General features: G+C 57.2%; 48 protein-coding genes, 1 pseudogene and 1 riboswitch (1 of these 50 running past the window's edge). Of the genes and pseudogenes, 33 read left to right on the top strand and 16 right to left on the bottom strand.

Translation table 11 applies throughout. From position 1 onward, the window contains the following. The 8 genes from A6M21_RS13045 to amrS all read left to right on the top strand — a co-directional run. A protein-coding gene (locus A6M21_RS13045) for an RNA polymerase sigma factor (protein ID WP_161486071.1) crosses the window boundary here: on the top strand, positions 1 to 349 show its 3' portion. It extends 230 nt beyond the left edge of the window; 349 of the gene's 579 nt are visible here — the last part of the coding sequence; its start codon lies off the left edge, out of view; its stop codon occupies positions 347 to 349. Continuing rightward, the gene (locus tag A6M21_RS13040) at positions 346 to 969 is read left to right on the top strand and encodes an anti-sigma factor family protein (RefSeq protein WP_066669481.1); all 624 of its coding nucleotides are present in this window, start codon (positions 346 to 348) and stop codon (positions 967 to 969) included. Before A6M21_RS13045 ends, A6M21_RS13040 begins: the two co-directional genes overlap by 4 nt. Positions 970 to 1222: 253 nt before the next feature. Beyond that, on the top strand, positions 1223 to 3607 hold the full coding sequence (locus A6M21_RS13035; RefSeq protein WP_066669479.1) for a bactofilin family protein: 2385 nt from the start codon (positions 1223 to 1225) through the stop codon (positions 3605 to 3607). A gap of 514 nt (positions 3608 to 4121) precedes the next feature. Continuing rightward, positions 4122 to 4883: a peptidoglycan DD-metalloendopeptidase family protein gene (locus A6M21_RS13030; RefSeq protein ID WP_242868853.1), complete on the top strand. Its 762-nt coding sequence runs from the start codon at positions 4122 to 4124 to the stop codon at positions 4881 to 4883. A gap of 130 nt (positions 4884 to 5013) precedes the next feature. Continuing rightward, positions 5014 to 5421, top strand: a complete 408-nt coding sequence (locus tag A6M21_RS13025) for a bactofilin family protein (RefSeq protein WP_066669544.1) — start codon at positions 5014 to 5016, stop codon at positions 5419 to 5421. Between the two features lie 164 nt (positions 5422 to 5585). Then, the gene (locus tag A6M21_RS18015; RefSeq protein ID WP_078060659.1) at positions 5586 to 6578 is read left to right on the top strand and encodes a LysE family transporter; all 993 of its coding nucleotides are present in this window, start codon (positions 5586 to 5588) and stop codon (positions 6576 to 6578) included. A gap of 339 nt (positions 6579 to 6917) precedes the next feature. Continuing rightward, entirely contained in the window at positions 6918 to 8321 is a 1404-nt protein-coding gene (gene amrA, locus A6M21_RS13010; protein WP_066669541.1) for an AmmeMemoRadiSam system protein A, read from the top strand. Between the two features lie 203 nt (positions 8322 to 8524). Next, positions 8525 to 9559: an AmmeMemoRadiSam system radical SAM enzyme gene (gene amrS / locus A6M21_RS13005; protein WP_066669539.1), complete on the top strand. Its 1035-nt coding sequence runs from the start codon at positions 8525 to 8527 to the stop codon at positions 9557 to 9559. Here the strand turns inward: amrS and A6M21_RS13000 are convergent. Then, a complete protein-coding gene (locus A6M21_RS13000) occupies positions 9541 to 10659 on the bottom strand; it encodes a methyl-accepting chemotaxis protein (RefSeq protein WP_066669475.1) in 1119 nt (372 codons plus the stop codon). The genes amrS and A6M21_RS13000 overlap by 19 nt on opposite strands. A 1-nt stretch (position 10660) precedes the next feature. Further along, complete coding sequence (locus A6M21_RS12995) at positions 10661 to 11800, bottom strand: methyl-accepting chemotaxis protein (protein ID WP_066669473.1); 1140 nt, start codon at positions 11798 to 11800, stop codon at positions 10661 to 10663. A 321-nt stretch (positions 11801 to 12121) separates the two neighbouring features. Continuing rightward, positions 12122 to 12321: riboswitch (cobalamin riboswitch) on the top strand. A 110-nt stretch (positions 12322 to 12431) separates the two neighbouring features. Between A6M21_RS12995 and thiC the strand changes: the two genes are divergently transcribed. From thiC to A6M21_RS12950, 8 genes and pseudogenes are all read left to right on the top strand, one after another. Continuing rightward, complete coding sequence (gene thiC, locus A6M21_RS12990) at positions 12432 to 13730, top strand: phosphomethylpyrimidine synthase ThiC (protein ID WP_066669537.1); 1299 nt, start codon at positions 12432 to 12434, stop codon at positions 13728 to 13730. A gap of 246 nt (positions 13731 to 13976) precedes the next feature. Beyond that, positions 13977 to 15263 (top strand): B12 lower ligand biosynthesis ThiC-like protein BzaB, encoded by a 1287-nt coding sequence (gene bzaB / locus A6M21_RS12980; protein WP_066669470.1) that lies wholly within the window; start codon positions 13977 to 13979, stop codon positions 15261 to 15263. A gap of 5 nt (positions 15264 to 15268) precedes the next feature. After that, positions 15269 to 16573 carry a methyltransferase gene (locus A6M21_RS12975; protein ID WP_066669469.1) on the top strand — a complete coding sequence of 435 codons (1305 nt, stop codon included), beginning with the start codon at positions 15269 to 15271 and terminating at the stop codon, positions 16571 to 16573. 274 nt (positions 16574 to 16847) lie between these two features. After that, positions 16848 to 17324, top strand: a complete 477-nt coding sequence (locus A6M21_RS12970; protein WP_161486068.1) for a DUF2284 domain-containing protein — start codon at positions 16848 to 16850, stop codon at positions 17322 to 17324. A gap of 107 nt (positions 17325 to 17431) precedes the next feature. Beyond that, positions 17432 to 19045: a B12-binding domain-containing radical SAM protein gene (locus A6M21_RS12965; protein ID WP_066669466.1), complete on the top strand. Its 1614-nt coding sequence runs from the start codon at positions 17432 to 17434 to the stop codon at positions 19043 to 19045. 208 nt (positions 19046 to 19253) lie between these two features. Next, positions 19254 to 20219: pseudogene (locus A6M21_RS18010) on the top strand (GerAB/ArcD/ProY family transporter); the annotation flags it as partial. Between the two features lie 278 nt (positions 20220 to 20497). Continuing rightward, complete coding sequence (locus tag A6M21_RS12955; RefSeq protein WP_066669462.1) at positions 20498 to 22282, top strand: carbon starvation CstA family protein; 1785 nt, start codon at positions 20498 to 20500, stop codon at positions 22280 to 22282. Positions 22283 to 22488: 206 nt separating this feature from the next. After that, positions 22489 to 23442 (top strand): LytR/AlgR family response regulator transcription factor, encoded by a 954-nt coding sequence (locus tag A6M21_RS12950; protein WP_161486066.1) that lies wholly within the window; start codon positions 22489 to 22491, stop codon positions 23440 to 23442. A gap of 57 nt (positions 23443 to 23499) precedes the next feature. Here the strand turns inward: A6M21_RS12950 and hcp are convergent, their stop codons facing one another. Continuing rightward, the gene (gene hcp, locus A6M21_RS12945) at positions 23500 to 24783 is read right to left on the bottom strand and encodes a hydroxylamine reductase (protein WP_066669460.1); all 1284 of its coding nucleotides are present in this window, start codon (positions 24781 to 24783) and stop codon (positions 23500 to 23502) included. A gap of 421 nt (positions 24784 to 25204) precedes the next feature. Between hcp and A6M21_RS12940 the strand changes: the two genes are divergently transcribed. Beyond that, entirely contained in the window at positions 25205 to 25666 is a 462-nt protein-coding gene (locus A6M21_RS12940) for a CBS domain-containing protein (RefSeq protein ID WP_078060675.1), read from the top strand. Between the two features lie 41 nt (positions 25667 to 25707). Here the strand turns inward: A6M21_RS12940 and A6M21_RS12935 are convergent, their stop codons facing one another. Continuing rightward, the gene (locus A6M21_RS12935; protein WP_066669458.1) at positions 25708 to 27327 is read right to left on the bottom strand and encodes an ATP-binding protein; all 1620 of its coding nucleotides are present in this window, start codon (positions 27325 to 27327) and stop codon (positions 25708 to 25710) included. 302 nt (positions 27328 to 27629) lie between these two features. Here A6M21_RS12935 and A6M21_RS12930 point away from each other — a divergent pair, with 302 nt between their 5' ends. Then, positions 27630 to 28472 (top strand): MBL fold metallo-hydrolase, encoded by an 843-nt coding sequence (locus A6M21_RS12930; protein WP_066669533.1) that lies wholly within the window; start codon positions 27630 to 27632, stop codon positions 28470 to 28472. A 16-nt stretch (positions 28473 to 28488) separates the two neighbouring features. Next, a complete protein-coding gene (locus A6M21_RS12925) occupies positions 28489 to 28740 on the top strand; it encodes a helix-turn-helix domain-containing protein (protein ID WP_066669454.1) in 252 nt (83 codons plus the stop codon). A 124-nt stretch (positions 28741 to 28864) separates the two neighbouring features. Here A6M21_RS12925 and A6M21_RS12920 read toward each other — a convergent pair whose 3' ends face one another. The 6 genes from A6M21_RS12920 to A6M21_RS12895 all read right to left on the bottom strand — a co-directional run bounded on the left by A6M21_RS12920 (position 28865) and on the right by A6M21_RS12895 (position 34257). After that, on the bottom strand, positions 28865 to 29473 hold the full coding sequence (locus tag A6M21_RS12920; RefSeq protein WP_078060667.1) for an FmdE family protein: 609 nt from the start codon (positions 29471 to 29473) through the stop codon (positions 28865 to 28867). Between the two features lie 19 nt (positions 29474 to 29492). Beyond that, complete coding sequence (locus A6M21_RS12915; RefSeq protein WP_161486065.1) at positions 29493 to 30260, bottom strand: sulfite exporter TauE/SafE family protein; 768 nt, start codon at positions 30258 to 30260, stop codon at positions 29493 to 29495. Positions 30261 to 30576: 316 nt separating this feature from the next. Further along, positions 30577 to 30957 carry an ArsR/SmtB family transcription factor gene (locus tag A6M21_RS12910; protein WP_066669451.1) on the bottom strand — a complete coding sequence of 127 codons (381 nt, stop codon included), beginning with the start codon at positions 30955 to 30957 and terminating at the stop codon, positions 30577 to 30579. Between the two features lie 27 nt (positions 30958 to 30984). Beyond that, the gene (gene arsB / locus A6M21_RS12905) at positions 30985 to 32055 is read right to left on the bottom strand and encodes an ACR3 family arsenite efflux transporter (RefSeq protein ID WP_066669449.1); all 1071 of its coding nucleotides are present in this window, start codon (positions 32053 to 32055) and stop codon (positions 30985 to 30987) included. A gap of 221 nt (positions 32056 to 32276) precedes the next feature. Further along, the gene (locus tag A6M21_RS19385) at positions 32277 to 32807 is read right to left on the bottom strand and encodes a thioredoxin family protein (protein ID WP_345788104.1); all 531 of its coding nucleotides are present in this window, start codon (positions 32805 to 32807) and stop codon (positions 32277 to 32279) included. Between the two features lie 535 nt (positions 32808 to 33342). After that, positions 33343 to 34257 (bottom strand): LysR family transcriptional regulator, encoded by a 915-nt coding sequence (locus A6M21_RS12895; protein WP_066669446.1) that lies wholly within the window; start codon positions 34255 to 34257, stop codon positions 33343 to 33345. 149 nt (positions 34258 to 34406) lie between these two features. On the opposite strand from A6M21_RS12895, the gene selD reads away from it, so the two are divergent. The 14 genes from selD (at position 34407) to A6M21_RS12830 (ending at position 49398) form a co-directional block, all read left to right on the top strand. Then, positions 34407 to 35456: a selenide, water dikinase SelD gene (selD, locus tag A6M21_RS12890; protein ID WP_078060652.1), complete on the top strand. Its 1050-nt coding sequence runs from the start codon at positions 34407 to 34409 to the stop codon at positions 35454 to 35456. Between the two features lie 156 nt (positions 35457 to 35612). After that, positions 35613 to 35834 carry a hypothetical protein gene (locus tag A6M21_RS12885; RefSeq protein WP_161486064.1) on the top strand — a complete coding sequence of 74 codons (222 nt, stop codon included), beginning with the start codon at positions 35613 to 35615 and terminating at the stop codon, positions 35832 to 35834. A gap of 160 nt (positions 35835 to 35994) precedes the next feature. Next, positions 35995 to 36171: a hypothetical protein gene (locus A6M21_RS18815; protein ID WP_161486063.1), complete on the top strand. Its 177-nt coding sequence runs from the start codon at positions 35995 to 35997 to the stop codon at positions 36169 to 36171. Between the two features lie 387 nt (positions 36172 to 36558). Further along, complete coding sequence (locus A6M21_RS12880; RefSeq protein ID WP_066669441.1) at positions 36559 to 37368, top strand: chromate transporter; 810 nt, start codon at positions 36559 to 36561, stop codon at positions 37366 to 37368. 128 nt (positions 37369 to 37496) lie between these two features. Continuing rightward, positions 37497 to 37856: a PadR family transcriptional regulator gene (locus A6M21_RS12875; RefSeq protein ID WP_078060648.1), complete on the top strand. Its 360-nt coding sequence runs from the start codon at positions 37497 to 37499 to the stop codon at positions 37854 to 37856. Between the two features lie 102 nt (positions 37857 to 37958). Continuing rightward, positions 37959 to 39413 carry a chromate transporter gene (locus A6M21_RS12870; protein ID WP_066669438.1) on the top strand — a complete coding sequence of 485 codons (1455 nt, stop codon included), beginning with the start codon at positions 37959 to 37961 and terminating at the stop codon, positions 39411 to 39413. A 211-nt stretch (positions 39414 to 39624) separates the two neighbouring features. Next, complete coding sequence (locus A6M21_RS12865; protein ID WP_066669527.1) at positions 39625 to 40011, top strand: helix-turn-helix transcriptional regulator; 387 nt, start codon at positions 39625 to 39627, stop codon at positions 40009 to 40011. Between the two features lie 101 nt (positions 40012 to 40112). After that, positions 40113 to 40553, top strand: coding sequence for an OsmC family protein (locus A6M21_RS12860; protein ID WP_066669437.1), 441 nt, complete (start codon positions 40113 to 40115; stop codon positions 40551 to 40553). Between the two features lie 294 nt (positions 40554 to 40847). Next, positions 40848 to 42563, top strand: coding sequence for an MFS transporter (locus A6M21_RS12855; RefSeq protein WP_242868846.1), 1716 nt, complete (start codon positions 40848 to 40850; stop codon positions 42561 to 42563). A gap of 137 nt (positions 42564 to 42700) precedes the next feature. Beyond that, positions 42701 to 43168, top strand: a complete 468-nt coding sequence (locus A6M21_RS12850; protein WP_151191940.1) for a MarR family winged helix-turn-helix transcriptional regulator — start codon at positions 42701 to 42703, stop codon at positions 43166 to 43168. Then, positions 43146 to 43949 (top strand): ATP-binding cassette domain-containing protein, encoded by an 804-nt coding sequence (locus tag A6M21_RS12845; RefSeq protein ID WP_066669433.1) that lies wholly within the window; start codon positions 43146 to 43148, stop codon positions 43947 to 43949. The genes A6M21_RS12850 and A6M21_RS12845 overlap by 23 nt, the downstream gene beginning before the upstream one ends. Next, positions 43906 to 44742 carry an ABC transporter permease gene (locus A6M21_RS12840; protein ID WP_066669431.1) on the top strand — a complete coding sequence of 279 codons (837 nt, stop codon included), beginning with the start codon at positions 43906 to 43908 and terminating at the stop codon, positions 44740 to 44742. The genes A6M21_RS12845 and A6M21_RS12840 overlap by 44 nt, the downstream gene beginning before the upstream one ends. A gap of 226 nt (positions 44743 to 44968) precedes the next feature. Next, entirely contained in the window at positions 44969 to 46279 is a 1311-nt protein-coding gene (locus A6M21_RS12835) for an efflux RND transporter periplasmic adaptor subunit (RefSeq protein WP_066669429.1), read from the top strand. Then, positions 46276 to 49398 (top strand): efflux RND transporter permease subunit, encoded by a 3123-nt coding sequence (locus A6M21_RS12830; protein WP_066669427.1) that lies wholly within the window; start codon positions 46276 to 46278, stop codon positions 49396 to 49398. Before A6M21_RS12835 ends, A6M21_RS12830 begins: the two co-directional genes overlap by 4 nt. Positions 49399 to 49557: 159 nt before the next feature. Here A6M21_RS12830 and A6M21_RS12825 read toward each other — a convergent pair whose 3' ends face one another. The 6 genes from A6M21_RS12825 to A6M21_RS12800 form a co-directional block, all read right to left on the bottom strand. Continuing rightward, the gene (locus tag A6M21_RS12825; RefSeq protein ID WP_078060643.1) at positions 49558 to 51099 is read right to left on the bottom strand and encodes a DHA2 family efflux MFS transporter permease subunit; all 1542 of its coding nucleotides are present in this window, start codon (positions 51097 to 51099) and stop codon (positions 49558 to 49560) included. Between the two features lie 65 nt (positions 51100 to 51164). After that, entirely contained in the window at positions 51165 to 52376 is a 1212-nt protein-coding gene (locus A6M21_RS12820; RefSeq protein WP_066669425.1) for an MFS transporter, read from the bottom strand. Between the two features lie 304 nt (positions 52377 to 52680). Beyond that, positions 52681 to 54027: a phosphomannomutase/phosphoglucomutase gene (locus tag A6M21_RS12815; protein WP_066669423.1), complete on the bottom strand. Its 1347-nt coding sequence runs from the start codon at positions 54025 to 54027 to the stop codon at positions 52681 to 52683. Position 54028: 1 nt separating this feature from the next. After that, positions 54029 to 55231: a nucleotide disphospho-sugar-binding domain-containing protein gene (locus tag A6M21_RS12810; protein WP_151191939.1), complete on the bottom strand. Its 1203-nt coding sequence runs from the start codon at positions 55229 to 55231 to the stop codon at positions 54029 to 54031. Then, positions 55131 to 56246 (bottom strand): carbohydrate kinase family protein, encoded by a 1116-nt coding sequence (locus A6M21_RS12805; RefSeq protein ID WP_078060639.1) that lies wholly within the window; start codon positions 56244 to 56246, stop codon positions 55131 to 55133. The genes A6M21_RS12810 and A6M21_RS12805 overlap by 101 nt, the downstream gene beginning before the upstream one ends. Further along, complete coding sequence (locus tag A6M21_RS12800; RefSeq protein WP_066669413.1) at positions 56243 to 56995, bottom strand: nucleotidyltransferase family protein; 753 nt, start codon at positions 56993 to 56995, stop codon at positions 56243 to 56245. The genes A6M21_RS12805 and A6M21_RS12800 overlap by 4 nt, the downstream gene beginning before the upstream one ends. Positions 56996 to 57671: the final 676 nt, after the last annotated feature.

Raw genomic sequence — 57671 nt, 5'->3', positions numbered from 1 at the left:
CGTCAACCTGGCCCGGGACTGCTGGCGCCGGCGTCAGCGGGAACCGGGGCCGTTTCCGGGCGATGACGGGGACGGCTCCCTCCCGGATGTGCCCGACGACCGGTACAGCCCGGAAAAGATTTGGGCCGCAAAGGAGAAGCGGCAGGCCGTCCAGCGGGCGGTGGCGGCCCTGCCCTGGGACTACCGGGTGACCGTCACCCTGCGCCATTTTCAAAATATGAGTTACGAGGAGATTGCCCGCAGTTTGGGTCTGCCGCTCAACACAGTCAAAACCAGGCTGCGCCGGGGCCGGCTGATGTTGCAAAAAGAACTGGCCCCGTGGCTGGCAGGAGAGGAGGGCAATGGATGAACAAGCACTGTGATTACTGGCGGGAGCTAATCCCGGAATATCTGGACGGCGAACTGCCGGCACGCACGGCCGGGGAAATGGCCCGGCACCTGGGCTCCTGCCCGGCCTGCCGCCGGGAACTGGCCCGCTGGCAAAGCCTTTTTGCCCTCCTCGACCTGCCGGAGGAAGAGCCCGCTCCCGCCCTGACCGCCGGTATCATGGCGAAGTTGGAGGAAAGCGCGCCGCCCTCCGTGTATCCCGGTTACAGGCCGGCCGGCGCTCTGGGGCTGGCGCTTTGCCTGCTCCTGGCCCTGGCCGCGGGCTTCCTGGGTTGGTTGTGGGCCGGCGCGCCCGTGCCGGCGCTGCCGAAGGCAATTGGTGTTCTGTTCCGGATATTGGATGATCTCTGGCACAGTTTTGCGCCCGGCGGTTTTATCCATACCGGTACCGGTGAGGCGGCCGGGATGTTGCAGGGGTGGGCGGCCGTCGCCGGCCGGGTTGTCTGGTTGTTCTGGGCCATCGGGGAAACATTATTGGTGCTGGCGCGCTCTCTTTCAGCCGGGATCTGGCTGATCATGGGCGCCCTGGGGCTGGCCTGCGGCCTGATGCTGAACCGGGCCATGCGTCCGGGGACGCGCTGACGGCCCGGCGGGATCACGGCCGGTGCTGAGGAATGTCGCCAAAAGGTTGCGTCAAGGTCTATTTCCGGTACGATGTGTGGCATTAAACGATAATGCATACCCTGTGCGGCCCGTAAATGTCTTTGACGTTGTCACGAATACCGCCGGTGGTTTCAGGCGTTTCCAGTACAGTAAGAGTTGGCCGCTTCACATTCAATGTTGGTTATTAGCGGCGGGCCTTAAAGCGCCGGCCGCAGTTCGGGAGGAATGGTTGATGCGCAGGAGCGTTTTAACGGCGGTGCTGGTATGCCTGCTCGCCGTAAATGTATTTTTACCGGCCCTGCCGGCCTGGTCCGCACCCGGTACGGAAAATGCCCTTCCCCTGCCGGTGCAGGGTAAACCAACGGGAGATATGCCCGGCAGTGGCGCGGGAGCGGTTTATTTGGCTTCCAGCGGGGATCTGGTCCAGTATAACGGGGATGTGAACGTCAAGGCGGGAGAAACAGTCACCGGCAATGTTGTGGCCATGAACGGCGACGTGGTGGTGGGCGGCAAGGTGATGGGCAATATCACGGCCGTTTCCGGGGATGTGATCCTGCGTTCCACAGCTTTTGTCGCAGGTAATGTGACCGCGGTGCGCGGAAAGGTAATCCGTGAGCCGGGCGCCCGGGTGCTGGGCCGGGAAGAATCCAATGTCCGGCTTGAACATGCTTATCCGTTTTACTCCGGTAATGAAGTGCCCGGGCACGGGTCCGTTCCGGTGATAATCAGTTTCTGGCGCTGGCTTTTATACCTGCTCGGCCTGGCGGCGTTGACCGCGGTGGCGGCCGCCCTCTTCCCCGGGCGGCTGGCGGCCATGACCGCCGGTCTGCAGGCGGAGCCCGGGCGGCTTTTGGGCACCGGCCTGTTGGGCTGGATCATTTTACCCGTTGCCCTGCTGGCACTGGCCATCACCCTGGTCGGCATCCCCGTGGCCGTGCTGGTGGTGCTCACATTGCCGCTGGTGGTTTTGACCGGGGCGGTGCTGCTCGGCCTGATCATCGGGCGGCAGGTGGAGCGGGCGCTGGAAAAACGCTGGCCCCGGTTGGGCGGTCAAACCTTGCTGGTGCAGGCGGTGACCGGTGTGGCGTTGATCTGGCTGGCCCAGTCGGCGCCGCTGGCCGGATTCTTGATCTGGCCGGTGGCGGCTGTTGCCGGAATGGGCGCCTTGCTGGCCACGCGCTTCGGCACCAACCGTCCCTGGTGGAATGACCGCCGGCGGCACGGTGACGATGGACCCGGTCCGCTCCCGCCGGGCGGCGGAGACGGGGGGATACAGGCGCCCGGTTCCGGGGATGCCGGCCCCCGGAACGGCAATAATGCCGGATCATACACACCGGTGGAAAACAGTATTCCGGTGGATAACGGGCAGGATGCCGCCGGGACGGCCGGCACAAGCCTAAAGACGGCTGCCGGGGAAGAACCGGCCGTGCACTTTGCGGCGCACGGGGCAACCGGTTTACCGCCGGAAGAGCGGTCCGGAGAGAAATCCGGGGTAAAACCGCCGGCCATCACGGGTGAAGAGACCGTTCCACAGTTGAACGGCCGGCAAAATGACCCGCCTCCGGCAAAAGAACAGGGCGCTCTTTTGCCGGACTGGAAAAACGGCCGGGGGAAACTGCCCGGAATTGTCGTAGTGGCTTTGCTGCTCGGTTCGTCCCTCTTGTTTGGCGCTGCTCCCGCCCGGGCGCAGGGACTGTTTCAGATCGGCAGCGGTATTAACGTCCCGGCCGGTCAAAACGTCGACGGGGCGGTATCCATCGGCGGTCCGGTGAACGTGGACGGGAATGTGCGCGACGGCGTGGTGGCCGTCGGCGGTCCGGCCCGGATCAGCGGCCGGGTGGGCGACGGGGTGGTCGTTTTGGGCGGACCGCTGACGGTAAGCGGTGCGACGGGGCAAGGACTGGTGGCCATCGGCGGGCCGGTCGACCTCAGCGGCACTGCCGGCAAAGGCCTGGTTATCGTGGGCGGCGTGGCGCATCTGGCGCCGTCGGCACGGGTGGACGGCGATCTGGTGGTCATTGGCGGCCGGGTGGACCGGGCGCCGGGAGCGACCGTTTCCGGCCAGGTAATCAGTATCAGCAGCGGGGAATTTATTTCCCGGGAAATCACCCGCTGGTTCAGCGGTTACCCCTGGCCGGGAATGACCACAGCCATTTTCTGGTGGCGCTGGGTTTCCCTGGTGCTGACGCTGATCCTGCTGCTTTTGATCAACGTCCTTTTCCCGGCCTTCAGTGCAAAGGTGGCCGGTGAAGTTTCCCTGCGGCCGGGGCGCAGCCTGCTTTGGGGCCTGGTAATCATGATTCTGGCGCCGCCGGTAACCTTCCTGATGGTCGTCACTGTGCTGGGCATTCCCCTGGCCGGGTTGTTGTGGGTGGCGCTGGCCGGTCTGTACTTTCTGGGCCTGGCCGGTCTGGCCGAAGCGCTGGGAAGCAGGATTTTGAGGGCGGCCGGTGCCGCAGAGCCGGCAACACACCTGGCCACCCTGGCCGGTGTGCTCGTGCTCGGCCTGGTGGCCTGGATACCCTTTGCCGGGATGGTGGCCGGCTTGTTGTTAAAGGCGGCCGGACTGGGAGCGGCATCAACGGTCTTATGGTCCGGGCGGCAGAAGGTGCGCTGATTATAAAATGATCCGGCCGGCCCGACAATATAGCAGTAACGAATGTTGCGCCCTATAACATTACAGTGCAAAAATGACTTTGACTTCAATAATTCGGGGAGTAGGGGACTGATACCAACAGTTTCCTGCTCTTTAGTATTGGAGCCTTAATAAAGGGATAGGTCCGGAATCACAAGACAGGATTAAATAGTGTCTTTGCAGGTTGAGTCATAAATATCATAATCCAAAACAAAGTCTCAATAATTGCGCTTGTTCGTCATTTATATGATTAAGAAGTAGGATATATGAATTTAGTGTCGAATAGACAGGGTAGCTGACTTAAAAGACCTTTACGTAATCCTGAGCTGGTAGGGGGGGATAGTGACACCGGTCTGTTTAAACCGGGAAATGGACGATGAACATTGGCGACCGCTGGACGGTAACGATAATTCCGCATTCCACGAAAAAAGTACGGCAGTTGTCGTTGTCCGCATACAGGCTGATATTTGTACTGGGAGTATTGTTGTTGGGGCTTGTGGTCGGCGCCGGTTTTGCTTTGGGCTATTACCAGGCCAAAAGGGAAGTGGCCAAACTTAATTACGTAAAAGCGGAAAATGTAAAACAGGCTTCCCGGGTCAACGACCTGCAGGCGGAAATAAACCAGTCCCAGAAAGAACTGGCCCAGGTCAGGGACAAGCTCGGCCAGATCAATGAACTGGAAAAGAAAGTGCGCGGCATGGCCGGTTTACCCGGTGGAACGGGGAGCGGGGGAACGCCGGGCGGGGGGCAACTGCCGTCCCGGGGCGGGCTGGTGGAGCGGGCCGCGCAGATGAACGCGGATTTAAGCCGGCGGGTTGGTGAGTTGCAATCGTTGGAAGGCCAGTTGCGGGATCATCTGGCCTATATGGCTTCTATTCCTTCCGCCTGGCCGGTCAGTGGGACCGTGACCTCCGGTTTCGGCTGGCGCCCCTTCCCGTTCGGGGGCAGGCAGGAGTTTCATGACGGCCTGGATATCAGTGCGCCCGAAGGCACGCCGGTAACCGCGGCCGGCAGCGGGCGGGTGGCTTTTGCCGGATGGTCCGCCGGCTACGGCAATCTGGTGATCATAGATCACGGGAATGGTTTCCGCACCTACTACGGCCATAATTCCGCCCTGCTGGTGAAAACGGGCCAGCAGGTGGAGCGGGGGCAGGTGATCAGCCGGGTGGGCAGCACCGGGTTGAGCACCGGTCCGCATGTGCACTTCGGCATGGAAAAGGACGGGCAGTTTGTGGATCCCATGCGCTGGTTGCAATGACATCCAAAAGGTGCCGGAACCGGGAAACCCAAATACATATATTCCGGTTACCCGCACCGGACAACGGACCGGCAGGCGGCAAATTAATGGTACGGTTATTATAAACTTCAAAAAGAGAGGGGTTATATTTGTGATTGGCAAAAAAACGGCGCCCAAAGTGAGCACGCACATTGATACCTGGCTGGGGAAGGACACCCGCATTGATGGCACCATCAAGGCGCAGGGCACTTTGCGCCTGGACGGAACATTCACCGGTGATGTGATCAGTGAGGGTGATGTTATTCTCGGTCCGGAGGCCATGGTAACAGGAAATATCGAAGCGGGGAACATTTTACTGGCCGGCCGTTTAAAAGGGGATGTCATGTCCACCGGGCGGGTGGAAATGGCGGCCTCGGGGAGGCTGGAAGGAAATATTAACGCCCGGGCGCTGGTGGTCAACGAAGGAGCGGTTATTCTCGGCCACTGCCGCTCCGGGCAGATTACCGACAAGTCGAATCAGGGTGAAGTGATCAAATTGCGGGAGGAAAACCTGGCCTGAGCTCGCCGGATGGTACAAGGGGAACACTGTTACAGCCACCTGACGGTGGCTTTTTTGTCCGGCCGGGTTGCCATGCTTTGTGCTTGAGTGATCCAATTTTCGGTGATACAATGTACTAAAAGTTGGCTGAATGGCTGAATAATTATTGCCCCGGGGGGATTGGCTTGGAACTGGCGGTTATTTTTTCGACAGCCTTTGTGGTCGGGTTTTCCGGGGCCATGATGCCGGGGCCTTTGTTGACGGCGGCCATTACGGAAAGCGCCCGGCGGGGGTTTATAGCCGGCCCGTTGCTCGTCCTGGGACACGGCATTTTGGAAGGCGCCCTAGTGGTCGCCCTGGCTCTTGGTCTGGCGGCGCTGCTTACCGCGCCGGCGGTAGCGCCGGTCATTGCCGTGGTGGGCGGTTTGTTTCTGCTCTACATGGGCTGGGGGATGGCCCGGGACGCCCTTGCCGGCCGGGTCAGCCTGGCGGAAAATATGTCCGGTGGGCGGTCAATGACATTGCCGGAAGAGGTGGATGAACCATTATCCGGTAATTTGGCCGGCGGTACCGGGACCGTTCCGGTGGCCGCTGCACGGGATGGCGGACCGCCTGCCGGCGGCACGGCAACAGAGGCGGAAGTTGTTCCGGCCGCCAGGTTGTACGGGAGCGGTAGGCCCCCTGTCAGCGGTATGGCAACGAGCGGGGCCGCCGTTCCACCCGGGGGGACCGGACCGGATGGTGCGTCTACCGGCGGTATGGCAGCAGATACGGAAGCTGTCCCGGCCGGGGTATACGGGGGCGGTGGTGTTGCAGCGGTCATGGCGACTGGTGTTCCCGGACCGGCCAGTGTCCGGCGGCATGGCCTGCACCCGGTGCTGTCCGGCCTGCTGCTCAGCATGTCCAACCCTTACTGGAGCCTGTGGTGGGCTACCGTCGGGCTGGGCTATATCACTCTTTCCCTGCGCCAGGGGACGATCGGCCTGGTCAGCTTTTTCAGCGGTCACATTCTGTCCGACCTGGCCTGGTACTGCCTGGTGGCGGCGGCGGTGGCCGGCGGACGCCGGTTTTTGAGTGATCGCCCCTACCGGGGGATGCTTGTGGTCTGCGGCGTTTTTTTGCTTGGCCTGGGCGGTTATTTTGTTTACTGGGGCCTGCGGACGTTCAAATTGATCTAAATGTAAAAACCTCCGGTTCAACCCGCCGGAGGTTTTTGCATTTGAGTCGCCCGGATTGCTGACGCGTTATCCCGCGGCATGCAAACTTTTTCGAAACAGCATATATTTATGCTACGCACCAGCCCTGAGAAGGAAAATTACCAGCTGTGAAGAAACATTCATCTTGTGGTCAGTTGCGCCGGCAGTCAAAAGATATTCGCCTGCCGGCGCCTGTACGGCGGCGTATTGGTGGATGGATTACAGATTGCGTATTATCTGCTGCTGTTGTATATGCTATTGCCGGGAACTTTGATGTGTACCTGGATATGCATATCTTTTCAGAAATTAAGGAGTGATTTTATGCCACTGGTGTTTTGCGGCGTCTGTCCACACCCGCCGATCATGGTGCCGGAGGTGGGGCGGGGTGAAGCGGATAAAGTGGCGGACTCCCGGCGGGCCATGCTGGAGTTTGGGCGCCGGCTCAAGGACAGCGGCGCCCAAACGCTGGTCGTCATTTCGCCCCACGGGCCGGTCTTCCGGGACGGCGTGGCTGTCAACGGCAGCCCGCGGCTAAAAGGTGATCTGGGTCAATTTGGGGCGCCCGGTGTGAAGTTCGATCTGGAAAATGATTTGCATTTGGCCGGTGAGATTGTGCGCGCGGCCGGGGAAGCGGGCATCACCGCACTGCTGCTGGACGACAAGAAGGCCGGACGTTACGGGGTGGATCTGGATCTCGACCACGGAGTAATGGTGCCTTTGTATTTCCTGCGGGAAGCCGGGGTGCGGCTGCCCCTGGTTTCTATAGGCATGTCCCTGCTGCCACGGCCGCGCCTGTATACCTTCGGCACGGCCCTGGCCCGGGCGGTGGACCGCGCGGGGCGGAAAGTGGCGCTGATCGCCAGCGGCGATCTTTCCCACCGTCTGATTCCCGGCGCTCCGGCCGGTTATGAGCCGCAGGGGCGGGAGTTCGACCGGCAGGTGGTGGATCTGGTGGGCCGGGCGGACGCGGCGGGAATCCTGGACATCAATGCGGATTTGGCCGAACGCGCCGGGGAATGCGGCCTGCGCTCGCTGATCATGGCCCTAGGCGCGCTGGACGGCCTGAGTGTGCAGGGGGAAGTGCTTTCCTACGAAGGGCCTTTCGGGGTGGGATACATGGTGGCCGTGTTCAATCCCGGCGCCACGGATTCGCGCCGGCGATTGCTGGACAGGCTGTCCGCCGGGCAGGGCCGGTTGGAAAAACAGCGGTTGTCCGGCGGGAGCTTTCTGGTCCAGGTAGCCCGCAAATCGCTGACCGCTTACTTTACCGGGAACCGGTTGTCCATTCCGGAGGAGGAAATTCCGCCGGAGTTCACCCGTCCGGCCGGGGCATTTGTTTCATTGCATAAACACGGTCAACTGCGCGGCTGCATCGGCACGATCAGCCCCCAGCAACGGCGGGTAGTGGATGAGGTGGTCGCCAACGCCGTCAGTGCCGCCATCCATGACCCCCGTTTCTATCCGGTGACGGAGGATGAGTTGCCCGAGCTGGAAATTTCGGTGGATGTTTTGCAGGAGCCGGAACCGGTGAGCGGTCCGGAACAGCTGGATCCGAAAAAGTATGGAGTGATTGTGCGCGCCGGTCACCGGTCCGGCCTGCTGCTGCCCGACCTGGAAGGCGTTGACGACGTGGCGCAGCAGGTAGCCATCGCCCGGCAGAAGGCCGGCATCGGCCCGCGCGAACCGGTGGAACTGCAGCGTTTTGAGGTGAAAAGGTATCATTGAAAAAGGCGCGGAACCAGTGCGTGATACAGCGGTTCGGGGCATTTGAAGGAAGAGGGCGTCAGTTTCCGCCAATGTTGAATAAACACAGGCCTGTTGCCCGGGCGTGTCTGCCTGTACGCTATTGCCGTTTAACTGCAGGCAAACGGGGAGCAGCATGACAAAGTAGTCAATTTTAACAATGCAGTGTCAGGGGGGTGGCGGCGGTGCACGAGGCGTTTTTTTATGAAAAGGCGGCGGAGGACAAAACTTTATGCCGGCTGTGTCCCAAGCTGTGTCGGATCAGTGAGGGGCGGACCGGCTTTTGCCGGGTGCGGCGCAACGAAAAAGGCGTTCTTTATACCACGAATTACGGGGAAGTGTCTTCTCTGGCCATCGATCCGGTTGAAAAGAAGCCCCTGTATCATTTTTTCCCCGGGTCGCTCATTTTGTCCCTGGGCACGGTGGGATGCAACCTGCGCTGCGGCTTCTGCCAGAACTGGCAGATTTCCCAGGCCAATGCCCGCACCAGACATATTGAGCCGGCGGGGGTGGTGGCCGCCGCTGAACGGGAAGCGGACCGGGCAGCGCCGGGACGGCCGGTGACCGGTTTGGCCTACACCTATTCCGAGCCGTTCATGTGGTACGAGTTTGTTTACGATACCGCCCGCCTGGCGCGGGACGCCGGACTGAAAAATGTGCTGGTGACCAACGGCTATGTCAATGAGGAACCGTTAAAACAACTGCTGCCATATATTGACGCGATGAATATCGACGTCAAAGGTTTTACCGAAGAATACTACCGCTCCGCCTGCGCGGGCCGGCTGGAGCCGGTGCTGCGCACGGTGGAGATAGCACAGGCTTACTGTCATGTGGAATTGACCACCCTTTTGGTACCCGGCTTGAACGACAACCCGGAGGACACCCGCCGCCTGGTGGACTGGGTGGCCGAACTGAACCCGGAAATACCACTGCATTTTTCCCGTTATTTCCCTGGTTACAAGTTCGACCTGCCGCCCACGCCGCTGGAAACCCTGGAAAATGCCTGGCGGGTTGCCCGGGAGAAGCTGGCCTACGTGTACATCGGCAACGCTCCGGAACTGGCGCGGGACGACACTGTATGCCCGCAGTGCGGCTATCTGGTAATCCGGCGCACCGGCTATGCAGTGGATGCCGCCGGCCTGGATAAAAACCGCTGCCGTCAATGCGGGCGGGAGATTTTACCGGTGCGGAATGTTTCCGCTCAACCCGCCCAGGACTGATAAACATTTTCAATGTTTTTAAACTGCTGCGCCACCCGGGCCAGTTCCCGGACGTGGGCGGCGCTTTCCCCGGCGCCGGCCGCCGCCTGTCCGGTGGTGGCGACGATGGCTTCGCTGCCGCCCACCATCTGATCGGTGAAGGCGGCCTGTTCTTCCGCCCGTTCCCGGATTTGGCGGATAACCTCCAGACACCGGGCGGTCATCTGCAAAATACTTTGAAAGGCTTCCCGCGCCTGTTGGGTCAGCACGGCGCCGCTACCCACCGCCTGCATGGCGCCGGCGGTGTCCTTTTCCATGGCAAAGACCAGGTCGGTAATTTGCCGGCTGGACTGGGCCGAAGTTTCAGCCAGCTTGCGGATTTCACCGGCCACCACGGCGAAGCCGCGGCCGTGTTCGCCGGACCGGGCCGCCTCGATCGATGCGTTCAAGGCCAGCAGGTTGGTTTGGCCGGCAATATCTTCAATCAACTGTACAAACTGGCCGATGGCCGCCGATTTTTCACGCAACCGCTCCATGCTGCGGCGCATACCCGTGATATCAGCGGCGAAGGTTTCCACCGTCCGGGTGCCCCGGTCGGCGATCTGCCGGGCCTCGCCGGCCACGGAAAAAGCCTTTGCCGCTTCCTCCGATACCCGGGCTGCCGAGGTGGCCAGTTTCCGGATGTGTTCCAGGATGGTGTTCAACCGGGCGGCCTGGTCCCGGCTGCCCGCGCTGACCTGTTCCATACCCGAACCAATCTGCCCGGCGCCGTCCTCCAGCGACCGGATGTTAAAGTGAATCCGGGAAATATGCTTGTTGTAGCCCTTGAGCATCTTGCCCAGGTTGGCCAGCAAACGGGCCACGTCGTCGCGGTCCCGGTAGCGGAATTCCCGCAGGCGCAGATCCCCCCGCGCGATGGACCGGCTGGCTTCAGCCGCTTCCTTCAGCCCGGCCAGGGGCTTGCCGGCCGCCCACCACAGGCCGCCGGCCGGGATAAGCATATTGAGCAGTATTCCGGCGGCCAGACGCGCCGGATGGTAGCCGCCCCACAGGCAGGCGGCCATGACGGCGGAGCCAATGGCGGCCATGATTAAGCAGACCGTGTACATGCGGGGAAACATGCTATTTTTTTCCTCCTTCTGCAAAATGGAATATGCCCAAAATTTTGTTGAAGGTTTCTCCCAGTGCGGAAACCTGGTGCACGGCGGCAGCCGCTTCCTGGGCGGCGGCGGAAACCTGTTGGGCCGCGGCGGCCAGCCCTTCCACCGAACTGAGAATGCTGTCCACCGATTCAGACTGATGGTGCAGTTCGGCGGCCAGGGAGCCGATAGAGGTCACCATTTCCCTGATATGCCCGTCAATGGAACTAAAGGCTGTTTCCACCTGCCGGCCGGTTTCCAGGCCCTGTTTGACGGCCTGCATAGTGCCGGTGCTTTCTTTTTCGATTGAAGCAATCAACTGACTGATTTCTCCGGCCGCCCGGGCCGACCTCCCGGCCAGCCGCCGCACCTCCTCGGCGACCACGGCGAAACCCAGCCCCCGGTTGCCGGCCCGGGAGGCTTCCACGGCCGCGTTTAAGGCCAGCAGGTTGGTTTCATCGGCGATATTGGCGATAGCGCGCATGATCTCATTTATTTCCCCCGTATTTTTATTCAGTCCGGTTATGGCCTGGAGCATGGAATCCATGCCCTCCGCCACCTGATCGAGCACCCGGCTGCCCAGCGCCGCCGCCTGTTCGGTTTGATCAGCCAGTTGCTCGGCCTGAACGGCCAGGCCGGACGAATGGCCGGCGCTTGCAGCCAGTTGCTGGGTGGACTGAAGCAATTCCTGAATTTTGACCGCCTGGTTTTGACTGCCGGCGCTGACTTGATCCACGCCGCTGATAATCTGGCCGCCGGCGGAGATGAGCACGTCCGAATGGCGGGATACATGGTCCAGATAAGCACAAATGCTGGCTTCCATTTCCGCCAGATTGGTCTTGATCCAGGCTGCTTCGCCGTGGCCGCCGGTTTTGATGCCGGTAATCAGCTCCCCTTTGATATAGCTGTTGGTGGCGTTCATAATGCAGTTCAGATCGCGGCGCAGGGGGGCGGTGAACAGGTAAAAAGCACCTGTGGCCAGAATGGTGCCAACGGCCGCTCCGGCTATCAGAGCGGGCGCCGTCCAGCCCCCGGCGGCGCCAACCGCCGTTACCGCGGCGGCTGAAAGGAGGCCCAGGGCCAGGCCGCCGCCGGCAAAAAGGGTATTTCGCAAAGAAGCCATCAGTGTTCACTCCTTTTTTACCGGCCGGGTGTTTCGCCGCCGGGGCAGACTGGCGGCAGCTTTCCGGGTGCGCGCTCTTTTTGCTCCGGACCAGGCGGTCCGGGTAAAATGACGGATTGGTGCAGCGTGGGCCGCAAGTATTGGCAATATGGGGGTAAAGGTTGCAGGTACTGGTAAAATAGTCTTGTTTATTAACTTACCACTTTTTGTTTTGTTCGTCCAGAGGATGAGTATATTTTTCCGGCCTGCTATTGACAGAATTTAAAGACTATGATAGTTTATAACAAACGCTTCACCGGCAAGGCCGGAGGAAGTGCTTGAAACGCATATAGCCGGACAGGTGCCCCTTAAAGAAGGGGAGAATAGGGAAGTCCGTACGGGAAATCTGATTTCCCCAAACGGCGCGGTCCCGCCACTGTATTCGGGGAGCCGGTCCCGGTCACTGGGTGCTGTACCCGGGAAGGCCGGGCACAGGGCGATGATCCGTCAGCCAGGAGACCTGCCTGCCCGGTGTGCTTGCCGCCTTCGCGGGTAAAGGCGGGTGTTTACGGGGATGATGGTAAAGTCCCCGGCCATAAATTTATTTATGGCCGGGGACTTTTTATTTTATCTACATGGAGGTGCTTTAAACATGTGCACACAACTGGACAGGGCCCTGGCGGGTGAGATTACGCCGGAGATGCGCCGGGTGGCGGAAAAGGAAGGGGTGGACGCGGAAGTGGTGCGCCGGGGAGTGGTGCAGGGGAGCATTGTCATCCCCCGCAACCGGCGGCGGGAAAACCTGGATCCGGTGGGCATCGGCGCCGGACTGCGGGTGAAGGTCAGCGCCAGCGTCGGCCTGGCCGGACAGGGAGCGGGCATCGAAGAAGAGTTGGCCAAAGTGCAGGCTGCGCTGGATGCCGGGACCGATGCCCTGATGGATTTAAGCATCTGCGGGGATATGGACGGCGCCCGGCGGGCCGTGCTGGCGGCTGCCACCGTTCCGGTGGGCACCCTGCCCGTTTACCAGGCGTTGACCGAAGCTGTCAGCAAGTACGGCGCGGCGGTGAAAATGAAAGTGGATGAAATGTTCGAGGTAATCGAAAAACAGGCCGCCGACGGGGTGGATTTCCTGGCCGTGCATGCCGCCACCACCATGCAGACCATCCGGGCGGCCAAAAAGCACGGGCGCACCGATTACCTGGTCAGTCACGGCGGCAGTCACCTGATCGGATGGATGCTTTACAACCGGCGGGAGAATCCCCTGTATGAGCAGTTCGATCGCCTGCTGGAGATCTGCCGTCGCCATGACGTCACCCTGAGTCTGGCCGACGGCTGGCGCCCGGGCTGCCTGGCCGATTCGCTGGACGCCGCACAGGTGCAGGAAATGGTCGTACTGGGCGAATTGGTGGCGCGGGCGCGCAAAGCGGGGGTGCAGGTGATGGTCAAGGGACCGGGTCATGTGCCCCTGGGGCATTTGCAGGCCACAGTGGTGCTGGAAAAGGAGCTTTGCCAGGGGGCGCCCTATTTTGTCTTCGGTCCGCTGGTTACAGATGTAGCCCCCGGCTACGACCACATCAGCGCCGCCATTGGCGGGGCCTTGAGCGCCCGGGCGGGGGCCGATTTCCTGTGCTATGTCACTGCCGCCGAGCACCTGGGATTGCCCGGTGCGGAACAGGTGCGGGAAGGAGTGGTGGCGGCGCGCATTGCCGCCCACGCCGCCGACCTGGCGCGCGAACCCCGGGCACGGCAATGGGATCTGGAAATGTCCCGGGCGCGCAAGGCGTTGGATTGGGAGAAACAGATCGCACTTGCCCTGGATCCGGCCCGGGCGGCCGCCCTGCGCCGGGAGCGCAGCCGGGACTCGGGGGAGGCCTGTGCCATGTGCGGCAAATATTGCGCCATGCAGGTGGTGGGCCGTTACCTGGGGCGTGAACAGGGGGTCTGCTAGGCACGGCCGGTGTAATCAACCATTCTTTTCAGCCATCCGGACTGAAACCGGTATAACCGGAGACTTTACCTTCAACCAGGGCCGGATTATCAAATAATTGCGCAAAGTTTACCATGAAGCAGTTGCGCAGTTGGACGTTGACAGCGCTTTCAAACGACGGGTATCCGGCGAAGCGAATGAGCGGATTGCTTACGCCGGAACGGCGGTAAAAAAGTCTGCTGAAAAACATAAGGAGATGAGACTGTCATGACCCAGTTATTATCAGCCAGAGTGGGCCTGATCACCCCGGAAATGAAACAGGCCGCCGCCGCGGAAGGGGTGGATCCGGAATTTATCCGTGCCGGCATAGCCGAAGGCACTATTGTCATTCCGAAAAACAGGCTGCGGCGCGGGATCAGGATCTGCGCCGTCGGACGCGGTCTGCGCACCAAGGTGAACGCCCTGATCGGCACCTCCAGCGACCGGGACGACCCGGTGATGGAGGCCGGCAAGATTGAAACGGCTGTGGCGGCCGGGGCGGACGCGATCATGGATTTGAGCACCGGCGGGGACATTGACGGCATGCGCCGGCTGAGCCTGGAAAAGTCCGTTGTGCCCATGGGCAGCGTGCCCATTTATCAGGCAGGTATCGAGGCCATCGACCGGCGGGGCAGTATAGTGCAAATGGAGCCGGAGGACATGTTTGCGGCAATCGAAAAGCAGGCTGCCGCCGGCATTGACTTTATGGCCATTCACTGCGCGTTGAATTTTGAAGTGGTGGAGCGGCTGCAGAAGACCGGACGGGTGACCGATGTGGTCAGCCGGGGCGGCGCGTTTTTAACCGGCTGGATGCTGCATAACCGGCAGGAGAATCCCCTTTATGAACAGTTCGACCGGGTGCTGGCCATTCTAAAAGAGTATGATGTTACCTTGAGCCTGGGCGACGCCATCCGTCCCGGCTGTACGGCCGATTCCCTGGATGGTTCCCAGGTGCAGGGCCTGCTGGTGGCCGGGGAGCTGGTGGCCCGGGCGCGCGAGGCCGGAGTGCAGGTGATGGTGGAAGGCCCGGGGCATGTGCCCCTGCACCACGTGGAAACGACCATTCTACTGCAAAAGCAGCTCTGCCGCCAGGCTCCTTATTTTGTACTCGGCACACTGGCCACGGATGTGGCTCCCGGTTACGACCATATTACCGCCGCGGTGGGTGGCGCTTTGGCCGGCGCCGCCGGGGCGGACTTCCTCTGCTATGTGACGCCGGCCGAGCACCTGGGCCTGCCTACGGAAGAGGACGTGCGGGAGGGGGTCTTTGCCGCCCGCATCGCCGCACACGCGGCGGACATAGCCAAAGGAGTGCCCGGGGCGCAGGAGTGGGACAGGCAAATGGCCCGGGCGCGGGCGGCCGGTGATCTGTCCGCCCAGGCCGGGCTGGCTTTGAATCCGGACAAGGTGCGCTGTTACCTGCAAAAAGAAGGGGCCGGCGAGTTGTGCACCCTTTGCGGCGACGACTGCGCCCTCAAGCTGGCAGCGGCCTACTTTCAGGAACAGGCCGGTTGATTGACATGTTGACGGAACAGGGTGAACGGATACTGGAAATTTGCCGCGGCCACTGGGCGGCCAACGTTTTGTTCGCGGCCACGGATCTGGGTCTATTTGACGTGCTGGCCGGCACGGATAGCTATCCGGCCGGTTTATCCGGGGAGGAAGGGGCGCTTGCCGCATCTTTACAGAAGGGGGACACGGAGGCCGGCGCGCGCCGGGGGGAAGTTGACGGCCGGTCCCGGCCTGCGCCGGCTGGTGATATGCATGGAACGAGGGAACGGGCCATACTGGAAGATAAAGGGGCAAAAAATTCCCTTTTGAGAAACCTTGGGAACCGGCACATATACGGGACCGGGGTTGGAACATCATTGTGGGGGGATGGCTTGCATGCCGGCTGTCATGCGTCGCCCCGCTGTCCGGATACCTGCCCTGTCCCGCCCGGACTAACGGCAGGTGAAGCGGCCGCCGCTCTGGGCACCGATCCCGCGTCCACCGCCAGACTGCTCGACGCCCTGGCCGGACTGGGGCTGGTCGTCAAGCGGGGTGCACGTTATGCCAACAGCCCGGCGGCGGCTCATTTCCTGGTCCGGGGCAAGGAAAGCTACCTGGGCCATGCGGTCCATCATTTCGCCAATCTGGCCGAAGGATGGTCCCGACTGGGTGAAGCGGTGCGCACCGGCCGGGCGGTGGGCTTTGCGGCGGTGGAGCGGGAGCCGTACGAGCAGCGGCTGCGGGACTACATCCTGGCCATGCGGGACAATGCTTCCCTGAAGGCCGGCGCCCTGGCCGGAATCATTGAAGCGGGTGGTTGCCGGAATATGCTGGATTTGGGCGGGGGGCCGGGTTCTTTCACCATTGCCCTGTTAAAGCAAAACCGGGAGCTCAAGGCTACCATTTTCGACCTCGCCCCCACCCTGGAGATAACCCGGGAACTGGTGGCGGCAGCCGGTCTGACCGGCAGGGTAACTTTGCGGCCGGGCGACTTTACCCGGGACGGGCTGGGGGAGGGTGCCTATGATCTGGTTTTGGCCTCCAATGTGGTGCACATATATGACGATCGCACCAACCGCGGGCTGGTCTCCCGGGTTTACAACGCCCTGCGCCCCGGCGGCCGGCTGGTTGTCCACGATTACGTGCTGGCCGAAGTGCCGGCGCCGGAAGCGGCGCTTTTCGATCTGAACATGCTGGTAGGCACGGTATGCGGCCGGGTCTATGCAGTGGCAGAAATGTCCGCCTGGCTGCGCGACGCCGGTTTTGAAGATATTGACTACCTTTCCCTGACGGCGGGCAGCGGGCTGGTGACGGGGAGGAAGGTGGCACGGTAAACGGGGGATGTTCATGCAGATATGGGGACGGTTTTTTATAATCCCTTTGCCCCCCCGTTCGTTGCGGGGGCACGCGGACTTTCTCCATGGCTTTGCCGACCTTTAAGCTTCGTCTATGTACCGGCAGGGTACTCCCAAAGGAAACGGGGGCAGTCTGCCCGGCTACGGGTGTGCAGTGTCCAGTCAGTTGCTGAATCAAGTCGTGGACTGACAGGAGTGATTTATCATATCCAACATCGCCAATTCCGCTGCCACAATGGAAGATCTCCGCCGGATGGCCCGGGAGGCGGGGGCGTTTGAAGCCCGGGTGATCGAAGCGGCCACAGTGGCGGTAGCCCCCTGGGTGCGCTGGAAGTGCCAGTACGGCTGCCCGGGCTACGGTCAAAGCCTGTGCTGCCCGCCCCACAGTCCCCGGCCGGAGGAGACGGCAGCAGTGTTGCGTTGCTACCGGCACGGGGTGCTGCTGCTGGCGGAACAGTCCTGGCTGGTGCGCTACCTGGTTGGTCAGCTGGAACAGGCTGCCTTCAAGGCCGGTTTTTACAAAGCATTCGGCCTGGGGGCGGGACCATGCGGTTTATGCGAAAAATGCACTCTCACCGGCCCCTGCCGGCGCCCCGCCGAAGCGCGCCCGGCCATGGAGGCCTGCGGCATCGACGTTTTTCAAACCGTCCGGAACAACGGCCTGGAGTTGCCCGTGGCCCGGGAACCCGGTCAGCCGTGCGCCCGGGTGGGGCTGGTGCTGGTGGAGTAAGGCCTGCCGGTGTCATTTACCGCTTTGGCACAAATCAGGCACGCATAATGCGTGTGGTTATTGGATATAAGGCATAACCTTGTTTAATATTTTACCGGGGTGAGCATATGCGTATTTTGCTTTTGAACCCGCCTCTTTTGACCACTCCCCACACCACCGACCTGGTGGTCAACGCCCCCCTGTCGGCCTGCCTGGTTACCGGCTACGCCGGCGCCTGCCTGCAGCAGGCGGGGTTTGAGGTGCAGGTGGCGGACGCTGATGTGGCCGGGTGGACGATGGCGGAAACGGCTGCCTTCCTGTCCGGCGCCGCTTATGATCTGCTGGGGGTGCACTTGAAGTTCCTTTGGGAGCGCACGCCGGAAATACTGGACCTGCTGGCCGCCGTGAAAAGACAAAAGCCCGCCGTCCACTTGAACCTGTACGGCCATTACCCCACTTTTGCCTGGGAGACTTTGCTCAGGGAATATCCCTTTATAGATTCGATTGCCCGGGGTGAGCCGGAGTTCATCCTGGTGGAACTGGCCCGGCAATTGGCCGGTCCGGACCGGACGGCCTGGCGGCGGATTGAAGGTTTGGCCCGGCGCGAAGGCGATAAGGCGGTGGGCAACCCGCTGCGGCCGGCCATTGTCGATCTGGACGCGCTGCCCTTCCCCCTCCGTCCGCCGGCGGATCTGATCGCCCGCCGGCAGATGCATCATTACATCCTGGGCAGCCGGGGCTGCTTTGGCCGCTGCACTTTTTGCTATCTGAACCCCTTTTACGGACCGGAGGCGCCCTGGCGGGGACGCAGCCCGGAGAACATAATCAAGGAAATAAATGCGGTGCACCGGCAGACGGGCAGCACCTCCTTTTACTTTGCCGATGCCAACTTTTTCGGTCCCGGCGAAAAGGGACGGCGCCGTATCCTGGAACTGGCCGCCTTGCTCAAAGAATTGGATTTTCCCATTGTTTTCGGCCTGGAGTGCCGTTCCTCCGATGTGGAGGAGGAGGTTTTTGCCCGCCTGGTGGAGGCCGGCCTGCGGGACGTGTTCCTGGGGGTGGAAAGCGGTGCCCGGAGCGCACTGGACCGCTTCCGCAAAGGGACCACGGTGGCCCAAAACGAACGGGCTTTAAAGATCCTGCGCAACCTGGGTATTCATATATCCCTGGGCTTTATCAACTTCGATCCCGGCGCCACCCTGGAAGAGATCAAGGAAAACCTGTATTTTCTGCAGCGTATGGATCTGCTGGACTGCCCCACCACCACCGCCCACCTGTTTTTCCACCGTCTGGTGGTATTGCGGGGCATGCCCGCCTACGGCCAACTGTTGGAGCAGGGGCGCTTGCATCCCGCCGGCTTTACCGGGCATGAAGGAGAGTATCAGATCGCCGATCCCCGGGTGGAAGCGCTGGCCCGGGTGATGGGGGCCGTAGCCCGGCGGACGCTGGAATTCACCCGGGGCGAGGATCTGTGGGGCGCGGCCGGGGAAAAAATCTGCTCCGCCGGAAGCATGTGTGTCCACGGCGCCGGTGACGGCGAAGCCGGATTGGAATGTAGTGGCACGGTATCGCCGCCGGCAAACGGACGGTGGGAAGCTTTCAACCGGCTGAACATGTTCCTGCAAAGTTTTTTGTCCGGGTTGATTGATGAAGCTGCCGGCGGCAACCCGGCCCGGGAATGGATTGAACAAGCGGTGGAAAAAGGGTTAAAAGGAATCGAAAAAGTTGTCCGTCCGTCCTGACCGGCCATCCCAACGCCCCCCGGCACCACATAAAACATTTCCCCGGTTGAAATATTAATCGGGGAAATTTATCTATATAGTGTTTCAGTGTGGGGGTGTGCCGGTGGAAAATGAAAAACTGGGTGCCCGCGAAATAACGGCACTGGCGTTTTACGCCGCAATTATGCAATCCTTGTGAGGTTTTTTTACGGCCACAGTTAGCGGCCGGGATGTCTGGCTGGCGGTTGTTTTGTCAGCAGGCGTATCTTTTGTGTTCATACTGATATTATCAGCCTTGATCAAGGGGTTTCCGGGTCAAGATTTTTTTACCTGTAGTGAATCGTTGTTGGGCAAATGGGCCGGAAAATGTATTGTCACTTTAGTGGTGATCTTTTATACCATTACTAATTCCTTTGCTTTGAGAGATTTTGCAGATTTGATCAATGATTTTATGCTGCCACATACACCAACAGCCGTCATTATTGCGGCTACGCTATTGTCAATCTCATATATTCTGTTTCAAGGAGTCGAGGTAGCGGGGAGAATTGCAAGTTTATTGTTATATATAATAATAGTGTTTGTTATATTTGGTTTTATAGGAAGTATTTCCTTTTTTAATTTAAATAATTTGCAACCTGTTATGGAATTTGGCATAAATAGAATAGTTTATGGTGTAATTATGCAAACATCATATTTTCTTACATTGGCAACCGTATGCCTCAATTTTGTTATGTCCGGTTCAAATAAAACACATGGGACGAGGCCATTATTTGTTTCTTTGTTTGGGGCAGGATTAATAACTGTTTTGATTTCCATTGCGGTTATGGGTTCTCTTGGAGAAGAAACCGCCAGCCGTTTTGTTTATAAATACTATTCATTATACCGTCAGATTAAAATACTTGGAATCGATGTGAATTTTGAATTAGTTTTTTTGACTGTGTGGATATTCTTGTTTATACCATTGCTCAGCCTGTACCAGCATACAATAGTCAGCGGGATGGCCAGACTGGCAGGATTGTCTGATTGTAAACATTTGATCTTGCCGGTTGGTCTTTTGCTTTTTGATTTTTCACTGCTATTTTTTAATAACCGGACAGAATTTAATTTATTTGCCACATATATTTACCCTCCCCTTTCGATAATTTTTTTCTCCGGACTGTCTCTGGTTTTGTTTTTGATGTATATGCTGCGCTGATTTTCCGGGTGCCTTCCCGTTGGACAGGAATGCTTATTATTCTTGACGGTTCCGGTGTACCTCCGGGCCGGCGAAAACAGAATCTAATTTTAAGGGCGGTTTTTCACCTGTTATGACGCTCAAAGCACCTTTCAGGCAATAAATGTTTCTATTTTACTTTTCCGGGTATATATTCAAAGGGACAATGGGGGAGGTGATCGCGGAAGTATCGGTTATAGGCCATCCGGAGATGATTTCCGGCAAGCTGTTGATCCGTTTTTTGAAGGAGGGGGTATTTTTTGAACGCCATCTATCTGGTCATTTGCGGCGTGCTTTTTTTAGTGCTGGCCTACCGCTTTTACGGCGCTTTTATTGCAGCCCGCGTGCTGGCCATTGACGCCAGCCGGGAAACGCCGGCCGTAAGACATAACGACAACCGGGATTATGTTCCGACCAACAAGTGGATTGTGCTCGGTCACCACTTTGCCGCTATTGCCGGCGCCGGGCCGCTGATCGGGCCGGTGCTGGCGGCGCAGTTCGGCTACCTGCCGGGCACCCTGTGGATCCTGCTGGGCGGCGTGTTGGCCGGGGCGGTGCACGATATGGTCATTCTTTTTGCCTCGGTCAGGTACGACGGGCTTTCTTTGGCCGAAATCGCCAAACGTGAGCTGGGCAACTTTTCCGGCGTGGTTACCTCCATTGCCGTTTTGCTGATCCTGATTGTGGCCATGGCCGGACTGGCTCTGGCCGTGGTGAACGCCCTGTTCAACAGTTCGTGGGGTACTTTTTCCGTTGGTGTGACCATCCCGATCGCCCTGTTGATCGGCATTTACATGAAGTGGCTCCGTCCCGGCCGGATAGCGGAAGCCACCGTGATCGGCGTGGTCCTGGTCGTTCTGGGCGTGCTGGCCGGACCGGCGGTGCAGCATTCTTCGTGGGCGCATTTCTTGCTCTTCTCCAGGCACGAAATTACCGTTCTGATGGCCGTTTACGGTTTTGTGGCCGCCGTGCTGCCCGTCTGGCTGCTGCTGGCGCCGCGGGATTATTTGAGCACTTATATGAAAATCGGCATCATGATTCTGCTCGCCCTGGGTGTGATTATAGTTCATCCGGTGCTGCAGATGCCGGCGGTGACCAATTTTATTCACGGGCACGGGCCGATTATTCCCGGCAAGGTCTGGCCGTACCTGTTCATCACCATCGCCTGCGGCGCCATTTCCGGCTTTCACTCCCTGGTCAGCAGCGGTACCACGCCCAAAATGATCAGCAGCGAGAAGGACATCCTGCCCATTGGTTACGGCGGCATGCTGATGGAATGCTTTGTCGCTCTGATTGCACTGATTGCCGCCACCAGCATGGCTCCCGCCGATTATTTCGCCATCAATGTGATGCCCGCCGCCTTCGCCAAGCTGGGCATGCATGTTAAGGATCTGCCGGTGCTGTCCCAGATGGTGGGGGAAAATGTGGCCGGCCGTCCGGGCGGGGCGGTTTCCCTGGCCGTGGGCATGGCCCATATTTTCGGACGCATTCCCGGACTGGGGCACCTGATGAGCTACCTGTACCATTTTGCCATTCTGTTTGAAGCGCTGTTCATTCTCACCACCATTGACGCCGGCACCCGCGTGGGGCGTTATTTGCTCCAGGAAATAGGCGGCGTGTTTTACCGGCCGCTGAAGAATACCAACTGGTGGCCGGGGGCGCTGGTGACCAGTGCGCTCATGTCCTTTGCCTGGGGTTATCTGGTCTATAACGGGACCATCTCCACCATCTGGCCGCTTTTCGGCCAGGCCAACCAGTTGCTCAGCGCCATCGCCCTGGCCGTCGGCACCACCTTTTTGCTGCATCTGGGCAAAGCCAAATATGCCTGGATTACCGCCGTGCCGATGGTGTTCATGGCGGTGACCACCATTTCCGCCGGCTATTTGAACATTGTAAGCAGCTACTTACCCCAGCACAACGTGCTGCTGGCCGTGATCTCCGCCGTTACCATCCTTTTGGCGCTGGCTATCATTATTGACAGCTTAATCAAATGGTTTATATTTTTCAGCGGCTCACACAGTGATGAAATAAACAAAATCATGTAGAACGGATAGAAGCAACATAGCGGGCTTTTAACGTATGTGGTCTCCTGGTAGCAGGGATGGCGGCCGGGAGGAAGACGGGTAATAACGTTATGCTCCAGTTATACCTATCTGGAACTCCCGAACGGGTTATAGAAAAGGTCACCCCGGTTGGCATTTGCCGTGGTGGCTTTTTTGCGCTATGGTTTGAAAAGCGGGAAGGGAAAAGGTTGCCGGCGGCGAATAGTAAAATAATTCAATCTGATGCCGGATGGTTTACCGGCGCAGTGGAATGTGCATTCTGGAAATCAGTAGGTACGCGCATCTTTAAGCATTACCGGCCGGACGGGTTTGACGGGGAGGTTTTGGCCGTGCTCCTGCGGGTGCTGATTGTTGATGACGAGCCCTTGGCCCGGGATGAGTTGCGCTTTCTTTTGGAATCCATTGATAGCGTGGATATCTGCGGCGAGGCCGGTTCCGGTGAAGACGCCATCAACCTGGCACGGGCGGTGGAGCCGGACCTGGTTTTCCTTGACATTTGCCTGGGCGGCCTGGACGGCCTGACTGTGGCCCGTGAACTATTGGCCGCGAGCCGCCGCATGCTGATTGTTTTTGCCACGGCATATGACCGTTACGCCATCGAGGCTTTTGAAATCAATGCGGTGGATTACATATTAAAACCGTTTTCCCGGGAAAGGGTGGTCCGCACACTGGAACGGGCCAGGCAGGTCCTGCTGGAGAAATCGGCCGCCCAGTGGTTTAAAACCGGCCTGCACGATCTGCTGGCCGGTGAGTGGGCTAGCAGCCGGGACAAGGATAAAAAGCTGTTGCGCATTCCGGCCTATGCCCGTCACCGCCTGCACCTGCTGGAGCCGCGGGAAATTCTCTTTTGCTGTGCGGAAGGCGGTGATGTGCTGATTGTTACCGGGGAGGACAGGTTTAAAGCCGGCTGGCCGTTGCACGAATTGCAGGATCGTTTGAGCGATCAATACTTTTACCGCACCCACCGCAGTTTTCTGGTCAATTTGCAGAAAGTGCACCAGCTCATTCCCTGGTTCAAGGGTGCGTATAAACTGGTGATGGAGGGCGGCTTGGAAGTGCCGGTAAGCCGTGTATTCGTGCGCGGGTTGAAGGAGATCTTGAATATTCAGGACTGCCGCTGCAGTAGCTGCAAGAAGGAGTGAGCAGGGGCCGGCTTGCCATACCGCAAGCCGGCCAGTGTTTGATCCGGTAGCCCCGGTTTAACCGAGGATTTCTTTCAGGTCCTGTTCGGGAGTGGTGATCAGCTTCAGGTTGTAGTTGTCCTGCAGCACCTTCAACACATTGGGGGTGAGGAAGGCCGGCGCCGAAGGGCCGATACGGATGTTCTGCACGCCCAGGTGGAACAGGGTGAGCAGGATGGAAACGGCCTTCTGTTCGAACCAGGACAGCACCAGGCTTAAGGGCAGCTCATTAACGCTGCAGTTGAAGGCTTCGGCCAGGGCCAGGGCCACCTGGATGGCCGAGTAGGCGTTGTTGCACTGCCCCATGTCAAGCAGGCGCGGAATGCCGTCGATGTCGCCCAGGTCCAGGTAGTTGAACTTGTACTTGCCGCAGCCCAGGGTGAGCACCACGCAGTCCCGGGGCACTTTTTCGACAAACTCGGTGTAGTAGTTGCGGGACTTCTTCACTCCGTCGCAGCCGCCGACCAGGAAGAAGTGGCGGATCTTGCCGGCCTTGACGGCGGCGATGACCTTGTCGGCCAGTCCCAGGACGGCGCCGTGATGGAAGCCGGTGGTTAGAGTGATGCCGGCCTTTTCCGGCAGCGGCGGCAGGGATTTGGCCTTTTCAATCACCGGCGTGAAATCCCGGTCCTTGATATGGGTCACACCGGGCAGGCCGGCGATGCCGCAGGTGAACATGCGCTCCCGGTAGGATTCCTTCGGGATGAGCACGCAGTTGGTGGTGCCCAGGATGGCCCCGGAAAATTGTTCGAACTCGGTCTTCTGATTCTGCCAGGCGCTGCCGTAGTTGCCGGCCAGGTGGGGGAACTTTTTCAGTTCCGGGTAGGCGTGTGCCGGCAGCATTTCCCCGTGGGTGTAGATGTTGATCCCCGTGCCTTCAGTCTGTTTGAGCAGTTCGTACAGATCCAGCAGGTCGTGGCCGGTAATCAAAATTCCCGGGCCGGCCTTGGTGCCTGTGGATACCGGGGTGGGCACCGGTGCGCCGAAGCGTTCCACATGTGCCTTGTCCAGTATTTCCATCGCCCGCAGGTTCATTTCCCCGGCTTTCAAGACCAGGCCGATGTGCCGGTTGAGATCGAAGTCCACATTGGTCAAAGTGGTGAACAGCGCTTCGTGCATGAAAGCGTCCACCTGTTCGTCCCGGGCGCCCAGTTCACGGGCGTGGAAAGCGTAGGCGGCAATGCCTTTCAGGGAAATAATCAATGTATCCTGCAAGCTGGCGATGTCCTCGTTTTTGCCGCAGACACCTGTTTTGGTGCAGCCGGTGCCGCCGGCGGTCTGTTCACACTGGTAGCAGAACATAAAACGGTTACCCCCTTTTGATTTTTCCGGCGCCGGAAGGTGGCGCGGAAGTTTCCGGATTTGTCTTTATTATAGGGGATTGTGCCGGGACGGGCAGTGACCTGGATCACAGGGCCGGTATGATCATTGGAGTTTTTGAAGTTGCCGGAAATGATTTTACCATCATCAAACTGTAATACTGTTTTCACAGATTTGTAACAATGGCACGATAGTATAAAAATGAAATTATCCCCGCTTAAAACCCCGCCGGATATTGTTGCGGCGGGGATTGGTATTCCAGGCGAAGTAATCCTGTGCCGGTTGACTGGTAACTTTTGTAGGTTTGAAAAGGGATAGTGGACTGAATTTTCAGGCAGGGAATACGGTTGGCATGGAGAAATACTCAATAATCCTGCCTGTAAAACTTAAGGAAGGTGTTTTTATGAACATCAGTTTTTTTCTCATCCCCAAGGCAGAGGTTGTTTATCTGCCGCTGAAATCGACAATGCGTCAGGTGATGGAAAAGATGGAGTATCATCGCTATACCGCCGTGCCGATTGTAGATCACGAAGGTAAATATGTGGGAACGATCACAGAAGGCGATTTGTTGTGGAAGTTGAAGAATACCCCCGGATTAACCCTTAAAGGAACAGAAGAGGTGATGCTGAAAGACATACCGAGACGGATGCAAAATACGCCCATCCATGTGGATGCGAAAGCAGAAGATCTTGTGCCGCTGGTTATTACACAGAATTTTATTCCCGTTCTGGATGATAACGACGTTTTTATCGGTATCATCAGACGAAGGGAAATTATTGAATACCTGTGCGGAATAAAAAATTCATTTACAAATCCGCCCAAACAATCGGAAGTGGTGCAGGCAGGCGAAGAAAGCATCTTGTAATCTGGAAAAATGCTTCAACGGCAATTGGATTGAAAAAAAGTTTATTTGCTACCGGCCGCACGCGCCGCAAGATAGTCCACGAACTGGCGGGCGGTGCGGCCGGAGCGGCCGTTGTGCCACATTTCCCAGTGCAGGGCCAGCTGACGCAGTTCGTCCCGGTCCATTTCCAGGCCGCGCTGTCCGGCCAGTTCCTCCACGATGCGCAGATAGCCTTCCTGATCCGGGGCGGGGAAGGTCACCGTGATGCCGAAGCGGTCGGCCAGGGAGAGCTTTTCTTCCATGCTGTCCCGGGCGTGCACCTCATCCCCCTGCCGTTCGGAAAAGCTTTCCTTAACCAGGTGCCGCCGGTTGGAAGTGGCGTAAATGAGCACATTGTCCGGCCGGACGGCCAGTCCGCCCTCCAATACCGTTTTCAGTGCCCTGTATTCCGGTTCCGTTTCGTCAAAAGACAGGTCATCCACAAAAATGATGAACTTCTGCTGGTGTCCGGCCAGTTGCCGGATGAGCAGCGGAAAATCACCCAGATCGGCTTTGGCCATTTCCACCAGGCGCAGGCCGCGGGGAGCGTAGGTGTTGAGCAGCGCCTTGACGGTGGATGATTTGCCCGTGCCCCGGTCGCCGTACAATATGATGTTGCTGGCCGGAAGGCCGGCCAGGAAGTGTTCAGTGTTTTCGCGGATTAGTGCCTTTTCCCGCTTCAGGCCGATCAACTGCTCCAACCGGACGGGATCGGGAGCGGCAATGCCGGCCGGCGCGCTTTCACCGCCGGGCCGTCTGCGCCAGCGGAAAGCCGCGTAGCGGCTGAAAACGCCGCATCCCACCCGGTGATAAAAGCGGGCCAGTTCGTCCACGGCGGTGCTCCAGTCCCGGGAGTGGCGCAGAAAGTTTTTAACCCTTTGCCGGCGGGAGGTCAGCCAGGCGGCGGCACCAGCTATACCGGTACTGCCACCGTCGACGGCGCCGTCATCACCACTAACGCCATCATCGCTGCCGGTGCCGCCATCATCGCCTGTGTTTCGTGCGCTGCCGGGGATCGGGTAGGAAGCTTCAATCATTTTATCCGGCGGGGAAATTCCCGGGCAATCACTTCCGTTACCAGCGGTGCGCGGAAAGTTTAACCGGCCTGGAGCAACGTTTTCCATCTCCGCTTGCCGGGGCAAGCCCGGTCCGGCGGGTGTTTCTTCCCATCCGGGCCAGTTTTCCGGCACCAGGGGATCATATGCGGCGTTTGAAGGCCCCTCACCTGGCCTGAAAAAGCCCGCCTTTTTAAAAATGTCCGCCGCGGCATGCTTCAACTGTTGCGAATCTATTGCTGCCAGTTTTTGCAGGATGGACAGATCCCTGGCGGCGAGGGCTTTGATCCGCCGGCTCACGTTTTCCGGGCCTGCTGCCGCGGCCTGCCGGCTGAAACTGTTGTCGCCGTCCAGAATCAATTCCAGCAAATGTTCCGGCCAGCGGTGCTCCACCGCCAGGGCGCAAAAGCGGTGGTAGTTTGCGAGCACCTCCCGGGCGGAGGGTTCGGAGCAAGCGAGACCTTCCAGCAGTTCCTGCAAAGCCCGGACCAGGTTGTCCCGGGTCAGCGGCTGATATAAAACCAGTCCGCTGGTCAGCAGGGCCATCCGCTTAAATTCAACACGACCGTTCAAAACGGATTTATTCATGCGTCAATACTCCTTGTGCGTTTGGTAATATCATAAACATTATAGCACACGGGGTGAGGCCCGGGATGCCCGGAAAACAAATAGCTATGCTCTTACCGGTTTTTACCCGCGCATACATGTGTGAACCTGCTTCAATTTACATTTATCCAGCGGGGAAAAGGTTACCGCGCGGTATGACCCGGTTTTTTCCGGTGTTGCCGGCAAGCGCTGAATTCAATTATAATGGTGGGAAAAGAGCAGATGAAAGAAAAGGGAATCATGGCGAGCCGGAGTTACAGAGTTTCTTGAAAGGAGCCCGGTGTATGGAAACAATCAAGATCAGCGTCCTTTGTGAAAACACCGTAGGGAGCATGGCCGGTATTTCCGGCGAGTGGGGATTATCCATGCTGGTGGAAACCAAAGACGCGAAAATACTGTTTGATACCGGGGAAAGAGGACATCTGGCGGACAACGCCCCGGCCCTGGGGGTGGACTTGCAAACTGTGGATGCACTGGTTTTAAGCCATGGTCATTATGATCATACGGGCGGCCTGCCGGCCTTCTTGAGGCTACGCGGGCCTGTACCCGTTTATGCCCATCCGGACCTGTTTGCATCCCATTATAGCCTGCTGCAGCGGGAACATTACATCGGCGTTCCTTTCCGCCGGGAATTGCTGGAGAGCATGGGCGCCGACTTCATCTGGGTCCGGCAGGCACAGGAAATAAAGCCGGGGCTGTGGATCAGTGGCACGGTGCCGCGCACTACGGACTTCGAAAAAGGGGACGGGCGCCTGTACATGAAAAGGGACGGGCAAAAATTACCGGATCCCTTTGCCGATGACATGAGCCTGTTTTGTGCCACACCGGCAGGATTGCTGATTATTCTGGGTTGCGCCCATGCCGGGGTGGTCAATATTGTCGAGCATGCCCGCCAGGTAACGGGAATAGATTACGTGTACGGCATCATCGGAGGCACCCATCTGGGACCGGCCAGTGCGGAACAGCAGGAAGCAACTATCGATTACTTGCAAAAGCTGAACCTGCGGTTTCTGGCCGCCAACCACTGCACCGGGCTGCCGGTGATGGCCAAACTGGCCGCTGCTTTCGGCTCCGTCTTTCATTTCGCTCCGGCGGGAAGCGTTTTTGAACTTCCGGTAAAGAATTGATTGGCGGGGTGGTTTGATGAGTCTGGAGGACGTGCGTAAAAACCAAAATATTTCCGCTGATCAGATGGCCGCCCGTTTGGGGCTTTCTCCCGCGGAACTGCTGGCGATTGAATCAGGAAAACAAACACCCAGGCTCTGTCTGGCCCAAAAGTGGGCCAACGCCCTGGGCCTGTCCTTTGAGGAGTTTGCGCATCACTATTACGCCAAAGCGGATCCGGCCCAGTTAACATGTACCATTACCGGGGCATGTCAGGCCAAAGAGAAATGACTTGAAATTACTTTTACCCCAATTTTGCTCACAATTCATTTGTCAAATTGTGAGCCAGGAACCAGCAATGGGCGGCAAAACTGCCGCCCTGTTTCGCCTGCCGGTAAGAATCCGCCCGCACGTTCTACTTGTCCCAGCCAAGGCAGACCGGGCAGACTTTTTTGCCGTTTTTGATACGCCCGTACTGCTCGACCACCATTTCGCCGCATTCTTCACAAACAAACGATTCGAAGGAGTGCTTTTTCTCCTGGTAAGGATAATCGAAGATTTCGCTGACATTAAAAAGCATTTCCTCCGGGGCGTTCATGACGCGCTGAATCAGCGGGTCGACGACCTCCGCCGGGACTTTGGTCGGCGGTACTCCCTTGGTACGGTATTCGGTGAAGAAAGTGGACTGTTTGTTCTGGGCCATGGTTTCCGCTTTTGGCGCCACGCGTACCGCTTTCCCCGCCTTTTTGTTGATCAACGTCAGGCCCCATTTACCGTAATCCAGTTTTTTGATGTTCCCCTTGCCGAATGTGCAGCCGGTAATCACCTGGACGCCGTCGGCAAAGCAGGTGGCACAGTGGTTTTCACCGATTTCCACCAGGGCCAGCCATTCGCTGTCCCCGGTGCGTCCAATGCCGAGTTTGTTCATGGCTGCCGCGCCGGCACGCAGCCCCATGGGCATGGCCGGGCACTTGTGACCGTGAAATTTCAACCCCATTTCCAGATAATCCTTCGGATTCACCACGATCATCCATCTCCTTTTGTTATTTGTGTATGACATTGAGCAGATCAAGAATTATTTTCAATGCCACCAGGTACTGGAACACACCAATGACCTGCTTGACTTGTTTGCCGGTGAGTTTGAAACGGGTCAACCAGGAACCGATTTGTCCACCCATCAATGACGCGGCGCCTGTTAAAACAAGAAACGCGTAATTCATGTGACTATATTCAAATCCGATATGTCCCAGAAAGCCGATAAGAGAGGAAAACATGACCACAAATGCACTTGTCCCGGCCACTTGCTTGCCGTCCATACCCAGCCAGACCAGGAACGGACCGAGAAAGGAACCGCCGCCCACACCAAGCAGGCCGCTTAGAAATCCAATAATACCCCCGACTCCGAAGCCGGCCGCCGGTTTTGTTTTGACCTGATCCTCATGTGTCTTTTTTTGAGGATGGTAGAAAAGCATCATTGAGCCGGCCGTAAGCAGAAAGGCGGCAAAGATGACCAGCAGGATCTGCTTGTTTACCACATTTGACGAATATACTCCCAGCGGGGAAAAAATAAAAATGGCGATGATTAAAGGGATGGCCACTTTAAAGTTGATTAATTTGTCCCGTCCATAGTTAATGGAAGCTACTCCGGTGTTCAGCACCCCCAGCATGAGGCCGGTCGCGGCAGCCTGGGGAAAAGGCATGCCCAGCCAGTAGAAGATGGGGACCAATATGAAGGCCGCCCCCACACCGCCCATGGACATGAACGACTTGAAAACCAGCGTGCTGATAAATCCCCAGATATACAGCTCCACTTGCAATCACATCTTTTCTCTAAGATCCTTGTTTTTTAATCCGTTCCAGTCCCAATTCCCGCAATGCTATGATCCCATCCGGTAACCCAACGGCATGAAAGGACAGCGGTGGCCGTGAAATTCCCAGGCCCATTCAGGTATTGACAGCATAATTATTTTGACCTCCTTTATAACCTTATATTATAATAGTATCATATAGTTATACTGTCAAGTGCTTTTTGCTGATTTCTATATGGAATCCTGTCTCTGGATCCTGGGAACTTAAAAAGAGCGGTCAAAAGACCGCTCTTTTAGGCGCTGGCTGCCGGAGATTAAGTCAACTGGTTTTGCGTTGAGTATTTGCTTTTGCTGCTTCCCGGCGAGCGCATACCGGCCCCTTTTCTGTTTTGACCGGCGCCGCCGGCAGACCGGTGGACAGCCTGGCCCGGATGGCGGAGGCAAGCATTTCGTCAAACTTTTCTTCCATGGCCAGCAATTTATGGCCGTTTAACGAGTAGTAAATCCATTTGCCTTCCCGCCGGTCCAGCACCAGACCGGTCTTTTTCATCAGGCGCAGGTGGTGGGAGACGGCGGGCTGGGACATATGCAAGGATTCCTCCAGTTCGCAGACGCACATTTCCCCTCCGGCCAGCAATTGTAAAATGCGCAGCCGGACGGGGTCGGAAAGGGTTTTAAAATATTGAACGAGTTGCTTCATTATTAATGATCACCTTTCCGTTGAGATTCACCGGGACGGTTCGCCCCGGGAGTTGAAGTACCGGCGGGAAAAGCCCAGGGCCACGTTGACCAGGCCGATCATCACCGGCACTTCGATCAGCGGGCCGATGACCGCCGTAAAGGCTTCACCAGAGTTGATGCCGAATATGGCCACCGCCACCGCAATGGCCAGCTCAAAATTGTTGCTGGCGCAGGTAAAAGAAAGAGTGGTGGTCTGTCCGTAGTTGATGCCGGCTCTGTGGCTGACAAAGAAAGAAACCATGAACATGATGATAAAGTAGAGAATCAGCGGAATGGCGATTCTGACCACATCCAGGGGCAAAGTGACGATATATTTACCCTTCAGGGAAAACATGATCACGATGGTGTAAAGCAGGGCAATCAGTGCCAGGGGACTGATTCTGGGGATGAACCTGGTTTCATACCATTCCTTCCCCTTGACTGGCAGCAGGAGAAGTCTGGTCAACAGGCCGGCCAAAAAGGGGATGCCCAGGTAGATGGCTACGCTTTCGGCCACCTGGCCCATGGAAATGTGGATGGTGGTGATGGCCTGCGACCAGCCCAGCCAGTGCGGCAGGATGGTGATGAAAAAGTAGGCGTAAACGGAATAAAACAGCACCTGAAAGACGGAGTTCAAGGCCACCAGGGCGGCGGCGTATTCAGTGTCGCCTCCGGCCAGGCTGTTCCAGACGATGACCATGGCAATGCACCGGGCCAGGCCGATCAAAATCAGTCCGACCATGTATTCCGGATAGCCGCGCAGGAAGATATAGGCCAGTACAAACATGAGCAACGGGCCGATGATCCAGTTCTGGAGCAAGGAAAGTCCGATTACCTTGCCATTCTTGAAAACATTGCCCATTTCTTCGTATTTCACCCTGGCCAGAGGCGGATACATCATCACAATCAATCCCACGGCAATGGGGATGGAAGTGGTGCCCACCTGGAACTTGTTCAGCAGTCCGGCGATGCCGGGGAAAACATAACCGCCGCCCACGCCCGCCAGCATGGCCAGGAAGATCCACAGGGTGAGATAACGGTCCAGAAAGGAAAGGCGGGTGGTAACTCTTTCCGTCATATAAAATCACCTCACAGTTGGAATCGTATAAAAACATGTTTATATGTTCTTCAATATTAATAGCGCCGCCTCCCCGGACTGGTTGCATGAATTCGCCGGACTGGCGTAATGTTCCGGGCTTGTTACCAATTTTGCGATTAGATTCGGATAAAGAATTGTTTATATGTTACCCCAAAAAGCATCCGGTTCCGGGAACCGGATGCTTGACAATACGGCGCCGGCTATTTTTCTTCCTGTAGCCACTTCTTGATTTCTTCTTTTTTGGGTATCCGCCCCGACACTTTCAGTTTGCCGTTAATGATCACACCCGGGGTCATCATTACGCCCAGGCTGACGATTTCACCCGGATCTTCGATCTTTTTTACTTCCGCCGGTACGTTCAGTTCGGCCAGGGCTTCCTTCACGGCTGTCTCGGTGGCCTGGCACCGCTTGCAGCCCGTACCCAGCACTTTGATTTCCACTGTCTCACCCGCTCCTTTGCGTTGGTTTTGGGCCTGGTTGTCCGGCCGCCCGGCGGCCGTTTCCTTGAATTTTGCCACCAGTGCGGCGGCGTATTCACTTTCCGCCGTTCCCGGTACATAGTTCTTCTTTTTGAACCTGGCCAGCAGTTCGGCGGCCAGTTGTTCATCAGGCATTGGCCCCAGTGTGGAAGCTGCGGCGAAAATCTCTTCCAGCCCAAAGACGCCGATTTTTGCCCCGCCCACCGGCAGTGTATCCGGTTTTGGCGACCGGGGATCGCAACAACCTGCCATGGCCTTTCCCCTTCCGCAGATGCAATTGAAATGACTCAATTACCTTTTAATAATATAGTAATGCATTTGACGAGAGATGGCAAGGAAAAATTTCGCCTGTCAGACAAGTAATTACACCCCTTCATTGAAGCATTCCCGGATGGCTTCAATCAGCCCGTCCTCCATTGGAATGCAGGATTCAAAAATCAACCTGTAATTTAAAGACATGCTCGGCATGCGTATGCGTTTAGGGCCGTCTTTCTTTTCATCCCTTCGGGGGCAAGGATATTCCATACCCGAAGTTCAATAATATTCTGAATTTCCTGCGGTAAAGCCTTTACCGCTTGAACCATATAGGCTCCGGGAGCTCAGTTGCCGGTTACCAGCACTTCGATTAACACCTTGCTCATAAAAATCACCTCTTTATTTTAAAAATGATTCGACAGGGTCCGTTTACAGATATAGTTTTTATCGCACCGATTAACTAGATTGTTAGTCAGAGTGAAATAATAGTTGCAGGCATGCACTTTCTATATAACACAAACATCAGTTAATTTCAATCGATATTTTCGGCCGGTGGCGGCTGATATTTATAAAGGTGGTTAATCAGTGCCAGTACCGGCGGGATGTGATGTTTGAATTTTGCGGATACCAGATATATCTCCCCGGGAATGCGCATGGCCGGGCCGGGAATGAGGGCCAGCATACCTGCGGACGCCTCAAGGGACACGGCCCGACGGGAAACGAAGGCCACCCCCAGGTTGGCCGACACCAGCCGTTTAATGGTTTCGGTGTCCGGTATTTCCAGCACCCGGCCGGGTTTTACCCCGTGCCGGGCCAGGTATTGCTCCACTGCGTCCCGGGCCGCGGAGCCACGTTCCCGCCAGATCAGGGTCTGTTCCTTCAGAACAGCCGGCTGCGGGTCGCTTTTTCCCGCCAGGGGATGCCCGGGGGAAGTGATTAGAAGCAATTCATCCGGTAAAAAAGGCTCGCACTGCAGACCCGGTGGACAGGCCGGACTGCCGGTAAAAGCCAGATCCAGTTCCCCGCCGGCCGCCAGTTGCGCAATGCGGCCGCTGTTGCCTGTCCGCAGGGATATTTCAATATGCGGATGGAGTTGCTGAAAATCACGTAAAACCGGCGGCAGGACATGAGCGGCCGCCACGCTGCAGGCACCCAGCAGGATGCGGCCGCGCTCCAGGTCTTTGAACTGGGTGACGGCCCGCCGGGCTTCCCCGGCCAGGTCAAAAATGCGATCGGCATATTCAAACAGGCAGCGTCCGGCATCGGTGAGCGTGATCCGGCGGCCCTGACGTACAAACAGATCCAGACCCAGGCTTTTTTCCAGCCCGGCCACCTGGCGGGAAACAGCCGGCTGGCTTAGGGCCAGTTCTTCTCCGGCCCGGGAATAGTTTAGGAGGCGGGCAACGGTATAAAAAACCCGGAGTTGGTAAAGGTTCAGTTCAAGCATCTTTTATCCCCTTGTTATTACTTAAACGCATAATACATATGCAAACTATTCATTTGTATTATACTGTATTCCATGTTATTGTAAAGTAGCCGGAGTAATAATATTTAAAACATTCGCTCGAAATAATTTTTGGAAAGCAGTGCATAATCATGAATGAAAAAACGCCTGCCGTCAACTTAACCTCGTATTCCCCCGGTTCCGGGTGAGCGTGCAAGATCGGTCCGGCGGATCTGGCGCGGGTGCTGTCCTGCCTGCCGCCGCTCAAGGACCCCCGGATCCTCGCCGGGCGCGAGGACAATGCCGCCGTTTACCGGTTACGGGAAGATCAGGCCGTTATTCAGACTGTGGACTACATTACACCAGTGGTGGATGATCCTTACCAGTTCGGCATGATTGCGGCCGCCAACGCCATGAGCGACATCTATGCCATGGGCGGGACACCGGTGATGGCTCTGAATTTGGTGGGGTTCCCCAATCAGAGCCTGCCGCTGTCCATCCTGGAAGACATTCTGCGGGGCGGGGCGGACAAGGCGGCCGAGGCCGGGGTATCCATCGCCGGCGGGCATTCCGTGACGGACCATGCTCCCAAGTACGGGATGGTGGTGACCGGCTTTGTGGATCCCCGGCGGATGGTTACCAAGAGAGGCGTCCGGGAAGGGGACGCGCTGATCCTGACCAAGCCCCTGGGCATCGGTGCGGTTACCACCGGCATCGATCGCCGCCTGGTAAACGGTGAACTGGTGGAAAAGGTAGTGCAGATCATGACCACCCTCAATCGCCGGGCGGCGGAAATAATGATGCAGGTGGGGGTCAACGCTTGCACCGACGTCACCGGCTTCGGGCTGCTGGGGCACCTGCGGGAAATCCTTACCGCCGGCAGGGTGGGGGCGCGGATTGCGGCTTTCCGTGTGCCGGTTATTCCCGAAGCTGTGGAGTTGATCCAGGCCGGGGCGGTGGCCGCCGGTACACATAACAACTACCGCTATTTACGGGATCTGGTGCGCTGGGACGACTCCCTGTCCCGGGAAATGAAGCTGCTCCTCTGCGATCCCCAAACCTCCGGCGGGCTTTTGATCACCGTTCCCCGGGAACGCAAGGAGCAGTTGCTGGCCGCCCTGCGGGAAGACCCAGAGGTGCCGGCCGTCGCCGAAATCGGGGAGGTGGTGAAGGGGCCGGGAGAGATTTATGTGGTGGGGTAAGCGGTTCCTGTTCTTTTACTGGTTGCTTGCCTCGTTAGCTAATGCTCGTGCTTATGATTGAGAGCATTTAACACGATCTTGACCGGTTACCCGGCAAAGGAAATTTCCATCGTCCTGTTTAATTAACCAACCGGGCGGTTTTGGGGGTTGATTCAAATGGAGGAATGCCTGTTCCTGATGTTGGAGGGAATAAACGGCGGGAAATTATTTATTGAGCAGACCCTGAATGACGTAACGGGGGTTAACTGTGTTTATGGCGGCGGGGAACAATTTTTCTATGTATTGTATGATCCTTCGCTCACTGATCAGGATGCTGTTATTGAAGCTCTGATCAGGGCGGGTCTGGAAATCAGGCAGTTTCACCATATCCCGGTGTGAAAACCGGGAAAAGAAAAGTATAGATCACATTTAACTGGTATCATTGCCATTTGGCGTGCTCAATGCGCTTAAAATAACAACAGGGGGTTTTATGTTCATGGTGACAATCAAAGTTTTTTCCAACCGTCCTTCCGGAAAGACCTGAACCCGGCTGATCAGCTTGGCCGGTGCGGTTAAGGATGCGTACGCGCCCGATGTGGATGTAGAGATTATTTACAAGGGGGACATGCCGGGCATGCCCGATCCGCCAAACCTGGCGGTGGAAGACCGGTTGCTTGGCAAGGAAATTACGGCGGAGAAACTGGAGGAAATTCTGATGGAATTGTTGCCGGACTAAGCTTGGGATTATAACGGTAACTACTATTGCTTATAACACCGGATCTGCGCGGTGTTATTTTTTTAATCGATGTTTTGAAAAAGTGTTTACAAACAAAGGGCAATATGCTATATTGTCCTTAGGTACCTATAGGTATAAAACATATAGGAGGCGTATGAAAAATGTGTTGCACTCCCAATCAAGGGAGCCATGGTCAGGGACAATGCCATGGCCACCAGGGGCACGGACACGCTCACCACAGTTGCGGTTGCCAAGGCAGTCACTTTCACCGGCACGTATTTACCAAACAAGAGGAACTGACCCGGTTGGAAAATTATTTACAAGAGTTGCAGGCGGAAGTTAAAGCAGTGGAAGAAAAAATAAAAGGGTTAAAGAATTAAATATACAGTGGCCTTGATTGCCAATGCAGTGCTGGATTTGGGGCATTCGGTAATCAAAGACTGGCAGGCAGCCCTGGTCGCCGCTGTTTCCCTGGTGGTGGCCTGGTTTAATCAGAATATATTCTTGATTATCCTGCTGGCTGTCGTACTGGGCATTATTTTATTCATGCCCTGGAAAGAAAAGCTACATAAAGAAACCGGTATGAGCAGGTCTGAAGGAAGCTTTCACTGGCGGGAAACGGCCATCGTGCTGGCGGTGGCTGCGGCCATAGCGGCGTTATCTGCCTTTCGCCCACTGCTGCTGAACCTTGAAGGAGTGTTCTTCCGCATCGGTTTTCTGGTTTTTGGCAACGGGTTTACCATGATCCCTTTGATTCAACAGGAAGTGGTGAACGTCCACCATTGGCTCAACCTGACCCAGTTTACCGCCGGTATCGCCCTGGGGCAGATCACTCCCGGCCCAATAGTGATCACGGCTACCTTTGTCGGTTATAAGGTGGCCGGTTTCCAGGGGGCGCTGGCAGCCACGGCGGGTATTTTTGCCCCCTGTTTCATCCTGGTAATGCTGGTTATGCCGGTATACGGGAAAGTCCGGGAGAACCGGTGGGTAAAAGCGGTTTTCCGGGGCGTGCTGGCTTCCTTTGCCGGTTTGATGACGGTTGTGGTGGTGGGTATGGGACGGCACAGCCTGACCGATCCGGTTACTGTCACCCTGGCCGCAGCCGCGCTGGCGACGTTGCGCTTTACAAAACTTGATGTCTTGTGGGTGGTGCTTGGGGGGACAGTTATTTATTTCTTGCTTGAAAAAATCTTATAAATCAAATGAAGTTGCAAACTCATCAACGGCATGTTTCTCCCGGCAAAATATGTTGCCAGTCCGGAAAATGTATGTTATTATAGTCACAAATCATATATGCAGCGTGATAATAGGTGAGGCGGGACGCTATGAGCGAATGTCAATATACTGCCATACCGGGGGAGCGGTTGGTTCAGCCGTATCTTCTCCTGCTGTTATGCCGGAAACCCGGTCACGGATATGAGTTGATTCAACGGTTAAGTAAAGCGGATTTTACCGGCGGGGAGGTGGATCCGGCCACGGTTTACAGGCACCTGCGCCGCATGGAGCAAGAGGGACTGGTCGGGTCCCGCTGGGAGGCCGGGCCGGCCGGCCCGGCCCGCCGGTTGTACGAAGTGAGCGCCCGGGGGAGGGAGTTGCTGGCGTCCTGGTCGGAAGCAATTGCCAGTCAAAAAGAAAAACTGGAAAATTTCCTGGCGGAATACCGGCAGATAAAACAGCTTTCCTGAGTGGTCTTATTTAAATAAAGTAATCACTTTTCGCGGGAGGTACGTGAACGATGTCACGAGCAACCGCTTCAAAAATCGGGTTACCGAAAAGGGGGATGCGCTATGTCCACGCAGGTGCGAAAAGAAAGCGTGCCGGTTGAAGCTCCGGCCGGACTCCGGGATATCGCCCGCACTTTTCTCGGTATTGGTCTGGCATCGTTTAGTCTGGCCGCTCTGGGCGAGGCCAAAAGATGGGTGACGGAAAAAAGAAAATGGTTTACCGACGAGGAATACATGCAGGGCCTCGGCCTGGCCCAGCTGCTGCCGGGGGCGCCCACGGTCAATCTCAGCGCCTATCTGGGCTATCGCCTGCGCGGCCTGCCCGGGGCGGCGGTAGCCACCGTTTCTTTTCTGCTTCCCTGCTTTGTGCTGATGTTGTTGCTCTCCCATTTGTACCTGCATTACGGCCGGGCGCCCCTGGTGGCTGGTCTTTTCCGCGGCCTGGGGGCGCTGGTGGTGGGCCTGGTCTTCAATACCGTCCTCAACCTCTGGAAATCAGGTGTGAAAACCGGATTTAACTGGCTGCTGGCGCTGGCCGGCTTTGCCATGGTATTCTGGTTCAAACTGGGCGTAATCAAAATTTTGCTTATTGCCGGTGCGGCCAGTCTGGTCCTGCTCCGGCTGTCCGGACGCTACCCCCGTTTGGCCCGGTGGGCCGGTGGCCGGAGCGCTGTCCGGGGAAAATGCAGCGGTTCCGGCCGACCGGCGGCGGGTGGAACCGGGGGCGGTGCGGATAAAGCGGGTAACCGGTCCGTTTCGCCTGCAAGGTGCAGCGATGCGTCCCCGGCAGAAACCAGTGATATGGCCCGTAACGGTTGTGCGCCGGATGATGTTTCCCCCCGGGCAAGGCCGGCCGGTGGAATTGAAGAGCTCCGGGCACAGAGCGCCGGACATGCGATCGCTGTTGCCACGGACCATAAAATATGGCGCGGTACGGTTATACTGGCCGTTTGGCTGGTGCTGATCCTGGCCGTTGATTTGCTGCTCATTCATCTCCGCACACCCCTGTGGCAGATGGGCACGCAGTTTTTGCGCATCGGCGCGGTGGTCTTCGGCAGTGGCTACGCCATGCTGCCCTTCATTCAGGACACCGTGGTCAACCAGTTTGCCTGGTTGACCAACCAGCAGTTTGCCGTTGCACTGGCCTTAAGCCTGATCACTCCCGGGCCGGTGACCATCATCGGCGCTTTTATCGGCTACAAGGTGGCTGGTTTCACCGGCGCGTTGACCGGTATGGTAAACATGTACCTGCCGGCCTGGGGCATGACCAACCTGGCGGCCGCACCTTATGCCCGGGCCGGCCGGGTGGATGCCGTCAAACAGGTGATTGGCGGCATCGTGGCTGCTTTTATCGGCACCCTCTGGGTGGTGGTGTTCAAACTGGCCGCGGATACACTGGTGGACGTTTCCGCCTGGGCCATGGCGCTGGCCGCCTTTGCCGTCCAGCGTTTCACCCGGGTGGATACCGTCTGGATCGTGCTTGCCGGTGCCCTGGTGTCCCTGGTGCTGTTCCGTTGAAACCTTGGCATCCCGAAATCCCCTGGTTACGGGCACCGTCTTGATACCGGCGCCTGCCGGATTTAATCCGGGTTTCCGGATCTGGAGAAATCACCGTACTGGCAACAGGTGCGGTGTTTTTTTACTGCCAGTTGCTGGTTAAATTGGAGTTTAAGCAGCTATTGCGGTATAATTATAACAAAGTATGATTACGGGGGGGATTGCCTTGTGCATGGATCACGGTTCCGGCCACCGGCACGGCGATTGCAAGTGCGCCGGCGCGCCGATGGAGCGGTTTGTTCAGCCCTGCCTGCTGCTTTTGTTACACCGTCAATCTACGCACGGCTATGATTTGATTCATAGCCTGGAGGAATTCGGCTTTACGGATAACGAGGCCGATCCGGGCACGGTCTACCGTAATTTGCGCCGTATGGAGGAAGAGGGCCTGGTTTCGTCACGCTGGGAAACCGGTGGCGGCGGTCCGGCGAAAAGATTGTACCGCTTGACGCCGGAAGGGGAGGAATTGTTGCATGCCTGGGCCGAAAGTGTGGAACATAATAAACAGAGGCTTGAAAATTTCTTGAGCCGTTACCGGCGGGAATTCAACACCGGAGGTTAGCCGTCCATACTGTTGATACGCCGCACTGGCGTAATTTTAAAAGGGTATTTTGATATAAAGGCAAGACAAAACCAAAATATGTCATGGAGGGATGTTTTTTTATGGCAAAAACCACTTTTACCGCTTCTGTCCGCTGGAGCGGCGAGGGCATGTACTGTCAGGGCCGGGCCAGGGGTTTTCAGGTGGCCGTTGATGAACCTCCGGAATTGGGCGGAAATGATAAAGCCATGAATCCGGTGGAATTGCTTCTTTGTTCCCTGGGTGGCTGTATGTCCGTTTGCGCCGCCGCCTTTGCCCCGGCCTGCCACGTGGAACTCAAGGATTTCCGGGTGGAGTTGGAAGGCGACCTGGATCCGGACGGGTTCTTGGGCAAAAAAAGCGATGTGCGCAAGGGTTATCAGCAGATCCGTTATCATATCCATATCGACTCTCCTTCGCCGGAACGGAATATAAAGCGTTTGCTGGAGTTGATTGAAGAGCGCTGTCCGGTGTCGGATACCTTGAAAGGCGTGGAAGTGGTGAAAAAGGTCACCGGTGAGTAGTTTTGCCGGCCTCCATCCGGTGAACAGGAGAAGCCCTTTGCGTGGAAGCTTCCCGGCTTGCTCCAGATCATTCCATCAGAAGTAAAAACGGCTGTTTTTCCCGTTCCGGGATGTGAAATAAGAAGGCGCCCAGTCTTCTTATTTTTTTGCGTAATAAGCAACATTGTAAGAATATAACTTTTTGCCGGCCGCCGGATCGGGGAAAAGTATCTATTGACAAAGCCGGCGGAAGTGGTAAAATTATTTTTCGTAATCAGAAATATTAATCCACTAAAGGAAAGAGGTTTGAAGCGTGTGAGTACCAGCATCGCATCAAGTGAGCGGGTCGGTCGGGTGGAGAAGCGGGTGGCGCCGGGATACAAGTGGATTGCTCTTTCCAATACCACTCTGGGTATCCTGATGGCTGCGCTCAACGGAAATATCATCATGATTTCCCTGCCGGCCATTTTCCGGGGAATTCAAATCAATCCCCTGGCCCCCGGCCAGTCCACCTACCTGCTCTGGCTGCTCATGGGGTATACGGTGGTCACGGCCACTCTTTTGGTTTCCTTCGGCCGCATTTCCGACATGTTCGGCCGGGTGCGCCTGTATAACCTTGGTTTTGCCATCTTCACCCTTGGTTCAATTTTGCTCTACCTCACCCCCGGTACGGGCAGCGCGGGTGCCGTTGAATTGATTGTCTTCCGCCTGGTCCAGGGCGTGGGAGCCGGTTTTCTTTTTTCCAACAGCACGGCCATACTGACCGATGCCTTTCCCCCCGCCGAGCGTGGTATGGCCATGGGGCTGAACCAGATTGCGGCCATCGGCGGTTCGTTGCTCGGTCTGGTTATCGGCGGTTTTCTGGCCGCCGTCCACTGGCGGCTGGTTTTTCTGGTCAGCGTGCCGGTGGGTTTGATTGGCACTGTCTGGGCTTATCTCAAGCTCAGGGAAACCGGTGTGATCAAAGGTAAGCAAAAGCTCGATTTGGCCGGCAACGCCACCTTTGGCGTGGGACTGACCATCCTGCTCTTGGCGTTGACATACGGCATCATGCCCTACGGACACTCAAAGATGGGCTGGGGCAACCCTCTGGTCATCGCCGGAATCATTTTAGGGCTGGTCTTGCTGGTCGCCTTTGTCTTCATCGAACTGCGGGTTGAACAGCCCATGTTCCGGCTGGATCTTTTCCGCATCCGCATGTTTATGGCCGGCAACCTGAGCGGCTTTTTGTCCTCCGTGGCCCGGGGCGGATTGCAGTTCATGCTTGTCATCTGGCTGCAAGGCATCTGGCTGCCCCTGCACGGCTACAGTTTTGCCGACACGCCGCTGTGGGCAGGCATTTACATGATGCCCATGATGGTCGGTTTCTTCATTATGGGACCTTTAAGCGGCTGGCTTTCGGACCGTTTCGGCGCGCGCGGGTTTGCCACCGGAGGCATGCTGCTGTCCGTGCTCGGTTTCCTTTTGCTCGTCACGCTGCCGGCGAATTTTGCTTACGCTCCCTTTTTGGTCATCCTGATCATTCTGGGCCTGGGCATGGGTATGTTTGCCGCTCCAAACACCACGGCGATCATGAATGCGGTGCCGCCGGAGCACCGGGGCGTATCTTCCGGTATGCGTTCCACGATTCAAAATTCCGGTATGCTCTTGAGCATGGCGCTGTTTTTCAGCATTGTCATTGCCGGTCTGGCCCACAACCTGCCGCCGGTGCTGTACCAAGGCCTGGTATCGGCCGGCATTCCAACCGCCTGGGCGGCAAAAGTGGCCGAATTGCCGCCCACCGGCGCGCTGTTTGCCGCTTTCCTGGGTTACAACCCGATGAGCAGCCTGATTCCGCCCGGGGTGCTGGCCCATTTGCCGGCGGCCAGCCGGGCCTATGTACTGGGCAAGGACTTTTTCCCGTTGACCATTGCACCGGCTTTTATGGCCAGCTTGCGCATCGCTTTTTACATTTCCGCCGCTATGTCCTTGATTGCCGCCATTGCTTCCTTTATGCGCGGCGAAAGGTATATTTACGAAAACAAGAGTTGATTTTATACCATCGGTTTTTCATTGAACCAGGGGTTCCCTCGCACCGGCGAAGAAAAACTCCTGGTTATTTTTTTTGTTAAAATATTTACCGTCAAACCTTTTGGGGGTATAATTAAAACCTGAAGGTGGTGTTTGAGGTGGATAATGAGGAAGCTGTCTTGACTGAAAGAATAGCCGACGCCCTCTGGCAGGTCTGGCGCGGCTGGCGTATGCTCTCTCATCCGGTGAAACAGGGCAAGATCACCCCCGAGCAGTACTGGATCCTGCATGTTTTGCACCGTTTCGGCCCGCAGCGCATAAAAGATCTGGCTGCACGCATGGGCACCGGCTCGAGTGCGGTGACCATCGCCATCAAACGGCTGGAGCGTGACGGTCTGGTTTGCCGGCAACGGGGCACGGCGGACGAGCGGGTGGTGACCGCCCGCTTGACCGATCAGGGACGAACGGTGTTTCAGGCCTGGCGGCGGGAAAGGCGCGTTGCGCTTTCCGCCCTTTTTGAACCGCTTGACGGGGATGAGAAGCGCCGGTTGTATGAGACGCTCTCGAAAGTACTGGACCGGCTGGAAGAAGGGGGGGTGCCGGTTGAAAGCCATTGTCAGGGTTGAGCAGCTGCAAAAATCTTTTGGCGGCCATGTGGCGGTGAACGGGGTCTCCTTCAGCATTGACGCCGGGGAGGTGTTCGGCCTGCTGGGGCCCAACGGGGCGGGCAAGACCACCATTGTGCGCATGCTGACCACCCTTTTACGTCCCGACGGCGGCCGGGCGCTCATCTGCGGTTACGACACGTGCCGGCAGGCGGGCCGGGTGCGCCAGTGCATCGGTTATGTGCCTCAGGCCTTGTCGGCCGACGGCACCCTGACCGGGTATGAAAATATGCTTATCTTTGCCAAACTATTGGGTTTGAAGGGAGTGGAAAGGGAAAGGCGCATCAATGACATGCTGCATTTTATGCAGCTGGATGACGCCGCCGGCCGGCTGGTACGCAATTATTCCGGCGGCATGGTGCGCCGGCTGGAGATCAGCCAGGCCGTGCTGCACTATCCCCGGGTGCTCTTCCTGGATGAGCCCACGGTGGGGCTGGATCCGGTGGCGCGCAAAGGTGTTTGGGAGAAGCTGGAGGAGTTGCGCCACACCTACCGGATGGCCATCCTGCTGACCACTCATTATATGGAGGAGGCCGACACGGTCTGCAACCGGGTCGGTATATTGAATCACGGTGAGATGGTGGCCACCGGCACGCCATTGGAGTTGAAGGAAAAAATGGGCGATCCCGCTGCTTCCATGGACGATGTGTTTACTCATTATACAGGCAATCAACTGGATACGGAAGGAGGGAGTTACCGTGAACTCAGGCAGGTGCGCCGTACCAGCCGGCGTCTCGGTTGAAGGGCCGGCTTCCGCGGCCGGCGGCGTAATACAGCGTACGCTGACGGATGTGCTGGCCATCGCGGAAATGGAAGTGCGCAAATTGCGCCATGATCCCACCGAGCTTTTAACCCGGGCGGTGCAGCCGGTGCTCTGGCTGCTCATTTTCGGTCAGGCTTTCAGCCGGGTGCGCGCCTTCGATACCGGCGGTGTGGCCTACCAGGCCTTTATGACCCCGGGCATTCTCTCCCAGTCGGTAATGTTTATCGCCATCTTTTTCGGCATCTCGATCATCTGGGAAAAAGACATGGGGGTTTTGCAAAAGTTCCTGGCCATGCCCATTCCCCGGGTGGCCCTGGTGCTGGGCAAGGCGCTGGCGGCCGGGGTGCGCGCGCTCAGTCAGGCGGCGATTGTTTTCCTGCTGGCCGCATTGATCGGCGTGCCCTTGCGCTGGCATCCGGTGGATTTGTTGTCGGCGGCCGGCGTAGCCATTCTGGGGGCGGTTACTTTTGCCACCCTGTCCATGATCATTGCCGCGCTGGTAAAAACACGCGAGCGTTTCATGGGCATCGGGCAGTTGCTCACCATGCCGCTGTTTTTTGCCTCCAACGCCCTGTATCCCGTTTCCATCATGCCCGACTGGCTGCGGGTGGTGGCTGCAGTGAACCCGCTCAGTTACATGGTGGACTTCCTGCGCGGCGCCCTGGTCACCGGCCAACTGGCCAACTGGCCGCTCGACGTGGGGGTGCTGCTGGCGGCCTGTGTGGCGTTTACCATTATTGCCACCTACCTCTACCCGCAGGTGGTGGCCTGATCTGTTTGTTGCGGCCGGTGATGGCCGGCTGTCGCCGGCCGCAAAAATTTTGCTGCCTCGGGTGGTGTACGCTTATCAAGTTAAGAATCTGTTAACCGGCTACTTTTTTATACAAAATCAGGATGAATCGTTTATAATGATGATGGTGCGGCCCAGGGATTCCGCACAGCGTTAAATGACTGTAGTTGACCGTTTTACAAGTAAAAGCGGGGAGAGGGAATATTTTGTGAAAAAATTGCTGGCCGAAAAAAAATTGATTGTTTCCGTGGTGCTGGTTTTGGCGCTGATTGTTCTGGTGGTCGTACTGCACGGCCGCAAGCCTTCAACTGCGGTTGCCCGGGGGCGGGGAATGCAGACCGTGCCGGTTCAGATCGTGACGGTCCGGTTGGGCGATTTGAGCAGCGTAAATACATTGACGGGAATGATCTCCGCCAATCTGGAAACCGCCGTGGGCGCGAAGGTGGCGGCCAGGGTGCAGACGGTATACGCGGATATGGGACAGGCCGTACATAGCGGAGAGGTGCTGGCTCAGCTCGATCCCAGCGATCTGGAAAAACAACTGGCCCAAACCCGGGCGCAGGTCCAGGTGGACCAGGCGCAATTACAAAGCGCACAGGATGGAACCGTCAATTCACTTGCCCAGGCCAAAGCGGCCCTGGATCAGGCCAGGGCCGGTTATGAACAGGCACGGGCGGATTACCAGCGATATGAAACATTATACAACAGCGGAGCGGCCACCAAACAGCAGTTGGAGCAGTCCCGCCTGAAAATGGACGACGGCCTGTCGCAATTGCAGGCGGCGGAAAAAGCCTATAACCTGGCTCAGAGCGGGGACAGTGTGGCGGTGGCCCGGGCCATGCTGGACAAGGATCAGGCGGCGGTAGCCATTATCCAGCAGCAGTTGAGCGAGTTGACCATTACTTCGCCGGTGGACGGGGTGGTGGCCAGCAAAAACATTGAAACGGGGGAAATGGTTTCTCCCCAGACGGCTTTGTTCAATATTGCCCAACTCGATCCGCTGCAGGTGACAGTAAATGTTTCCGATCAGGTCATTGCGGGCATTCATCCCGGAACGGAGGCGCAAATCAGCGTGCCGGAACTGGGATCGAAAACATTTGCGGGCAAAGTGCTCAGGGTAAGTCCGGTGCTGGATCAAGCAAGCCACGCCTATCCGGTGAAGATTCAGATCGCCAACCCCGGCCGGAACATGCGGCCCGGCATGACGGCTTCAGTGGTATTTACCGGGTTGAACACCCGGCCGGGTATTGTCGTTCCGGTGCAGGCGGTGGTGGAAACTCCCCAGGGGAGTGAAGTTTTCACGGTGGATAATGGTGTGGCGCACATGCACATGGTGCAGTTGGGGGCGGTGTCCAGCGACAAGGCGGTGGTGTTAAGCGGCCTCAAGCCTGGTGAACAGTTGGTGATTAACGGGCAGAACCTGCTTTCCGACGGCACCAAAGTGACAGTGGTGCAAAGCGCGGATCAGGCCGGGACCAAGGGAATAATCGGCCGCCTCAAACAGGGGGCGGGAAAATGAAAATAGCCGATCTTTCCGTCGACCGCCCCGTGCTCATCTCCATGATCATGGTGGCGCTGATCCTCCTCGGTTTGGTGGCGCTGCCCCTTCTGCCGGTGGATCTCTATCCCAGCCTGGACATTCCGGTGGCTATGGTCTCCACTTCCTGGAGTGGATCAACTCCTTCAGTAGTGGAGGAACAGGTGACCAAACCGGTGGAAGCGGTGATGAGCACCGTATCCAATGTCAATGAAGTGGATTCCATTTCCCGCAACGGCCAGTCAATGGTTATCGTACGCTTTAATTATGGTACCAATATGGATCAGGCCGTGGCCGACATGCGGGACAAGATCAACCAGGTGTCCGGCCGGCTGCCCTCGGACGCCGGGGCGCCGATGATCATGCGCATAGACCCGAACAGCATGCCGATCATGACCCTGGCCCTGGCCGGAAAGGACGCCAGTGTGGAGCAGCTGAAGCAGTTGGCCGACGATGTGGTGACGCCGCGCCTGCAGCAGGTGGGCGGCGTGTCGGCGGTCAATGTGAACGGCGGCAAAACGCGGCAGATCCAGGTGCTGGTGGACCCGTCCCGGTTGCAGAATTACGGTCTGTCCATCACCCAGGTCATCCAGGCGCTGCAAAGCGATAACATGCAGGGGGACGCCGGCCTGGTGAACAAGGGCAACCAGGAGATCGACCTGCATGTGAACGGCCAGTTCATCACTCCCGGTGATGTGCTCAATGTGCCGGTGCGCCTGCCCTCCGGCGGCACGATTAAGATTTCCGATCTGGCGCAGGTGAATGACGCCTATGCGGATGTGACAGAACTGGCCCGGGTGAACGGCCTGCCCTGTGTGAGCCTGGACGTGATGAAAATGTCCGGCGGCAATACGGTGCAGGTTTCCGGCAATGTACAGAAAGTTATCCCGGACATCAACCGGGTGCTGCCGCCGGGTGTCAAGCTGACTGTGATCAGCGACCAGGCCAAATACATCCGGCAGTCCATCGATACGGTGATCAACCACACCCTGCTCGGCGGCCTGTTCGCCCTGGTAGTGCTCTGGCTGTTCCTGCGGCGGGTGCGCACCACGGCGGTAATCGCCATTGTGATTCCCATTGCCATGATTTCCACTTTCGCCGCCCTGTACTTCGCCGGCCAGACCATCAATACCATTTCTCTGGGCGGCCTGGCCCTGGGCATGGGCTCCCTGGTGGACTTCGCCGTGGTGGTGATCGAAAGCATCTTCCGTTACCGCGAGTCCGGCTGCGGCGCGGAAGAGGCCGCCAAACAGGGTACGGCCGAGGTGGGCACGGCGGTCATGGCCAGCGCCTTGTCCCAGATCAGTGTTTTTGCCCCCATTGTATTTGTGCAGGGATTTGCTTCCCAGATTTTCATGCCCATGGCCCTGGCGGTGGTCTTTTCCCACCTGGCCGCGCTGGTCGGGGCGCTCACCCTGGTGCCCATGCTGGCGGCCAAACTGATGCGGGGCAAGTCCTTCAGTGTTGATCTGACCGGTGGCAGCCGTTGGAACCCGTCAGCCGTCTTTACGCGCGGGGTGGAAAAGTTAAAATCGCATTATGAAAGGTTCTTGCGCTGGGCGCTCAGTCACCGGAAAACCGTTCTGGCGGCCACCGTCCTGATGCTGGCGGGCAGTCTGGCCCTGATTCCCGTGGTCGGATTCGAGCTGATGCCCAACCAGGATCAGGGGCAGTACTCGGTTGGTATCAGTATGGCCCAGGGTACCAAACTGGCCGTGACCAACCAGGTGGCCGGGCAAATTGAACAGCTGATCCGCCATATGCCGGAAACGGATACGGTTTACACCGTGGTGGGCAGTCCGGGGGGAAACTTTATCTCTTCCCAGTCGGCCACCAACACGGCCAGCATCAATGTCACCCTCAAGCCGCTGTCCGAGCGCAAACGCAGCGTTTTCCAAATCATTGAGGAGTTGCGCAATAAAACGGCCTTGATCCCGGGGGCGCAAATCAACATTCAGGCCGCCCAGCAGGGCTTCGGCCGTTCGGGCGCGGCCATCCAGGTAGTTCTTCAGGGCAGTGATTTAAATGTGCTGCGGGAACTGGGCGACCTGGTGGCCGGGCAGATTGAACAGGTGCCGGGTACTCGCAGCGTGTTGAATACAATGGATAAAACCAACCCCGAATATGATGTGACCATCGACCGGGTGCGGGCCGCCCAGTACGGCATTACGGTGCAGCAGATATTAAACACCTTACGTGCCGACTATAACGGAACTAAGGCGACCAGTTACAACGCCGGTTCCACTTCGGTGGACGTGGTGGTCAAACTGCCGGAGGATTACACCCGCAATTACAGCCACCTCAACGACATTACCGTGGTCAGTCCCAGCGGGGCGCAGGTGCCTATTACCGCGCTGGCCACAGTCAAGCCGGCGGCCGGCCCGGCGGTGATCCGGCGGCAGAACCAGATGCGTCAGGTGACCGTGCAGGCCGACGTTTTCGGCCGCAGCGTGGGCCAGGTACAGCGTGACATCCAGACCCGCCTGGATCAGCTGAACCTCCCCGCCGGTTACAGCTGGCAGTTCGGCGGCCAGGCCAAGGATATGGCTTCGTCCTTCAAATCCCTGGGGTTGGCCATGCCGCTGGCTATTGTTCTGATGTACATGGTCATGGCCGGGCAGTTCGAGTCCCTGTTCAGCCCCTTCATCATCATGTTCTCACTGCCACCCACTTTTGTCGGTGTTATGCTGGGACTTTTGATCATGCACCACGCGGTCAGCGTAAATGCACTGATCGGTGTGATCATGCTCATCGGTATTGTGGTAAACAATGCCATTGTGCTGGTGGACTACACCAACCAGTTGCGCCGGAAGGGCCTTTCCGCCCGGGAGGCGCTCTGTCAGGCCGGGCCGGTGCGCCTGCGGCCGATTCTGATGACCACCTGCACCACGGTGCTGGCCATGTTTCCCCTGATGCTGGGTTACGGTGAAGGGGCGGAAGCGCAGGCGCCGATGGGTACCGTGGTGGTGTTCGGTCTTACTGTTTCCACGCTGGTCACCCTGGTACTGGTGCCGGTGATGTACACGGTAATCGGCGACCTGGGGGTGCGGTGGCGTGATTTCTGGCGTAAACGGCAGGAAACCGGCCGGATGGCCGGCTGAGCAAAGGGAGCGCCCGGATTGTTCCGGGCGCTCCTTTTATGCTCGGGGTAATGTAAAAGGATGCACTATTAAGTATCTAAGATACGGCTTGACTTGTGAAAAAGACGTCTTTGTATATGGACCGGGATACCCGTTGGTATGAAATTTTGCCCGGTATAATCAAGCATCTCTGGTTTTCAAGAAAAATACCACCGGAATGGAAACAACCGTAATTCCGACGCTGATTAAAAAACAGTCGTCCACTGCCCTGGTCATGGCCTGTTGTTTTACCAGCAGTGCAATTATAGTCAGTGCGGCGGCGCGGGCACCGGCAATCGCCCCGGTTGGGTGGCTTTGCATCACGGCTTGCAGTTTGGCGATCACATTCGCCGTCAGCGGTTTGAGCCAGGTAACACCCCATGATATTGTGTCATAGTGATATGTATCCCGTGTGTTTAACAGATAAGTGTAAAAGGCCACTCCAACAGCGCCGGCGATTTGTCTGACCAGACTGTTCAGGGCGGTGGCCCGGTTGATCAGTGAACGGGGAACCGTATTCAATCCGGCGGCCGTGACGGGCAACATGAAAATGCCCATGCTCAGGGAACGGATCGCAAGCAAAAACTGCAAATGATGATAAGAAGTATTGAGATTGACTTTGGACAGCTGATAAGTGGCCAGGGCCAGAAAGGGCATCCCGGTCAGGCAGAGCGGGATGGCGCCGAAACGGTCAAAGAGGCGTCCGGAAAAGGGGGTGATCACGCCCATGGCCAGAGCGGCCGGAATCATGAGAATACCGGCTTTAAAAGGCGAATAGCCAAGCAAATTCTGTACGAAAATGGGGGTTAAGTATACGCTCGCATACATGGCAACTGTAACCAGAACGGTGCTGATTATGCTGGCAGTAAATATTTTGTTTCTAAAAAGCGACAAATCAAGTAACGGTTCGGATCTGGTGGATTCCCACAGCGCGAAAAGCAGCAGGGCAAAAAAACCCGTCACCAAAAGCATCACGATGTAATAGGATCCCCAGCCTTTATCCTGCCCCTGGCTGAGGCCCAGCAACAAGGTGAAACTTCCCGCCGCCGCCAGGAGAAAGCCCGCCACATCAAGCTTCAAATTCCCCGCTGCCCTGGTTTTGGGTAGGAGGAGCAGGGCCATGAGAATGGATAGCAGACCAAGGGGGATGTTGAGCAAAAAGATAATATGCCAATCGTAACGGTCGATAAGAAACCCCCCCAGAGCGGGACCGAAGGCGGGCGCCATGGCCATGGCGATACCCCTTATTCCCAGGGCGGTACCGATTTTTTCCCGCGGTACAAGCAGATAAACAAAGGCAGTGGTAACTGGCATGATGGCGCCGCCGCCAACGGCCTGGATCACCCGTCCGGCGATTAAAACTTTCTCGTTTGGTGATAAACTGCAGATGGTGGAGCCGGCGGTGAAAACCAAAAGGCTGAGAATATAGAGATTTTTTAAGCCCACCCGGTCGCCCAGAAAACCCGTAATTGGAATCATCACGCCGGCCGCCAGCAGATAGGCGGTCAGCACCCATTGGATGGTATCGGTGCCAACGCCGAAAATAGCCATCATTTTGGGGATGGCCACACTGACAATGGAAGAGCTCAGGAAGGCCATAAACGCACCGATCAATAAAGCCAGTAAATTGGCCCAGGGCATTGCCGTCGGTTGGTTCTGCCCGGTTCCGGTTTCTGCTGTCATAAATCAAAACCCTCCATCCCAATGGGTTCACATATAATAATGGCCGCTAAAAAATACAGTGGCCATTAATCCGAAACGGTTTCCCGCCTGGAAGCGGAATAAAAGAATATTACGGAAACCAGGATGAACAGGGATGCCGCGGCGTATAGCGCCGTTTTAAATCCGGCCGCCGCACCGATTAATCCCAGTACAAACGGCCCCAGGACAAAACCGGTGTCGGACACCGTACGATAAACGCCTACCGCCATGGAATAAAGCCCCCTGGGGGTGATATCCATCAAAAAAATATTCCTGGCCGGACCGCCGAATCCGGAACAAAATCCCCAGAGCAAAGAGGCCAGTACAAAAAGTGCCAGGCTGTTGCTTAAAGCGTAAAAAGCAAGGGCCGCTGCGGATAAAAAGCCGCTGATGTAAACCACCGGCCGGGCGCCGATGCGATCGGGCAGATTGCCGAGGAAAAACAGGGTCAATAAATTGATCCCCGTAGCGAGAGTCAGGGAAAGTCCGATCACCGAGGCGGAAAGCCCCAGTGTCTGCTGGCCGAGCATGGGAATAATCAGACGCCGGCTGGCCACCCGGCCAAAGAAAAAGGTAAAGGCCATGGCGCTGATTAAAATAAACCCGGCTGTGTGCAGAAAGCGGGCCAATTCGCGTTTTTCCCCCTCTTGTCCGGGTTTGTGCCCTCTGTTTGACATTCCGCCGGCATCGCGTATGCTTACGGAAGCCCAGATAAACGAGGCAAAGGCCAGGATGGCGTAGATGACATAAACGGCCCGGAAGCTCAAAATATCGGCCAGCACACCGCCCAGCAGCGGTCCGATTCCATTCCCGCCCCGGCGGACGGACTGATACAGGCTCATAATCCGGCCGCGGTTGGGTTTGTTGGCTACCAAATCGGCCAGGGTGATCATGGTAATGGTGTTGACCAGCGCCGCCCCGGCCCCCTCAAGCAGGCGCGCCGGAATCAAAAGCCAGTAACTGTGCGTTGCCGCGGAAATGATGGCGGCGGCAAGGATCAGTAATGGTGAGGCGCACAGCAGCTTGCGCCGGCTGATCTTGTTGGCCAGATAGCCCGCCGGCAAATCAGTCAGCATACGGCTTATTCCAATGGTTCCGACGATGGTGCCGGTAAGGGCGATACCCGCTCCCAGGGAATGGGCATAAAGCGGTAACACGGGCATGGTTAATCCGGACCCCAGATCGATGAGCAGGAGTTCCAGAAGCACGGCGATTAAGGCTGAATACTGGCGGAGATTTGTTCTCTTGGATAACAGCATGTGGATCATCCTTATGATTGCTTGCTGACACGCCGCCCCGGTTCCTTCAAGCAGGCGCGCCGGAATCAATAGTCAGTAAACTGTGTTATATTAAAAATAAGTTAACAATAAATAATTTAGCACAGTAAAACTAGATTGGCAAGCAAGTTTTTTGGTAAACGAAATGTCCGTCCCGACCGGCGGAAAAAACGCCCGGCGGCAAGCGGCTGTGCTATGCCTTGAAACGCCTGCACGCAACGGGCCGAAAGAATCAATCAGTCTGCGTACCGGCGTTTGAGGCCGGCCGGGGCCAATGTGCGGAGGTTTAAGCACCGGCCAGTGCTTTTTCCGCTTTGGCCCGCAGTTCTTCCGGAAGGGCGGATAGCATCAGACTGATAATGAAGGACAATCTCTCCCCGGTTTTTCCCTCAAACCGGAAAGTGAGAATGGGTTCGGTAACCGAGGGACGGATCATGCCCCAGCAGTCCGGAAATTCCACCCGCACACCATCAAGGGTGGATACGGGAAACCGGGACAGCTTTTTTAACACTCCGTCCATTATTTCACCGGGATCACCGGCAAAAGGCAGGCGGATGTCCGGTGTGATCCGGTAATGCGGCAGTTCATCGTTCAATCTGGAAAGGGTGGTCCCGCTTTCCGCGAGCAGTTCGGACAGGACCAGGGAAGAAAAAAGGCCGTCGTCGAAACCCGGCTCGCGCCAGAAAAAGTGGCCACTCAACTCCCCGGCCAAAATGGCGTGACTGGATAAAAACCTGCTCTGGACGAAAGTATGCCCCGATCTGGCCATCAGCGGCGTGCCGCCATGACGGGAGATTTCTTCCGGCACAATCAGCGAGCATTTGGAGTCGTAAACGATGGCGCCTTTTCCACGGGACAGCAGATGACGGGCCAGCATGGCCAGCAGGCGGTCATTGGCAACCACGCCGCCGCTTTCATCCACCAGGGCCACCCGGTCACCGTCCCCGTCATAAGCGATACCCGCCGCGGCATCCTCCGCCACCACCCGGCGGCGCAAGTCCCGTAAATTTTCGGGCAGTGCCGGGTTGGGCGGCCGGTTGGGAAACCGCCCGTCGGGTGTGCAGTAAAGTTCCGTCACCTGGTAGCCGAGGGAGCGGAAAACATGCGGTGCGATCAGGGAGCAGGCTCCGTTGCCGCAGTCCAGCACCACCTTCAACCTTCCCGGTTTGAAATGTCCGGTCAAATAATTGCGGTAGCGGGACAACCATGTTTCATCCCGCCGGTAGCTGCCCCGGCCGGTGACAAAATCACGGCCGGTAATGATTTGCTCCAAAAGAGTCAGTTCTGCCGGTTGCACCGGCCGGCCGGCAAAAACAATCTTGAAACCGTTGTATTCCGGCGGATTGTGGGAAGCGGTGACCATTATTCCGGCGGCGGTCCCGGCGTGGCGGACAGCGAAGTTGAACGCCGGCGTGGTTAAAATGCCGGCGTCAATCACCCGGCAGCCGGCAGCGGTCAGTCCGTTGCACAGGGCCGCTTTTAAGGCGGGGGTGCTCAAGCGGACATCACCGGCCACCAGCACTGTTTGTGCGTGAATATAACTGCCGGCGGCCAGTCCCAGATTACGGGCGTCCCGCTCCGTCAGCTCCCGGTTGTAAACGCCCCGGATGTCACAGGGCTTAAAAATGCCCATTTCAATCCTCCACCGGTTTTCCGCGCACCAGCTCTTCCACCCGGGCGGCCGCTCCTGCCGCGCCGCCGTATCTTTGTCCCAGCTTTTGCAAAGCTTGCGCGCCGGACCGGTAGTTCCGTCCGGTTAAAAGCTTTTTTACCGCTTCCGCCAGCACGAACGGGGTGAGGCTGTTTTTGTCCAGCACGATCCCGGCCCCGTGTCCGGCCAGTACCGCCCCGTTATCTTCCTGTTCAGCCATGGAGGGGATCACCACCGCCGGGCGGCCGCAGGCGATGCAGTTCATCAGGGTGGAGGAGCCGCCGTGAAAAACAACCGCGTCGCTGGCCTTGATCAGCTCCATGCCCGGTACGAATTGGTGCATGGATACGTTTGGCGGTGGATTGAAGCCGGCCGCCCGGTCCGGGTCAAGGGCCAGGCCGGTGGACACCACGCCGTTTGTTTCCGGTTGTTCGCGGAACATGTCCAGGACCAGGGAAAGAAACTCTTCCCCGAGCAGGGGCGAGCCACCGCCAATGGTTACATAGACCAGCGGTTTATCCGCGCAGCCGGCGTGGCGCTTCTTCAACTCTTCCTGTCCGGGCAGGCTTTCCGGTTTATCCACCGGCAGCGGACCGGTAAAATGCAGCTTGTTTTTCAAAGCCGCGCCCCATTCATCAAAAGCAGGCGTAAGCGCCTGTTCGCCCAACTCCGGCATCCCTTCCATGAGGAGCAGTCCGGCTGCTTCCAACACCTCGTAAATATTTCTCCTGCTTGCTTCCTGATTGGACAGGCGCCTGGTAAAAAGAGCAATGGTTTTGGGGCCGTGCGGCTGTAAAAAGATCAACACCGATGGAATACCGGCCGCTTTGGCGGTTAGCGGTCCGGTTAAATTGCCGCAGAGCATTACATCCGGCTTCTCCGTTTCAATTGCTTTTTTTTCCGCTGCCGCCATTTGCCGCATAATTTCTTTTATTTTAACCGTTATTTCTTCCTGTTGTTGTTCACCGGCTTTAAATAACAAACCGGCGGGAAAATCCATTTTGGGCATGGGGGGCAGCTCAAGCAACCTGAGACCGTAGCCTTCAATCACCGGGATCAGCTTTTCACCGGCCAGAAATGCAACTTCATGTCCCCGGCGTTGAAGTTCTTTTGCCACCGCCACTACGCGCATGGTTTGTCCCAGTACCGTGCCCGTGCCCATCTGACTGGCGCACAAAACTTTCACTGTCGCATCCTCCCTTGAATTCGTGAACGATCAGTTGCTTTCTGGACAGGAAATCGTCCAGCAGCGCATGCAGATAATCCCTGTAATGATGGTAAATGATGCCGTTTATTTCCGGGTGGGAGGGGAAAGCGTTCACTTCCCGGAAAGTGGCTTTCAATGAACCGAGAGTGTTTCCCAGGATCACGGCGATTAACGGATAACGTCCGTGTTTGACATAAGAATAAACAAATCCGGCCGAGGCCGCGTCACCGCACCCGGTGGTGTCCACCACCGGGCCGAGGCCGGTTATGGTGGGTACAAAAGTCCAGTAAATGCGTCCTTCCCGCCTCCAGGAAACGATCGACGACTGATCACCAAAGGTTATCCAGCAAACATCAAGACCGTTTTTGATCAGCCCGGCGGCGAAAAAGACGAATTCCTGCTGTCCGTGCAGCGGCCGGGCGGCCACCCAGGCAGCCTCTTTTTCGTTCATTTTCAGCACATTGATGCATTTAATCCATTCCTGTGCATTGGACCATATTTTGTTAAACCGCCGCCCGCTGTCGTCCACTCCGGTGACCAGACCGTGGACGTCAAGAAAAATGGTGGCCTGTGAAGAACTGCGCAGGCTTTGCACGCCCCTTAACGGTATATCTGTTTCATTCAGAGGCATCAACAGTACGGCCCGGCATTCCGCCAGCAGAGCCATTTCGGCCGCCGTCAGCGGGGGCATTATATTCAGCTGGCGTCCCCGGCGCTCAAATTGATTGACGTAGGTCAATTCAATCCGTGCCGTTCCTTCCGGGACAGCGGTCAGTCCGGACAAATCTATATTGGGGTGGGCCAGCAGGGAGGACGTTGTTTCAAGATCCGCCGGGGACAGGTGGGAAAGGCAGAGCACCTGATCCTGACTTCCCTCGAGAAGTTTGGCCAGGGCATAAGTAGTATATGCCGCCGCCCCGTATTTTTCCATTTGTTCGCCTGTAGTCAGCAAAACCCGATCCCTGGCGATTGGTCCGGCAATACCAAATCTCATTGATTTTTCTCTCCCTGGCCCCAGGCCAGAATCTGTGCCAATTCGGCCGGGGGAAGATTGATCAGTCCCTCGTAATCGCTGATCCGCCCCACGTCCCACCAGGGATAATCACGGACAAAGCCGTATAAGGGGACCCCTTTTGTGATCAGACGGGGAAAGACATCGCCGGGAAGGTCGACTTCGTTTTTCCCGGGCGCGAGTTTTTCAATGTAAGGGAAAATCCGGCCGTCCAGCACATAAGTGCCCGTACTTACGGGCCGGCCCAGGTTTTCTTTTTCGAAAAACTTTTTCACCCGGCTGTCCGGGCCGAGCTCAGCCGTACCCACTTCCAGGCGGTAGCGCGTGGAAAAGGCTATGGTTGCCGGACCGCCGTGCTCACGGTGGAAATCCAGCATCTCCCGGTAATCCAGGTGGCTGACGGTGTCTGCGGGGACCACCAGGAACGGTTCTTTTCCGGCCGGCAGCAGGTTTTGGGCCCGCCAGATTTCACCGGCCTTGCCTGCCGGCGCTGCGCCCCGGCTGTAATTTATGGTTACATTCCACCTGTCGCCCCGGACGAAATATGTCTCAATTTGTTCTGCCAGGTGGCTGACCGCCACCACGAATTCCCTGATCCCATATCCGCTCAGGGTGAGCATGATCCATTCCATCAGTGGTTTGCCGTGCAAGGGCAGCATCGGTTTGGCTATATACTCGGTCAAGGGGTGCAGGCGGGTGCCCCTGCCTGCTGCCAGTATGAGTGCCTTCAACAGCCGCCACCTCCGTAGCCAGTTTCACAACAGCATTATTTTGTCTCCGGATAGAAAAATAAAACGGTCTCGCCGGTGGTTTTAGGGATGGAATTGTGTTTATGGGGAGCATGGTAACCGGCGGAAGCGGTTGTTATTCAAAAAAGTTTTTGTTTCTGGATGTTCCGGACGAGCGGGGACGGGTTTTGGACGGGAGTGGAAAAATAGTACGCGGCAGGAGCGGGGGCCGGTAAAAAATCTGGTTGACCAGTTAATTGGACTTGTCAAGGTGTGGATTTCATGATATAGTCTTTAGTGATAGTCCTCACCATCACAAGTTCTAAAATTTGTATACCTCAAAAAGCAGGAGATTAAAAATTGATGTCGAAACCGTATATGTGCATGTGGTAGCAATCACCTGCTTGCATTTACCAAAACCACTTAATTTGATTATAATTTTTTTCACCTCAGATTTATATCAGCCAGCAGACACTTTTTGTTTTTTCATGCTTTTAAACTTCAGCCCGGGCCGCCAGATGAAACCGTTAAAGAAAGATTAAAGAATTGCGGCGGTCCGGCAGGGTTATTTCTTATGATTACAGGGAGGTGGTTTGTTCACAGGGAGAAGGAGAATGTCAATGGCCACGGAGTTTGTTAGATCCTAATCAAACCTATTTAGGAGGTTGAGTTATGCCCA

The sequence above is a fragment of the Desulfotomaculum copahuensis genome, assembly GCF_001655685.1.
In the GTDB taxonomy this organism is placed as follows: domain Bacteria; phylum Bacillota; class Desulfotomaculia; order Desulfotomaculales; family Desulfovirgulaceae; genus Desulfotomaculum_G; species Desulfotomaculum_G copahuensis.
The sequence above is the reverse complement of the archived record's forward strand: the minus strand, read 5'-3'. Positions and strand labels throughout refer to the sequence as shown.

Coding starts and splice junctions, on each gene's coding strand:
- A6M21_RS13040 (WP_066669481.1), top strand. CDS start 346: ATGAACAAGCACTGTGATTACTGGCGGGAGCTAATCCCGGAATATCTG.
- A6M21_RS13035 (WP_066669479.1), top strand. CDS start 1,223: ATGCGCAGGAGCGTTTTAACGGCGGTGCTGGTATGCCTGCTCGCCGTA.
- amrA (WP_066669541.1), top strand. CDS start 6,918: ATGCCACTGGTGTTTTGCGGCGTCTGTCCACACCCGCCGATCATGGTG.
- A6M21_RS13000 (WP_066669475.1), bottom strand. CDS start 10,659: ATGTTTCCCCGCATGTACACGGTCTGCTTAATCATGGCCGCCATTGGC.
- A6M21_RS12995 (WP_066669473.1), bottom strand. CDS start 11,800: ATGGCTTCTTTGCGAAATACCCTTTTTGCCGGCGGCGGCCTGGCCCTG.
- thiC (WP_066669537.1), top strand. CDS start 12,432: ATGTGCACACAACTGGACAGGGCCCTGGCGGGTGAGATTACGCCGGAG.
- bzaB (WP_066669470.1), top strand. CDS start 13,977: ATGACCCAGTTATTATCAGCCAGAGTGGGCCTGATCACCCCGGAAATG.
- A6M21_RS12975 (WP_066669469.1), top strand. CDS start 15,269: ATGTTGACGGAACAGGGTGAACGGATACTGGAAATTTGCCGCGGCCAC.
- A6M21_RS12970 (WP_161486068.1), top strand. CDS start 16,848: ATGGCCCGGGAGGCGGGGGCGTTTGAAGCCCGGGTGATCGAAGCGGCC.
- A6M21_RS12965 (WP_066669466.1), top strand. CDS start 17,432: ATGCGTATTTTGCTTTTGAACCCGCCTCTTTTGACCACTCCCCACACC.
- hcp (WP_066669460.1), bottom strand. CDS start 24,783: ATGTTCTGCTACCAGTGTGAACAGACCGCCGGCGGCACCGGCTGCACC.
- A6M21_RS12940 (WP_078060675.1), top strand. CDS start 25,205: ATGAACATCAGTTTTTTTCTCATCCCCAAGGCAGAGGTTGTTTATCTG.
- A6M21_RS12935 (WP_066669458.1), bottom strand. CDS start 27,327: ATGAATAAATCCGTTTTGAACGGTCGTGTTGAATTTAAGCGGATGGCC.
- A6M21_RS12930 (WP_066669533.1), top strand. CDS start 27,630: ATGGAAACAATCAAGATCAGCGTCCTTTGTGAAAACACCGTAGGGAGC.
- A6M21_RS12925 (WP_066669454.1), top strand. CDS start 28,489: ATGAGTCTGGAGGACGTGCGTAAAAACCAAAATATTTCCGCTGATCAG.
- A6M21_RS12910 (WP_066669451.1), bottom strand. CDS start 30,957: ATGAAGCAACTCGTTCAATATTTTAAAACCCTTTCCGACCCCGTCCGG.
- arsB (WP_066669449.1), bottom strand. CDS start 32,055: ATGACGGAAAGAGTTACCACCCGCCTTTCCTTTCTGGACCGTTATCTC.
- A6M21_RS19385 (WP_345788104.1), bottom strand. CDS start 32,807: ATGGCAGGTTGTTGCGATCCCCGGTCGCCAAAACCGGATACACTGCCG.
- A6M21_RS12895 (WP_066669446.1), bottom strand. CDS start 34,257: ATGCTTGAACTGAACCTTTACCAACTCCGGGTTTTTTATACCGTTGCC.
- A6M21_RS12885 (WP_161486064.1), top strand. CDS start 35,613: ATGGAGGAATGCCTGTTCCTGATGTTGGAGGGAATAAACGGCGGGAAA.
- A6M21_RS12875 (WP_078060648.1), top strand. CDS start 37,497: ATGAGCGAATGTCAATATACTGCCATACCGGGGGAGCGGTTGGTTCAG.
- A6M21_RS12870 (WP_066669438.1), top strand. CDS start 37,959: ATGTCCACGCAGGTGCGAAAAGAAAGCGTGCCGGTTGAAGCTCCGGCC.
- A6M21_RS12865 (WP_066669527.1), top strand. CDS start 39,625: ATGGATCACGGTTCCGGCCACCGGCACGGCGATTGCAAGTGCGCCGGC.
- A6M21_RS12860 (WP_066669437.1), top strand. CDS start 40,113: ATGGCAAAAACCACTTTTACCGCTTCTGTCCGCTGGAGCGGCGAGGGC.
- A6M21_RS12830 (WP_066669427.1), top strand. CDS start 46,276: ATGAAAATAGCCGATCTTTCCGTCGACCGCCCCGTGCTCATCTCCATG.
- A6M21_RS12825 (WP_078060643.1), bottom strand. CDS start 51,099: ATGACAGCAGAAACCGGAACCGGGCAGAACCAACCGACGGCAATGCCC.
- A6M21_RS12820 (WP_066669425.1), bottom strand. CDS start 52,376: ATGCTGTTATCCAAGAGAACAAATCTCCGCCAGTATTCAGCCTTAATC.
- A6M21_RS12815 (WP_066669423.1), bottom strand. CDS start 54,027: ATGGGCATTTTTAAGCCCTGTGACATCCGGGGCGTTTACAACCGGGAG.
- A6M21_RS12805 (WP_078060639.1), bottom strand. CDS start 56,246: ATGAGATTTGGTATTGCCGGACCAATCGCCAGGGATCGGGTTTTGCTG.